Genomic DNA, 56427 nt, shown 5'->3' on the forward strand with positions numbered 1-56427 from the left:
CGCGGGATGGGGTCGAAAAGCCTCGACTGGCGATGAAACCGGCACGGTCGAGTGCGCCGGCGGCGGCCCTCGGGCTGTCACACCCGCGCGGGCGGCCTCGTCTATGTGGCGGCAGGGCCCGCGGGTGGACGCGGGTACCCGCCCCCACCGGAGGAGGAGCATGACCGGCCGACCGACTGCCGACGACCGTACGGACCCGAGGGGAGTGGAGGCTGCCGCGGTCGGCGACCTCGCCCGTCTCGTGGAGGCCATCGCCCACTCCACCGACGACTCGCCGGACTCGGTGCTGGCCGGGTTGTCGGACGACATCGTGGCCGGGCTGTTCGTCTTCATCCGGGCGCACCACATGGACAGTGCCCGGGGGAGCGTGCCACGCCCGGCCGGGGTGCCGTGAGTCCGCCCTGCGCAGTGCCGTCACCCCTGTCCCGCTATACATTGCGTGTATAGACGGCTTGTATAGTGCGCGTCATCATGGTTACCGCATCCCTCGCGTCCCGCCCCGGCCGACGCGGTGAGGCCGTCGTCGTCCCGGCCGTCACCGTGGTCTTCGGGCTGCTGCTCGGCTGGGCCACCTACGGCCTGCACGGCACCACGCCCCTGCTCGAGCGGGCGACCAACTCCTCTTCCACGTGGATCGTCTGGACCGCCGCGGCCGGCGCCCTGATACGTTCACGGCCGCTTGCCGCCTGGGCCGGAGCGGCGATGATGCTCGCCACGTGCGCCGGCTACTACACGGCGTCCACGCTCGGGGACACCTTCGGCGCGGGAGGACTCGGCACAGCCGCCGTGTGGGGCCTGGCCGGGCTGGCCGGAGGGCCGCTGCTGGGGTGGGCCGGATGGACCGCGCGGCACGGACGGGGTGACGTACGGGCCGTGGCGGGGGCCGTGATCGGCACGGTGGTGCCGGGGGAGGGGCTCTGGCTGGGCCTGACGCTCCACTACTGGGGAGAGGCGACCGTCTTCCTGGCCGTCGGCGCGCTGCTCACCGCCCTTCTGACCGTCTCCCTGGCCCGCGCCGGGGTGCGCCGCTACTGGCTGTGCGCCGCGCTCACGCCGGTGGGCGCCCTCCTCTTCCACCTCGCCGAGCTGTGGGTCCTCGACGCGCTCCTGTGACGCCCTGGGACCATCGACGCGAGGGGTGAGGCGGCCCACCGGAGCGGACGACGTCGGAAGGCGCCTGCTCCCTCGGGCCGCTGCCCGCAGCCCGAGGGAAGGCGGTCCGTCCATGCCTGTGCCGAGCCTGCTCGGGGTCTTCGCCCACCCGGACGACGAGTCGCTGTCGGCGGGCGGGGTACTGGCCCGCAGCGCGGCCGCCGGCGCCCGTACCGCGGTCGTCACGGCGACCTGGGCCGCGGACACCGCACGCGCGGCGGAACTCGCCGACGCGCTGCGGATCCTCGGCGCCGGTGAACCGCGGATGCTCGGCTACGCCGACGCCCGGGTGCCCGCGTCGGCCCCCGGCTCCCCGAGGTTCTGCGACGCGCCGCTCGACGAGGCGGTGCGCCGGCTGGTGGCGCACATCCGGGAGTTCCGCCCGGACGTCGTCGTCACCCACGACGCCTACGGCGGACTGCCCGGCCACCCGGACCACGTGCACACCCACCGGGTGACCGTGCTCGCCGTCCACGCGGCCGCGCTCGGCCGGCTCCACCCCGACGCCGGCCCTCCCTGGCGCCCGCGCTCCCTCCACCTGGCCACCCATCCGCACTCGGCCTTGGCCTCGCTGAGGGAGGTGATCGGTGCGCGCAGGGCCGTGTACGCCGTGCCGGACGAAGAGGTCACCGCGACCGTCGACGTCCGTCCCTGGTTGACGCAGAAGACCGCGGCCGTGCTGGCGCACCGCAGCGAGGTCGAACGCGGCGGACTGCCGGGGCTGATCGCCGGCCTGCGCGCGGAGGCGCGGGAGCGGGTGCTGGGCACCGAGTGGTACGTCCGCCACGCCCCCTTCTCGGCGGCGGCGCCGGACGACCGGCCGGAACCGGCCTTCTGACCGGGCGTTCGCCGCCCCGGCCTCGCAGTGCGCCCGGCATGCGGCGGCGGCCGGACCGCCGCCGCATGCCGTGGGGTCCACGGTCAGTCGAAGAGCCCCTCGACGATGTCCTCGGCGGCCTCCCCGCCGATCTCCTCGGCGGTCTCCTCCACGATCTCTTCGACGATCTCCCCGAAGATGTCGTCCATGTGCTGAACCCTCCCTGACTGTCGCGCGATGCGCTGGCCGTCGACCCGGACCAGCCCGTGGTCAACCGCTCAACGTGTGCATTCCGCGCGGGAGTTCCCGCATCCGGGCAGGAGATCGCGGGCGCCGGGCGGCGCGGGCGACCAGGGCGTACGCCCCGCCCTGGCGGTCACTCCGTGATGGTGGGCGGGGTGGTGAGGAAGGGGCGGACCTCGAGCCACTCGTGGATGGGGCGGCCGCCGGCGCCGGGGGCGGCGGAGAGCTCCCCGGCGAGTTCGACGGCGCGTTCGTAGGTGTCGACGTCGATGATCATCCAGCCGGCGATGAGGTCCTTGGTCTCGGCGAAGGGGCCGTCGGTGACGGGCGGGCGGCCCTCGCCGTCGTAGCGGACCCAGGCGCCCTCGGGGGCGAGCGCCTGGCCGTCGACGAACTCGCCGGTCTTCTCCAGGCGGGCGGCGAAGTCGTGCATGTACTGGACGTGGTCGGAGATCTCCTGGGGCGTCCACCGGTCCATGGGCACGTCGTTCACCGCGGCCGGTGCGCCGCGGTAGTGCTTGAGCAGGAGGTACTTGGCCATCGTGGGGCTCCTCGGTGCCGGTGCGACCCATTGTGGCCGCCTTCACCCCGGGGACGGAGCGGGTCACGGGTTCTCGACATCCCCGCACGAGAATTCTTCTCCGGCTCGCCCTTTGAGGGACAGCGGGACAGGCCGCCGGCCGCCGCGTTGCCCGTAGCGGCGCCGAGCGGATCACCACAGGATGAAAGTGACCGGTCGTCTACGCCGGTGCGGCCTGTCCCGTTGCCGGGGCAGAAACTATCACGGCTGAGTGCGCCATTTAAAGTCAGACGGGGGATCCGTGCCCCGGTCAGCGCGCGGTGACCGGGTGGCCCAGGTCGATCCACTCGCCGTTGCCCGCGGTGCGCAGCCGGCCGGCGATGCCGGCGTCGTCGAAGGCCCGCTCGATGTCGGAGCGGGTCTCGCTGAAGTGCGCCCATCCGTCGCAATGGGCGGCCACGACCACCGGCGACCCCAGCACCGCGGCCGCGGCACTGGCCCGCTGCGCAGTGAGCGTCAGTGGCCTGCCGCGCATCTTCGACGGCACACGCGCCGCGCCCACGAACAGGACGGCCACGTCGACGGGCGGCACCCGCCCGGCGATCTCCGCCACCACCGCGAGCGAGGCGTTGTCACCGCTGACGTAGACGGTCGGGAGCCCGTCCCCCGTCAGGACGAAGCCGGTGACCTCGCAGTTCACATGCCCCTGCTCGTCGCGTTCACCGTCGTCGGGACCGTGCTGTGCGGGGACGGCGAGGACGGTGACGGTGCCGCCGGAAGGGCGGGGGAGCTCCACGCTCTCCCAGGCCGGGAGCCCCTGGGCCGGAGGGCCCAGGCGCCGTGCGGCGGCGGGGCCGGTCAGCACGAGGGGCGACCCGAGGGCGAAGGCGCGGCCGCGGGTGTCCAGGTTGTCGGGATGGAGGTCGTGGCTGACGAGGACGGCGTCCACCGTTCCCAGGGCGTCCTCGCCGACGGCCGGCCCCGCGGTCTTGGTGAGGTATCCGTGGTCGCCCGGATCGTCGAAGGTGGGGTCCGACACCAGGCGCAGCCCGCCGACGTCGATCACTGTGGTGGGGCCCCCGAGGACGCTGATCCCCTCAGTGCGGCGGACGGGACTGACCCGGTCGTTCATGACGGCACCTTCCTGTCGGGACGCTCTCGGGGCACGTCACCGCGCCCCCATGCGATCACATCACACACGCGGTGCCCCCGCCGGAGTTGGCGCCCACGCTCACCTCCCCGTCCGGGCCGCAGCCGGGCCGTGCCGGTCCGCGACTCCGGAGACTCGAGCACCCGGGCCCGCCGGCCACCAGGGGGCCGGCGGATGTGGTGTTCCGGGCCGCCGACCGGTACCACCTGATGCCGCGTGGGCGACGTCCACAGGGTGCCGCGGCACCGGGCCCCGAGGTGTCCGCGCCTGCCGGTCACTGGAACGAACGCGACCTGACGCTCTCCGCCGAACACGACGGAGAGCGCGTCCGGTTGACGTGGGGCCCGCGCGACCGGTTGCCCGGCGGCGAGTGGCATTTCGAGGCGACGACCGGCCACGCCCCCGGCGAGGACAAGCGCAGGCTCGTCGGGCAGGTGCGTGCCTTCCTGGGGGCCGAGCCACCGGCGTGAACCACTCTTCGGTGCGGGCATCGGCCCGCCGGGGAAAAGGCATTGCCACCCGGGCGGTGGCCTGGTGGGATGCAGGCTCCGGCGGCGGGAGGGGACGGCTTGGCGGTGTTCGGGTGTGCGGGCTGTGGATCGGCACTGACGGTGGGGGTGTCGCGGGTCGCACTGCCGATCCACCTGTGCGACACCCACTGGGAGACGCTGCACCCGCCGCTTCTGGAGGCGGGGACCTACGCCGTCGACCCCCAGCCGTACGGGCCGCCCTGGCGGCTGTGGGACGAGGTCGACGAGCAGGAGGCCGCGGCCCGGGGGATCTTCGCGCCGGTCGTGTCCGTGTCGGACGGACCGTCGGACACCGTCCTGCTCGCACCAGGCGACGTGCGCGGTGCGGGGCTCGTCCCGGAGCGGACCGAGGGGTACTGCCTGGGGATCGACGGGAGCGGCGGCCCGAACCTCGCGTGCCTGGGCTGCGGGCTGCCGGTGGGCTCGCGGATCGACGACTGCGGCCGGTGGCAGATGGTCCGCCTCCTTCCGCGGGCGGTGGTTCGGCTGCCCGGCCCGCCGGAGCGACCGGTCATGGACTGGACGGAACTGCCGGCCGAGGGTGCGCTGGGCTGTCGGCTGGGCGAGTTCCAGGACATCCCGGCGGGCGTGGCACTGGCCCACGTGGCGGTGGCCGTCGGAGGCGGGCCGGTCGAGGTGGCGCCCGGCCCGGTCGCCGAGCTCCTCGGCCGGACCCTCGCCTCGCTGCTGCCCGCCGGGGAGGGTGGGCAGCGGCTGGACCTGGCGGGGCCGGGGCTCGGCGAGCCGGCCGCGGGGCTGGTGCTGGTGCCGGTCCATCCGCAGACCGGCGAGGTGTGGCGGCCGAGCGGCGGCGCGGTGGCCGTGCCCCTCGAGGCCGGGATCTGGGCCGAACTGGCCTTCCCGCCCCACCGGACGAGGCTTCCGGTCGTCGGCGGGCTGCCCGAGGGCGTGGAGCGGGACGACCCGCTGCCGCCGCACCCGCGGGCGCCGTTCCACCCGTCCCTCCCCGCGTTCCGGAGCACGCTCGCGCGCATGCCCGCCTGCCGGGAACCGTGGTTGCGGGCGATCCACGACCGCGGTTTCGCGTGGTGATCCGTCACAGGGCCTGATGCCTTTCGGTGCCGGGGCCGGCCGGCACGCGCGCCTTCGAAGGTGCTGTCCCGCCCGAAGACGGCCTTCAAGAATTGATGGCAACTCAAGCTACTTGCCCGTATTTACGTTCAATGTTCTACTTCATTGACCGGGCAAGCACTGCGGGTGTGGGGACGCCCCTTGCCCGGGCATGGGGACGCGGCCCCGCGGTGATGAGCCACCGCGGGGCCGCACATTTCCCCTCGACGAGTCCCCGCCCCGGGAAGCGGCAAGGCTCAGGCCGGGATCGCGAAGACCGGGGTCAGCCTCGCCCGGGCCGGCGCGCGGTCGACGAGCCGGAAGCCGCCGCGCCAGGCGGGCGTGACGTCCGTGGAGGGCATCTGGTCACTGGTCAAACGCGAGATCGGCAACCTCACCGCCGCGGAACTCACTCAGATCACCCGAGCCGTGAAACGGCGGCTCAAGAGGATCCAGTACCCACCAGAGCTCGTTGACGGCTGCCTCACAACCACCGGCCTGACCCTGGAGGCCTGAGGTGACTCAGTCCCCCTCCCAGCTCGCGTAGTCGCCCATTGCCACGTCGTCGCACATGGTCTCCCACAACCCGATGTGTGAGAGCGCGGTGTCATCGAGGGTGGCGAGGAGCCGGCGAAGCTCGTCCGCCACCTCCTGGAATCTGTCCTCCTCGCCTTCTTCGTAGAACGGGAAACGGGCGATGATGGCTGCGACGCACTGGTGGAAGGCCTTGAGGTCCCTGTTCACATGCGAGGCGGTCGTGGACTCGATCTTGGGGATCTGCACGACGCGAAGCGAAGCCACATCGATGCCGAGCCGCCCGTACAGGCCGCTGGTCCCAAAGACGACCGACCCGCTCTCACCGACCCCGCTCAGCAGCGTCGCCTCGGTCAGGGGTTGGTACTCATAGCCGATGAGCCCTGCTGGGATGCCGATCTGCCGCAGGTCGCCGGCGATCTCGGCGGGCACCTCTGGCGAACAGCCGATCCGGACCACGGCGTACTGGGGCAACGACAACGGCGGGAGGTCTTGGATCACGCGAACATCATCCCCGCGCCCCGGCCATACCGGGAAGGCGCGAGCCGGACCTCCGGACCCCGCTGCGAGTCGGCCCTGGGCCCGCTGTCGGACCCCGGGTCTACTGTTCCCGTCACTGCGCGGTGCAGTGAGGGCCGGAACGGGGACTTCCATGGGTAGCTACTTCCAGACGATCGTCGACACCGACGCGACGGCCGAGGAGGCCGAAGGGCACGCGGAGCGCGTGGTGGCGTGGCTGGTCGCCGAAGACGTCGTGCTCGCCGAGCGCAGGTACTCCATGCACGGCAAGCCGGTCTACTCGCCGGGGCCGCGGTGGGCGGAGATGACGGAGGAGCCACGCAGGAAAGGAGCCGACGGGCTGGCCGTCGTCACCGGTCGCACGGTGTTCTTCGGCTCGCTGGGTTCTGACGGTTCGCCCGTCTGCCCACGCTGCTCGGAGGCGGCCGCCATCGGGCCTTGGACGGCGGCTGAGGGCGCGCGCGACCCCTTCTCCGAGGCCATGGATACCTGGTACGCGACCGGCGCTGCCGAAGTGCAGTGCCCGGCGTGCGGCCGCCCGGTCGCGCTGCCCGAGTGGACGTGGGAGCACGACCGCTTCGCCTTCGCCTACTTGGGATTCGAGTTCTGGAACGGGGCACGGCTCCTGCCGCGGTTCACGGCCAGCTTCGGCCGGGTGCTGGGGCACCGGATACGCGTGGTCGCGGGGAAGATCTAGAGGGTGTTCCGAAGGCCCGCCCCACGCCTGTCGCGCCACTACTTTCGCAACACCCCTAGCACCGAGGGTGGGGGTAGGAATCCGGCATGCCGAGCCATGTGACCAGGAACCACGTGAACCATATGGTGAAGACGAGCCCTGCCGTCAGTGCCACACCGCGGTGACGCCTGCCGAGCGTTCCGTACAGGACGACCCACGGGACTGCTGCGGCAACCCATATGACGGGGCCAAGGAACAGTAACGTCAACGAGTTTGCGCCTGCATTGACGCCGATGTCGCATGCAGCCTACGTCTGGCCGATGGCGACGATGGAGGCAAGTGAGGTCAGCCCACCGAAGACAACGCCGAGCAGAACGCCTCCAGACCAAGGTGTCCGAGGGTCCGGCGGCCCTGCTTCCGGCGACGTTGCCCACTCCTCGCCGTGGTGACGCGGAGCGTCAGCCGAGACCCCGAACGCCCTGTGATCAAACATGACGCCACCATATGGGCAACGCCCCGGACTACGCTGCCGCTCATGACGGAACCCGGGCCGCCCCAGGCGATCACCAGCTGCTGGCTCTCCTGGCTGGCGATCCGCGCCCAGGACCGGACGGAAGTGGCTGACCAGATCGGTCTCACCCAGGTCGCAGAGGCATCCTGGTCCGCCGGCGCGGAACTGATCGACCGCATCGCCCACGAGCCCGCCGAGCGGTTTTCCCGCGTGCTGGTCACGCCCCCGCTCAACGACTGGGTGCTGGTCGTCGGCCCGTGGTGCGGCCTGCCCTACCTGAACCGCACAGCCGATGTCACCCGCATCTGCCTGGAGCTGAGCACGCGCCACGGCCAGGCGCACGCCTACTTCCACGGCGAGCAACGCGACGGAGACGCCTGGCTGATTGCCGAGCACGGCTCGATCACCAGACGCTGGATCAGCGAGTACCCCGAGCTCGCGCTAGGGCAGCCCGTTCAAGCAGAACGAGCCAGCCTCGACGCGATCGGCGTCACGGGACGCCCGGAAGACCTGGATCCGGAAGAAGCCGTCGACCTGCTTGCCGAATGGGAGTTCCTGGCCCCGTCCCTCGCTCAGGCACTCAGCCTCGATCCCACCAGTCTCACGGCGATATCCGGCCCCGCGAGCACTCTCCTCATTACCACCCCGCCCGCGGCACAGCTCACCGACCCGTTCGCGCACAGCAGCACGAGCAGCTGACCACCCGACATCACGAGTTCAAGTTCAGTAGCCAGTTCACTCGGGGTAGTTGATTTTGTCCCCTGAGGCCGTACCGGAGAAGCCCCTGTCACGGGCGCGGCCAGCCGTGTGGGCCTGTTGGAGGGTGCCCATGCCGACCGAGGCATACGGGGCGAACACCGTCACGGTCTCCAGCCCCTGCGTCCACGCCACCAGCGCGTCCACGTCCGTGGTGCACGCGAACGGCGCCTCATCGGCCCGCAGTGAGCAAATCCCTTACAAGGGCCCGGTACGGCCGCCGACTCGCCACGCGGCCGCCATCTGCGTCAGCAAATCGAGCGTGGGAACGAGCACCATGACCCGGCTCGCCCGCAACTTCCGCGCCGTCAGAACACCGATGAACGTTTCCCGAACCGGGCGCCGGCGCGGCGCCGAGGAAGCAGTGTCGCCCCGTGTCGTCGGCGAGCATCTGCGCCCCGACGGGGAGGTTCCCGCCGCCCTCGTCGCCCGTGCCGGCGGGCAGGTGGTCCACGGACGAGGGGATGTCGTACACCGCCCAGTGCCAGAAGCCGCCGGCGGTCAGGGCGTCGGGGTCGTAGCACGTCACGGCGAAGCTCCGCGTCCCGGCGGGCCGGCCGCTCCACTCCGGACGCGCGGCGAACGGTCCTCGCCCGGCCTGCCGAACATGCCGCTGCGCTGAGCGACGCCCAGGGTCTCCCCGTCGGTGATGTCCGTGCCGGCCGGCGTGAACCCGGGCACCGGCGGCAGCACCCCGCAGGGGTCGAAGCGCCCGGTCACGTCCGCCTCCCCGCTACTTGCCCGGCTTGTCGGCGTCGCGCAGGCCAGAGAACGCGGCGCGCAGCTCCTGGGTGAAGATGCCGGGGACCTCCCAGGCCGCGAAGTGGCCGCCGCGGGGAGCCTTGTTGTAGTAGACGAGGTCGTGGTAGGCGCGTTCCGCCCAGCTCAGGGGTGCCTGGTAGATCTCGCCGGGGAACACCGTGATGGCCGCGGGGATGTCCACCGACACGGCGTTGAAGTTGTTGGCGTTGTTCTCCCAGTACAGCCGCGCGGAGGAGACCGCCGTGTTGGTCAGCCAGTAGAGGCTGATGTCGTTGAGGATCTCGTCCTTGGTGAGCACCCGCAGTGGGTCGCCGTCGCTGTCGGTCCAGGCGGCGATCTTGTCGTACATCCAGGCGGCGAGGCCCGCGGGCGAGTCCGTCAGCCCGTACCCCACGGTCTGCGGGCGGGTGACCATCATGGCCGAGTAGCCGGAGCCCGTCTTGTAGAAGGCGTTGAGCTTGTCGTACGCGGCCCGTTCGTCGGGGGAGAGGCCGGCCGGGGCCGGGTCTCCGCAGGCGAGCCTCTTCGCGAGGTCCGGCGGCACGGTGGCCGGCATGTTGACGTGGATGCCGATCAGCCCGGGGGGCTTCTGCGCCGCCATCTTGTCCGACACCACCGAGCCCCAGTCGCCGCCCTGGGAGACGTAACGCGCGTACCCCAGACGCTGCATCAGCACGGCCCAGGCGCGGGCGATGCGGCTGGGGTTCCAGCCGGTGGTGGTGGGCCGCTCGGAGAAGCCGTACCCGGGCATCGAGGGGATGACGAGGTGGAAGGCGTCCCGTGCGCGGCCGCCGTGGGCGGTGGGGTCGGTCAGGGGGCCGATGACCTTGAGGAACTCCAGCACCGAGCCCGGCCAGCCGTGGGTCAGGATCATCGGCAGGGCGTCCGCGTGGCGCGACCGGACGTGGATGAAGTGGATGTCGAGCCCGTCGATCCTGGTCTTGAACTGCGGGAGGGAATTGAGCTTCGTCTCGATCCTCCGCCAGTCGTAGTCCTTTCCCCAGTAGCGCGTGAGCATCTTCATCGTCGCCAGCTGGACGCCCTGGGACTGGTCGGGGACGGTCTCGCGGTCGGGCCACCGCGTGGCGTCGACGCGACGGCGGAGCTCGTCGAGGTCCGCTTCCGGGATGTCGACGCGGAAGGGCCGCACGGCCGTGGCGTCCGCTGCCGCCGCCGTCCCCTTCGCCGCCTCCGGCGTCCGGGAGGCCAGGCCGAACGCGCCCGTGGTCGCCGCGGTCGCCGCGGCGGCGGAGGAGAGCAGGATCTTTCGCCGAGATAGCAGACTGGAAAGGTCGGGCATGGCAGATCTCCGGTCGTCCCGATTCCCGGGAGGGAAGTCTCGTCGGCGTGCGCGTCCCTCATCGCTGACGGCGCAAGCGCCGCGCGGATACGTGGCACGGATGCGCGGCACGGATGCCCGGCGCCGATGCCCGGCAGGGAGCCGCCGTGGGCCGGGAGCGCGGGCCGGCACGTGAGCCGAGGGCCGATAGGGGGTGTTCGGACGAGACGAGACGCTATGTGCCGCCCTGTCACCCCGCAACTCGGGATCGGCCCTGGTGACCGCCGCCCCGGAACCGCCGGCGGGTCGGCGGGGTGACGACGTGTCATCGTGGTCCCGACGCATGCCGCGGACGTCCCGACAGGTCGTGTCCGCGGCCCCGCACCCGAACCGAGACCGGCAGGGGAAACCGACGTGGCAACGTTGAACGACTTCGCGGAACTCGCCCGCGCCGAACAGGGCCTGGGCACGGTGTCGACGCTGCGTGCCGACAGCACCATCCAGTCCTCGGTGGTCAACCTCGCGGTCATGAGGCATCCGCTCGCCGACGCGGACGTGGTGGCCTTCGTGACCTACGGCAAGGTCAAGCTCGGCAACCTCAGGGAGCGCCCCCGGCTCGCCGCCTCCGTCCGCTCGGGGTGGCACTGGGCGACGGTGGAGGGCGCCGCCGAGATCATCGGCCCCGACGACCCGCACCCGGCGGTCGACGCCGACGGCGTACGGCTGCTGCTCCGCGAGATCTTCACCGCGGCGGGCGGCACCCACGACGACTGGGACGAGTACGACCGGGTCATGGCCGCGGACCGCCGCACGGCCGTGATCGTGCGGCCCGAACGGATCTACGGCGTCTGAGCCGGTCCACCGGCTGCGACCGCGGATGATGTTTGCCACCATGACCCGTAGGCCGTGCCCATGGTGCCGACGGCAGCCCGGACCAGGAGGACGTGATGGGGCAGCTCGACGGGAGGACGGCGGTGGTGACCGGCGGCTCGGCGGGGATCGGCCTGGCCTCCGCCCGCCGTCTCGCCGACGAGGGCGCCCACGTCTACGTCACCGGCCGCCGGCAGAAGGAGCTCGCCGCCGCGGTCGCGTCCCTCGGGACCGGAGCGACCGGCGTACGGGGCGACGTCGCCGCCCCCGGTGACCTGGACCGCCTCTACGAGCGCGTCGCCGCGGACGGCCGGCGCGTCGACGTGCTGTTCGCGAACGCCGGGGTGGGGGAGCGGGCGTCACTCGCCGAGATCACGGAGGAGCACCTCGACCTCGTCCTGGGGGTGAACGTCAAGGGCACGGTGCTCACGGTGCAGAAGGCCCTCCCGCTCTTGAACGACGGCGCGTCGGTCATCCTCACGGCCTCGATCTGGACGGTCGAGGGTCCCGAGGGCTTCGGCGTCTACTCGGCCACGAAGGCGGCGATCCGCTCCTTCGCCCGCACCTGGGCCAACGAGCTGAAGGGGCGGCGCATCCGGGTCAACGCCGTCAGCCCCGGCACGATCGCCACGGCCCAGCTCGACGTTGCCCTCGCGGCGGACACGGAGGAGGGCAGGCGGCTGAAGGAGTTCCTGGTCTCCCGGATCCCGCTCGGCCGCATCGGCGACCCGGACGACGTCGCGGACGTGGTCCTCTTCCTCGCCTCCGACCAGAGCCGTTTCGTCACGGGCACGGAACTCTTCGTCGACGGCGGCACCGTACAGGTCTGACGGGGCCGGACCGCCCCGGGACCCGCGGGCATCCGCCGTCGCCTCGCCGCCGCAGCCACGGCCCCGGTTAGGCTGAGGCGTGTCCCTCATCGGCCGTGACCAGGAGCTTTCAGCGATCGGGGCCCTCCTCGACCGGCTGCGAGCGGGGGCCGGCGAGCGCCTGGTCGTCACCGGGCCGCCGGGGGTGGGCAAGACCACGCTGCTGGCCGCCGCGGGGGAGCTGGCCGCCCGGCGCGGCATCCGGGTCGAACGGACCGGGGACAGCGCGCCGACCGGGCCTGCGGCGGCGGCGCCCCGACGGCCGGGTGAGCCCGTCCTCCTCCTGGCCGACGCCGGCTCCGACTCCGACGCCGGTGACGGCTCGGCGGAGGAGGCTCCCGGTGCCGGCCCGCCCCCGGGGCCGCGGGCGATCCTGGCCGCCGCGCGGGATTTCACCGGGCACGGGACGGAGCTGCGGCTGGGCGGACTGCCGGGGGCGGAGTTCGCGGCGCTCGTGCCGGGTCTGCCGCCCGACGCCGTGCACGCCCTGTGGCTGGTCTCCGGCGGGCTTCCCGGCCCCGCGTTGTCGCTGGCCGCGCGGCTGAGGGGGCTGGACGACGGCGCCGACCCGGTGGCGCACCTGGCGCTGGTCGCCCCCTCGCGGGCCCAGTTCCTCGAACTCGACCTCGGGCTCGTCCGCTTGCTGGAGGCGGCCGCCGAGCGGCCGCTCGCCCCGGCCGTCCGCGCCCGCGTACTGGCCCGCCTCGCCCGCGAACTGCTCGCCGACACCACAGCCGTGGCGCGCCGCCGCGACCTGGCGGACACCGCGCTCGGCCTGGCCCGGGCGTCCGGGGACCCGGGGACCGTCGCCGAGGTCCTCGACAGCCGGCTGCACGCGCTGTGGGACCCGGCCGCCACCGCCGAACGCCTCGCCACCGCCGAGGAGATCGTCGTGCGGGCCCGCCGGGCGGGCGACGCGGCGGCCGAGAGCCGCGGCCTGTTCTGGCGTTTCGTGGCGCTCGCCGAGACCGGCGACCTGGCGGCGGCCGAGGCGGCGCTCGGCGTGTACGCGCGGGCCGCGGAAGAGGCCGGGCAGACCGACGCCCGCGTGGTGGCACTCGCCCGGCAGGCGATGCTCGCCACCGTCCGCGGCCGGTTCGACGAGGCCGAGGCGCTCGCCGGCGAGGTCCTCGTGGCCGGGCGCAGGGCGGGCGTGGGCGACACCGAGCGGCTGGCCGGTTCGGTGCGCCACCAGCTCGCCGTCGTACGCGGGCGCGCCGAAGCCCCCGTCGAGCCCTGGCAGCGGATGGCGCGCCGGCTGCCCGGGCACTTCTTCGAGGCCACGGCGGCGCGGGCGATGCTGGAGTCGGGGCGCGACGTGGAAGCCGGTCTGGAACTCGAACGGCTGCTGCCCGCGGTCCTCGCCGGCACCGGGCCGCGCTGGACCGGTGCGCTGGCCGACCTCGCGGCCGTCGCCGCGCGCACCGGGAGCCCGGCGGCCGCCGGGGCCCTGTACGAGGCGCTGCTGCCCCACCGGGGACGGCTGGTCGTGTGGGGCGGGGCCAACACGATCACCGGTCCCGTCGACGACTACCTGGGCCGGCTGGCGGCACGCCTCGACAGGCCCGGGGCCGCTCTCGGCCACTTCGACGCGGCCGCGGAGCTGTCCCGCCGTCTCGGTGCCCTGCCCTGGCTCGCGTGGACCCTGGCGGCGCGGGCGGACGTCCTGAGCCGGCGGGGCGGCGCCGGGGACCGGGAGCGGGCGGCGCAGGACCGGGCGGAGGCCCGGTCGATCGCCGAGCGCCTGGGCATGGACGGGCTGCTCCGTGCCCCGCGGGCCTCCGCCGCGTCCCCGGCGGCGGCCGCGTCCGGGGCGGCAGCGGACGTCGGCCCGTGGCACTGGGTGCTCGACGGGCGGGACTGGCGGCTGGAGGCCGGCGGTGAATCGGCCCTCGTCCCCGACGGGCGCGGCCCCCGCTACCTCCGCTCGCTGCTGGCGGCGCCCGGTGCGGAGATCCCCGCCCTCGACCTCGTGGCGGGTGGCTCCGGGCTGGCTGCCCCGCCCGCCGAGCCGCTGCTGGACGACACGGCCCGCGCCGCCTACCGCCGGCGGCTCGCCGTGCTCGAGGAACGGCTCGACGCCGCCGACCGCGCCGGGGACGTCGACGCCGCCGCGGCGGTGCAGGCCGAGCGCGGAGCGCTCCTCGCGGAACTGCGGCGCTCCGCCGGTCTGGGCGGCCGCCCCCGCGCCCACGGCAACGAGGCGGAGCGGGCCCGGGTCGGCGCCACGAAGGCGCTGTGGGGGACCGTCCGGCGCATCGAGGCCGCCGCCCCGCTCGCCGGCGCCCATCTGCGGGCGTCCCTGCGCACCGGCCGCGTCATGCGGTACCAGCCCGCCCCCGGCGGTCCCGGCCGCTGGCGGCTGTGACGGCCGTCACGAACGGATCGTTCCCGGCGGTGTCACGCCTCCTGGGTGTACGGCACGCACCACAGGAAGGACACCCCACATGAGCACCGGCGGAGCACCCTCGACGTACGCGGGTCTGCGGGCGGAGCGCCACGGCGAGCCGGACGGGCGGCCGCCGCTCGTCCTGCTGCACGGGCTGAGCTACGACCGGCACCGATGGGGCCCGCTGCTGCGGGAGCTCAGGGCCATCGACCCGGCGCGCGGCGTCCTCGTCGTGGACCTGCCGGGGCACGGGCAGTCGCCGCCGCTGGACCGGCACGGGCTGGACGACGTCGCCGCGGTGGTGCACCGCGCCGTCACCGAGGCGGGCCTGACCCGGCCCGTCGTGGTGGGGCACTCCCTCGGCGGCGCCATCGCCACCGCGTACGCCGCGGCCCACCCGGCGAGCGGTGTCGTCAACATCGACCAGCCGCTGCGCGTCGGGGGCTTCGCGGAGATGCTGCAGCGCAACGCCGAGGTGCTGCGCGGCCCCGGCCACGACGCCATCTGGAACGGCCTGCTCGGCCGCATGGGCATCGACGGCCTGCCGACCGAGGCACGGGCCCTCGCCCGGCCCGACGCGGTTCCCGCGCCGGAGCTGCTGCTGGCGTACTGGGACGAGCTGCTGACCACCCCGCCCGCGACGCTCGACGAGCGCAACGCCGCCCGGCTGGAGCGCATCGCCGCCCAGGGCACCCCGTACCACTACGTCGCGGGCGCCGAGCCCGACCCGGAGTACCGCGCGTGGCTCTCCGGCGCCCTGCCGGACGTCACGATCACCGTGCTGCCCGGCAGCGGCCACTTCCCGCACCTCGCCCACCCCGCGGAGGTCGCCCGCCTCCTGACGTGAGGCGGCGGCGGTGCGGCGGCGGCGGTGCGGCGGCGGTGCGTCCGCCCCGGCGGTGCGGTCCGCGACCGGGGAAGTGGGGCGGGGTACGCCGTTGCGTACCCTTGCGGCATGCGCATGCGCCCCACTTTGAGCTGGACCCCGACCGAGGACCTGCCGCCGGGTACCACGGACGTGGGGCCGGTCGCGGACGCGCTGGGCGGCGGCGGCGTACTCGTCCTCACCGGGGCGGGCATCTCCACGGAGTCGGGCATCCCCGACTACCGGGGGGAGGGCGGGAGCCTGAGCCGGCACACCCCGATGACCTACCAGGACTTCGTCGGCGGCGCCCCGGCCCGGCGGCGTTACTGGGCGCGTAGCCACCTGGGCTGGCGCACCTTCGGCCGCGCGCGTCCCAACGCCGGCCACCGGGCGGTGGCCGCGTTCGCGCGGCACGGCCTGCTCTCGGGGGTGATCACCCAGAACGTCGACGGCCTGCACCAGGCTGCCGGCAGCGAGGGCGTGGTGGAACTCCACGGAAGCCTGGCCCGGGTCGTCTGCCTCACCTGCGGCGCCCTCAGCCCGCGCGCCGAACTCGCGCGGCGGCTGGAGGAGGCCAATGCGCGCTTCGCGCCGGTGGCCGCGGGGATCAACCCGGACGGTGACGCCGACCTCACCGACGACCAGGTCGGGGACTTCCACGTCGTGCCCTGCGTGGTCTGCGGCGGGGTCCTCAAGCCCGACGTGGTGTTCTTCGGCGAGGCCGTACCGCCCGCGCGGGTCGAGCAGTGCCGCGAACTGGTCCGCGGGGCGGCCGCGTTGCTGGTCCTCGGGTCCTCGCTGACGGTGATGTCCGGGCTGCGGTTCGTCCGTCAGGCCGCCGAGGCCGGGAAGCCGGTGCTGATCGTCAACCGCGACGCGACCCGGGGCGACCGGCACGCCCGCACCCGGGTCGCGCTCCCGCTCGGACCGGCCCTGACCGCCGTGGCCGGCCGGCTGGACGTGCCCCTCGACGGCCAGGAGGCGGCCCCGGCGATCGGGTGACGGTCACGGGGGTCCCGGCCGGCCGTCGCATGAGTGCGCACGAGGCCGGTCCGGCCACGGGGGTCGACCACCGCGGACGGACCGGCCGCATGTGCCGCGGGTCCGGTGGGCGTGCGGCTCAGCGCAGGCCGAAGGCCCGGATCACCGTCTGGTGCACGGAATTGCCCGCCGAGTCCCCGGCGTTCGCCCGCAGCGAGACGAAGGACGCCGTGCGCGGGGCGTCGAGGCGGAACCGTCCGTCGCCGCCGCGGTCGGCCTTGTGCCAGGTCCGGCCGTCGTCGTACGACAACTCGAGCCCCACCGCGCCGATCCTGCCGGCCAGGCCCGCGCGCTGCAGGTGGGCGGCGGTGACGGAAAGGGTGTCGTGCCGCCCGGCGCGGCCCGCCGCGTCCGTGGCGATCCCGTAGTCGAGCTGCACCAGCGGCAGCACCACGGTGACGCCGTCGGTCGCCGCCTCGGAGACGAAGTCCCACTCGGTGCGCGTGCGCGACGAGTACGGCGTGTAGGTCACGTCGCGATCACCGGTGACGACCAGCCGGTAGGGCAGCCTGCGGGAACTGGGGGCGTCGCCCCATACGTCGGTGGCGCCGCCCTCGCCCAGCTCCGTGCCGCCCTGGTACAGGGACTGCCGCTGGGTGCCGGCCGGGTCCTGGTTCCATCCGACGTGGTCGCCGCCGCCCCAGGCGGGGACGTCGAGGTACAGGTGGTCGCCGCGGCGGGTGGGCGGGAGGTTGTTGAAGAAGGTGTCGTTCAGGAAGGGGCGCTGGACCGGCTTGAACCACTCCTCCGACTGCCTGCTGCCCGGCCGGTAGGCGGCCCTGGCGCCCTCCTCGAAGCCCAGGTACGGGACGTACGCCTGCTGGTGCCAGCGGACGCCGCTCGTGGAGACCCAGTCGGTGCGCTTCCCGTACGCGGGCTCCGGCATGAGGGGGCCCGAGGACCAGTCGACGCCGTCGAGCCACTCGTAGCGGAACTCGCTGCCGAGGACGTCGTGCTTCGGGCTCGCGAAGGTGACGTCGATCCGGGCCAGGTCCTTGGTGTCGCCCTTGACCGTCATCGTCGAGGGGATCTCGTTGTGCCAGACGTGCGCGAGGTCGTACACGTAGGGACTCGCGGTCTCGGACCCGACGGTGATCCGCGTTCCGCCGTTCGCGGCCTGCCGGATCAGCTTCTCGCCCTCCTCGGTGCCGAGGAGGCCGACGTCGAGTGCCACGGCCCGCTCGCCAGGCGGCGCGTAGGAGCGCAGCGGCCGGCCGTACCCGTTCTCCACGACGAGCATGAGCTTCGCGCCCGCGGCGACCGCGTTGGCGGCCTGGTCCCAGTCGCTGACGTCGTCGTTGTGCCGGACGACGACGGCCTTGCCGCGCGCGTCGAGGTGGGCGAAGTCCGTGGCCGACCCCTGGCCCGCGAAGACCAGGGGCAGCTTGTGGGTGCCCGCGGGCAGTGGGGTGACGCCCTCTTGGCGCAGGATGCCCGTGAAGTCGGTCGTGCGCGTGGCGACGGCCAGCGCCGGCTTCTCGGCCCGCCAACGGGCGGTCAGGGCGAAGTCGCCGTGGGTCACCTTGTGGGTGGTGGGCTGCGCCCAGATGCTGTCGTAGTACAGCCCGTCGGCGGCCAGACCGGACCGGACGCCGTTCATGACGCGGTTGTAGCCCAGCTTCTGGAACGTCACGTCGCTGCGCTGAGGGGTGGTCATCGCGATGCGCTTGGCCTTGGTGGCGTCGAACGTGACCGTGGTGTCGCGGTCCAGCAGGACGTCGGGGTCGCCGAGCAGGGCCAGGCCCCGGGAATGGGGACCGTGGACGCCCTCGACCTCCTGGTAGGAGAGCACCGAGTACACGTCGTCGGGCAGGAGCAGCTCCCTGGTGCCGGAGGGCCCGACACCGACGATCTCGGGGTCGTCGTGGCCGGCCCTCAGCAGCCAGACGTCGCCGGACGTCGGGTTGCCCGCGGAGTCCTTGAAGGTGAGGGTCAGCTGGTGCATCGTGGCGGAGCCGAGGGAGACGGCGGTGTGCGCCACGGCCTTGCCTGCGGCGTCCGTCGCGAGCACCTGGCCCGAGTAGTGGGTTCTGGCGGCGCCCGCGGAACCGTCGATCGTCAGCGTGACCTCGGCGGTGCCGTGTGCCGGGACCATGACGTCGGACGCCGACAGGCGGAACATGCCGGCCGGAGCCTGCGGCGCCTCGACGGACAGCGCGAGCGATACCGGTGTGCCCGTGGTGTTGGTGTACGTCACCGGGCGCCGGACGGTGCCGCCCTCGTCCTGCGCGGCGGAAGCGGTCGCGTAGGCGGTCGCGGAGGCGAAGACCTCGGCCTGTGCCGCCGCGGCGACGTCCAGCCGGCCGCTCCCCGCCTCGAAGGCGTCGTACGCCGGGGTCCGCAGCGAACTGCTGGCCAGCAGGTCCTTCAACTGCGGGCCGGTGAGCGGCGGGTGGGCCGCGGCGAGCAGGGCGGCGGCGCCCGCGACGTGCGGGGTGGCCATGGAGGTGCCGCTCATCGACTGGTAGGCGCCCTGGTCGTTGCCGTCGAATTGGGAGTTGGCCGCCAGGATGTCGACGCCGGGGGCGGTGATCTCCGGCTTCAGCGCGCCGTCGACACGAGGGCCCCTGCTCGAGAACGGGGCCAGCGCGTCGGTGGCGTCGACCGCACCCACGGTCAGCGCCGAAGCGGCCGTACCGGGTGTCGCGACGCTGCCCTGAGCACCCGAGTTGCCCGCGGCGACCACGAACAGCGCGCCGGTCTGGGCGGTCAGCCGGTCCACGGCGAGGCTCATCGGGTCGGTGCCGTCGGACACCCCGGCACCGAGGCTCATGTTGACGATCCTGGCGTGCTGGTCGACGGCCGCCCACTCCATGCCGGCCAGGGCGTAGGAGATCTGTCCGCTGCCGTACTTGTCGAGCACCTTGCCGATGTGCAGCCGGGCGCCCGGCGCGACGCCCTTCTCCTTGCCGCCGGAAGCCGCACCGGTGCCGGCGATGATCGACGCGACGTGGGTGCCGTGTCCGGCGTAGTCGTCGGTGGTCTCGTCCGGTACGAAGCTCTGCCGGTTCGCGATGCGGTCCGCCAGGTCCGGGTGGCTCGCGTCGACGCCGGTGTCGAGGACGGCGACGTCCACGCCCTGCCCGGTGTCACCGCCCTGCCAGACCTGCGGGGCGCCGATCTGTGCGGTGCTGTCGGCGAGGTCGGCGTGGACGGGCGCGTCGAGCCAGATGTGCGCTATGCCGCCGGCGAAGGACGGCCGGGTGTTCCGCGCCCGGGTGCCGTCGCCGGCCGCCTTCCCGGCGACGGACTCCCAGAAGTCGTCCGCGCGGGAGCGGTCGGCGGTGAGGGCGGCGCCCTGGATGCTGTCGAGGGTCCGTACCCGGCGCGCGCCCTCGGGGACGGCGGACGCGCGGCGCGCGGCGCCGGGCTCGGTGTAGGAGACGATCAGTGGCAGCCGGTCACGGTGGGCGTCGTCGTAGCCGTCGGCGATCAGGCCGGTGACGTTGAACAGTTGCCGGTCGAGGGTGCCCTGCGCCAGGAAGGGCAGCACGGACTCCGGATAGACGTACAGGTCGTCCCCCGCCGTCACGATGCGCGTCCGGGCCGGCAGCCCGTCGGCGCCGCGGACGGTGACGGTACCGCCGGAACCGCCGCCGCCCCGGGCGGCCTGACCGGTCGTCACGACGTCGCCGGTGATCAGTGTGACGGTGTGGTTCCCCGCGGGCACATGGTCCGCCGTGGACGCCGGTGGGGGAGCCGGGGTGCCGACGGGGGTGACTGCCTCAGCCCCGATCGGGCTGGTGAGCGCGAGAGCCGAAGCGGCGGCGATGACCGGCACACTCCAGCGTTTGACGTGTGATCTCAACGGTGTCCCTGCGATGGGTCCGGGCAGGGGACGAGACCGTCCTCTGCCGTCCAGGGCGCCGGCCGTTGCGGGGTGGCGTCACCTGGGCTGGGTGATCATATGCACGGATGAATTCGCTGTGAAGAGTGGTGCCCGTTCATTGTGAACCGTGTGGCCCCGATGCAGGTGCCCTCGTGCTAGCCCCGCCCGGGTGGCGGTCGGTCCGGTGCGGCTCCGACCGCCCAAGTGCCGTACGACCTGCGGCGGCGCCGGGTCGACCGTGGGCGGCGGTCGTGCCGCGGCCTCCCGCGGAGCTCAGGATGCGACGTCGAGTGCCAGATCACACTGTTCGTTCCTCTCAGCCGTGGCCATCCGGCTCGCCGGGACGTAACCTGCGGGGATGAAGGGACGGTTCGCCGACGTGTTGCGAGGCCTGATGGACCATCGACGCCCGACCCCCGAGGCCGTCGCCCAGGCGTCGGGCCGCGCCGCGTCGGCGATCGGCATCATCGAGGACATCAGCCCCGTGCCGGAGATGCCGGTGGCCGGCCTGCGAGTGATCGCGGGCCTGCCCGACGCCCCGGTACCCGGCCGCTCCGCCCCCCCCACCGGGCCGCGACCGGGATCGGCGAACTCGTCGCCGTCGCGAGCCGGCTCACCCCGGAGCAGGTGGCGCCGGCGCGCCTGGTCACGATCGCCCGTGACCACGGGTCCGCCACGGCTGACTGACGTGTCGTCACGTCCGCGGGGTCACACGGCGTCGCGTCACGGCGAGCGGAATGCCGGTGACGCCGGCGGACCGACGCGCATCAGCCGTGGACGGTGCGGCGCCCGACGCTCATGTAGGTGAAGCCCAGACCGGCGATGGTCGCCGGGTCGAGCACGTTCCTGCCGTCGAAGACCAGCGGCCGGCGCATCACGGCCCGCGCCTGTGCCCATGGGACGTGGGCCAGATGGGGCCACTCGGTGACGATCAGGGCCGCGTCGGCTCCGGTCATCGCCTCAAGGGGGGTGGCGTGGCGGGTCGTCGACGACCACGGCTCGGCGTCGCCGGGCTGCGCGAGGGGGTCCCAGGTGTGGACCGCGGCCCCCTCGGCCAACAGCCGGGACGCGATCACCGTGCTGGGGGCCTCGCGCATGTCGTCCGTGCCGGCCTTGAAGGCCAGACCGAGCAGCGCGATCGACCTGCCACCCAGGCCGCCCAGTTCGGCCTTGAGGCGCTGGATCGCCCGGCGCGGTTGCAGGTCGTTGACCTCGATGACGGCGGTCAGCAGCTGGAAGGCGTATCCGGCGTTGCTGGCCATGGCCCGCAGCGCACGGGAGTCCTTGGGGAAGCAGCTGCCTCCGTAGCCGAGCCCGGCCTGCATGAAGTGCGGGCCGAGCCGGTGGTCCAGGCCGATCGCGCGGGTCACCTGCTCGATGTCGGCTCCGGTGGCCTCGCACATCGTCGCGATCTCGTTGGTGAACGTGATCTTCGTGGCGAGGAGGGCGTTCGCGGCCAGCTTGACCATCTCGGCGGACGCGGTGTCCATCACCTCGACGGGGCCGTCGATGCCTTCGTGCAGGTTCGCGACCAAGGCGGCGACGAGCGGATCGTCGGCGCCGACGACGATCCGGTCCGGGTGCAGGAAGTCGGCGACCGCCTTGCCCTCGGCGGTGAACTCCGGGTTGGAGGCGTAGCCGACGTGGGCCAGGCCGGCCGCGTCCAGGGCGGCGCGCACCCGCACCGCGGTGCCCACCGGGACGGTGCTCTTGACCACCACCGCGGACAGGTGCGCCGCGGTCTTCAGCGCGTCGATCACGGACCACACCCTCGACAGGTCCGCGTCGCCGGAGGCCGTGGGCGGGGTGTCCACGCACACGTACGCGACCTCGGCGTCCCGGACGGCGACCTCGGCGTCCAGGGTGAAGGTCAGCCGCTCCTTGTTCCGGGCGACCAGGTCCCCCAGCCCCGGCTCGTAGATGGGCATGTCACCCGACTCCAGGACGCGGATCCGCTCCGCCTGGATGTCACGGACCACGACGTGGTGTCCGAGTTCGGCGAAGCAGGCCCCGGTGACCAGGCCGATGTAGCCGGCGCCGAAGACGGCGATCCGACGGGGGGACGGGTGAGTCATGCGTACGATCCCATCCATGCTGGGGGCGGGCGAAACGCCCCGTCGGGGCGCGGCATCGGGCAGCATAGCGGCTCGTGGGGGCGGTCCTGACGGGCCGTGAGGCATGAGCGACGGCGCATACGGTCATGTGCCCGGGAGTGCGCGGGGCCCGTGGCCGTGCCGGATCACGGGAGCAGGGGCCGGGCTGACCTCGGCGTCGTCGTAGGCCGGCGCCCGGCGGTCACTGCCCGGCCGGGGCGGGGCACGAGGGGCCGGCTGTCTGGGTCTTGGTCCAGCCGTCGCCGAGGACGTGGACTGTGGCGTCGGGGCGGGCGTCGGAGGGGGGCTCGCCAGCGCCGCCGACGGCGCCGCCGGCGGCGTCCGTCGAGCGGGACGAGGTGAACGGCCCGCCCACGCCGGACACCGTGCAGGCCAGCTGCATCATGGCACGGCGGCTGAACGGGGGCAGGCCTTTGGGGAGTTGCACGTAGACGCCGTCGCTGCCGGTTTTCACCTGCAGCCCGTCCTTCAGGCGGGGCAGCTCCGTGGTGACCTGCGTGGCCTCGTCGGGGCTCGGTCCGCCGAACAGCATGCGGACGGCCGCTTCGGCGTCCCAGGGGGTGGTCGCCTTGCGGACGTAGGCCCTCGGCTTGCCGTTGTCGAGGAAGTAGAGGGAGACGAGGACCGGCTTCGCGTTCTGCGGGACGGGGGAGTACATGCCGCTCGCCGGTTCGCCGGCCTCGATGACCCCGGACGGGGGGACCCCGCAGGCCGTCAGCGCGAGCCCTGCCGCGAGCCCGGTCGTGAGCGCCGCCAGGCGCGCGCGCCTCACCGGGCACCCGCGTCGTCGTCGGCCGCGGGGTCGCCGGGGGCGCCGTGCAGGGGGAGCTCGACCGTGAACGCCGCGCCGCCCCACAGCAGGTTGGCGGCGCTCACGCGGCCGCCGTGCAGGCGCACGTTCTCCGCGGTGATGGCCAGGCCCAGCCCGCTGCTCTCGCTCCTGGTGCGTGAGCTGCTGGCCTTGTAGAAGCGTTCGAAGATGTGCGGCATGGCTTCCTCGGCGATCCCCGGTCCGTTGTCGGCGACCTCGATGACGGCCCACGGCACGCCCGCGGGATCCTCGCGGACGCCCACCGTCAGCCGCACCGGCGGCTCCCCGTGCCGCAGCGCGTTGCCGACGAGGTTGGCGAGCACCACGTCGAGCCGGCGCGGATCCACCCGGGCCCGGAGCGCGCCGGGCGGGGGCAGGTGGGTCTCCACCCCGCCCTGCCATCCCCGGGCGGCCAGGGTGTGCTGGACGAAGTCGGCCAGGTCGATCTCGTCCACGTTGAGTTCGGCCGCGCCCGCGTCGAAGCGGGAGATCTCCATCAGGTCGTTCACCAGCACGCTCAGCCGGCTCGTCCCCTCGCTGACGAGCCGCAGCGCCTCGCCGGTCTCCCGGTCCAGGCGCAGTGCGTTCTCGTCCAGGACGTCCGTGACCGCCGACATCGCCGCGAGCGGGGTGCGCAGTTCGTGGGAGACGTCCGCGACGAAGCGGCGGGCCTGGGCCTCCATGCGGCGCAGCTCCGCGACCGACCGTTCCAGCGCCGCCGCCGTGTGGTTGAAGGACTGGGAGAGGTCGGCGAGTTCGTCGGTCCCGTTGACGGCCAGCCGGACGTCGAGGTGCCCCTCGGCCATCCGGCGCGTCGCGCCGCGCAGCGCCCGTACGGGACGGAGCACTCCGCTCGCGGCCAGCAGTGCCAGGACGACGGCGAGGCCCAGGGCGACCAGGGTGGCGTGCTCGATGGCGCTGACCATCGCCTCGACGTAGGCCTGTTCGGTGTCCTGCGGCACGGCCAGGTACATCACGAGCCCGGACAGCGTGGGCTCCTTGGCCTCGCCGCTGTCGTAGGTGACCGGCAGGCCGACGACGAGCCAGGGGCGCCCGTCGGCGTTCACGCGCTGGAACACGGCGGCGCGCTTGGTCGCCACCGAACGGCGCAGTTCGGGGCTGAGCATGTCGAACTGGGCGCCCACCGCCCAGGCGCGCAGGTCGCCGTAGGTCGCCATGACCCGCCACTGCTGGGACTGGTTCGCGCGCTGCACATGGTTCACCGCCGCATCCAGGTCCGACTGGCCCGGCCGGAGGGGGATGTTGAGGGCCGCCTCGTTCACGCCGGCCCGGAACTGCCGGATGACGGCGTCCTGGCTCTGCTGCAGCACCCCCGTGCGCGCCTCCCGGAAGGCGACGGCCCCGGTGCTCAGGGCGCCGGCCATGGTCACCAGGACGAAGGCCACCACCAGTCGGGAGCGCAGCCCCCGCAGTGGCAGCGGCACCTTCTCCAGTGCCGCCTGGTGGAACCGCCGCCGGCCGCGGCGCCCGGCCGGGGCGTCGTGGGCCGTGGGGGCGGAGCCTTTGGCGTCGTACGGCATGCCGGCGGAGCCCGTACCGGCGGAGCCCGTGGCGTCGTGGGCCGTGGCGTCGTGGGCCGCGGCGCTCCCGTGCTCCCGGGCGGCCCGTCGCGCCCGCGCCGGTCCCCGGCGGCTCACGCGGTACCGAAGCGGTAGCCGAAGCCGCGCACGGTCTGGATGTACCGGGGTGCGCCGCCCAGTTCGCCGAGCTTGCCGCGCAGCCGCTTCACGCAGGCGTCCACGAGCCGTATGTCGCCGTAGTAGCTGTGCTCCCAGACGGCTTCGAGGAGCTGCTGGCGGCTGAAGACCTGCCCGGGCGAGGCCGAGAGGGTCAGCAGCAGCCGGAGTTCGGAGGGGGCGAGCGCGACGGTCTCGCCGCGGTGCGTCACCACGAGGCCGGCCCGGTCGATGGCCAGCTCCCCGTGCGACTCCGCCCGGGGCCGCACGGAGTCGGAGACCGACGCGTCCTGCCGGCGCAGCACGGCCCGTATGCGCGCGTCGAGCACGCGGGCCTGCACCGGCTTGACGACGTAGTCGTCCGCCCCGGCCTCCAGGCCCACGACCACGTCGATGTCGTCGCCCTTGGCGGTGACCATGATGATCGGCACCTGGTCGCGTTCCCGTATGCGCCGGCACACGTCGAGACCGGAGATCCCCGGCAGCATCAGGTCGAGCACGACGACGTCCGGATGGAAGGGGCGGAGCTGCTCCAGTCCCTCCTCACCCGTTCCGGCGGCGAAGACGTCGTGCCCCTGGTGTCGCAGCCCCAACTGGACGGCCTTACGGACATCTGGGTCGTCTTCGACAATCAGGACTCGTGGCACTTCGCCAGTGTAAGCAGATCGCGATCGGCGGCCGTCCCGGGAAAGGGCCCCTCGTGGGAGCTGTTACAGAAGGGTCATACCCGGGGCGCGGGGGCGGCTCCGTCGCCGGCGAAGACGTCTTCCGGCAGGCGTGCGTTACCGTTTCGTGATCCGGCGAGCTCATGGCGATCATTTCGGATGGCCACTTTGAGCTGCCATGGATGCATCCCACCGCGCCGGCCGCCACCGCACCTCGGGCCGCAGGCGCCGTCCGCGCCGCCGGAGCCGGCGCTATCTGGTCGTCACGCTGGCGGTCGCCGGACTGCTCGGCTCCGTCGCGTTCTTCCTCGAGGGCGGGCGCGGCGAGGCCTCGGACGGGGCGCGGCACCGGCGGAGTGTGGCGCACGTCACGCCCTCCCCCTCCCCCTCACCCACGGCGACGCCCACCCCGCCCCCCAAGCCCAAGCCGACGAAGAAGCCGACGAAGAAGCCCACCCCCGCCAGGATCGGTGTCCCCGCGACGGGCAGCGGCACGTTCGTCACCGCGCAGGCCGGCGGCGTGAAGGTCGGGCGCGGCCCGCGGCCGCTGCGCTACGTGGTGAAGGTCGAGACCGGCCTCGACGTCTCGCCGGCCCAGGCCGCCGACGAGATCGCCGGCATCCTCGCCGCGCCCCGCGGCTGGACCCACAACCCCGCCTACGCCTTCCAGTTGGTGGGCGCGGGACAGCCCCACGACCTCACGGTGAGCATCGCCACGCCGGGCACGGCCGACGCCCTGTGCTGGGCGGGCATCCACCAGGACACCCAGGGCGAGTACAACTGCGAGGTGCCCGGCGGGGTCGTGGTGAACCTCAAGCGCTGGGCCGAGGGCTCGCCCACGTTCAAGGGGCCGATCCACGACTACCGGGCGCTGATCGTCAACCACGAGATGGGGCACTTCCTGGGCTACACGCACACGACGTGCGCGGGGCCCGGGCAACTCGCCCCCGTGATGATGCAGCAGATCAAGGGCCTGCACGGTTGTGTCGCCAACGCCTGGCCCTACGACGGGCACGACCGCTTCGTCACGGGACCGCACGTGCCGTGACCCCCGTTACGCCTGATGCCGGTGGGGCCGTCGTGAGGCGCAGCGCCCGCTGATACACGGTTGATGCGCGGCCGAGCGGCGGCGGATGCCCGGCAGGGACCCGCCTCGCGCATGATGGAGGCCCTGTACCTGCGTCCGATGGGAAGAGATGTCGGTTTCCGTGACAGAGGGGGCGGCGGCCCCGGCGCCCGTGACCGTCCTGCTCGTCGAGGACGACGAGGTGATCCGCAGGGCCGTCACCATGGCGCTGGAGCGCTACGGCTACCGCGTCACCTCGGCCGCCGACGGCCTGACCGGACTCGAACTGTTCCGGGAGGGCCGCCACGACCTGCTCCTGCTGGACGTGATGCTGCCGGGCCTGGACGGCATCGGGCTGTGCCGGCGGGTCAGGGAGACCAGCATGGACCCGATCCTGATGATGTCCGCGCGCGGCGACGCCCTCGACGTGGTCTCCGGCCTGGAGGCGGGCGCGGACGACTACGTGGTCAAGCCCGTGGACACCGCGGTGCTGGTGGCCCGGATCCGGTCCCTGCTGCGGCGGGCGACCTTCACCCCCGTCACCGGCCCGGGTCCGTCCGGTTCGGGTCCGTCCGGCCTCGGTCCGTCCGCCCCGGCGGCCCGGCCCGAGCGGCCGGAGGACGCCGCACGCCTCGTCTTCGGCGACCTGACGATCGACACCGCGGGCCTCGAGGTGTCCCGGGCCGGCGCACCGGTCGCGCTCGCGCCCACCGAACTGCGGCTGCTCCTGGAGTTCGCCGCGAACCCCGGCGTGGTGCTGGACCGGAACACCTTGCTGCGCAACGTGTGGGACTACGGCTGGGACGGCGACAGCCGCGTGGTGGACCTGTGCGTGCAGCGGCTCCGGAAGAAGGTCGGAGCCGAGCGGATCGAGACCGTCCGCGGCTTCGGCTACAAGTTGCGGCGCTGACATGGACACCGTCCGCGAGCTGCTCAACTGGCGTTCCCTGCGCTGGAAGATCGCCCTGCTCGTCACCCTGGCCTGCTGCGTGATCGCGCTCACCGTCGGAGTGCTGGTCCACCGCAGCACACTGGCACGGTCGATGAACGACGGCGGCGCGAAGGCCGCGGCGCAGCTGGAACAGGCCGTGGTCGCGTACAAGGACAAGGGAACACCGCCCGACGGGCTGGAGACGGTCCCCGAGGCGATGCCCGGCGAGCTGCTCGACCGGCTGCGGCACGGCCAGGGACCGAGCGCCGGCTACGCCACCTGGTACGACGGCGACAGCCCCGGGGACCACCCGCGGATGTGGGCGGCGCGGCTGTACCGGGACCGGCCGGTGGCGGTCGCGACCGACATGACGCCCGACCTGCTCACCCGGCGTGCCCTGGACCGGCACATGTGGAAGTACTCCCTGGCCGCACTGGCCGTCGTCGTACCGCTGACGCTGCTCGCGGCCGAGCTGCCGCACCGCAGGCTGCGGCGCGTGGCGCGGACCGCCCGCCGCATCGCGGCCGGCGACCTGGCCGCGCGGACCGCCGCCGGCCCGCCCGGCCGTCGCGGCGGCGACGAGATCACGGAGATCTCCGCCACCGTGGACTCCATGGCCGACAGCCTCCTCGGGCGGCTGACGACCGAGCAGCGCTTCACCGCCGACGTCGCCCACGAGCTGCGCACCCCGCTCATGGGCCTGGTCACCGCGAGCGGGCTGCTGCCCGAGGGGGAGGCCACCGACCTGGTCCGGGACCGGGTGGGGGTGCTGCGGGACCTGGTGGAGGACCTGCTGGAGATCTCCCGGCTCGACGCGGGCGCCGAGCGGGCCGAAGCCAGACCGGTCCCGCTCGCCGAGGTGGTCGGGGAGTCGCTGGCCCGCACCGGACTGCCGGCCCGGTTCACCCCGGACGGCGCCGCGCGGGCGAGGACCGACCCGCGCCGGGTCGACCGGATCGTGGCCAACCTCGTCGTCAACGCCCACCGGCACGGCGGCGCGCCCGTCGAGGTCGCGGTGGCGGGCACCACCGTGACCGTGCGGGACCACGGTCCGGGCTTCCCGCCCGAACTGCTCGCGGACGGGCCCCAGCGCTTCCGTACCGGGGTGTCGGAGCGGGGGCGGGGCCACGGCCTCGGGCTGACCATCGCGCTCGGCCAGGCCCGGGTCATCGGCGCGTCGCTGTCCTTCGCCAACGCGCCCGACGGCGGTGCCGTCGCCACGCTGCGGCTGCCTGCCTCCGGCTGAGCCGCCGCCGGGCCCGGGCGCGACCGAGCCGGGGCGCGCCGGGGTCGATACACGACGGATGACCGGCAGAGCGGTGGCGGAGACACGGTGACGGCCGGGCCGACACCGGCGCGCCCCACGGTGGGCGGTGTGCGTGAGAGCCACGCCGTGAACCCGTGGAGGTGCCCCGCCCATGCGCCCGGTCCCCGAACCCCGAGAGCACGAAGCGCCAGGTCCCCCGCCGCCGCGGTCCGGGGGACCGCGGCCCCTGCCGGGCGCGTCGCGTCCGCCGCGGCGGATCCCCGTCCCGGTCGCGGCCGGGGCCGCCGCCCTGGCGACCCTGATCGGCCTGGGCGCACTGGTCGTCACCACGGGGGACGACGGCCACGGGGCCGGGCGCTCCCGTACGGACGGTGACCACCGCGGGCGCACGGTTCCGCGCCTGACCGTGCCGCTGCCCTGGCCGTCCCAGGGGCAGGCGAGCGTCCTGGTGGAGGGGCTGGCCGACCTCGGGACGAGGGGCGAACAGCGTCCGGTGCCGATCGCCAGCGTCACCAAGGTGATGACCGCCTACGTGGTCCTGCGCGACCACCCGCTGCGCGGCGGGGCGACCGGCCCCCGGATCACCGTCGACCGGCAGGCCGCGGACGAGTCGGTGTCCGGCGTGGAGTCCAGCGTGCCGCTCCGGGAGGGGCAGCGGCTGAGCGAACGGCGGCTGCTGGAACTGATGCTGATCCCCTCCGGCAACAACGTCGCCCGCATGCTGGCCCGTTGGGACGCCGGCACGCAGGAGGCGTTCGTCGACAAGATGAACCGCGCCGCCGACGACCTCGGCATGGACCGGACGACCTACACCGGGGCCAGCGGCATCGAGCCCACGACCGTGAGCACCTCCGGCGACCAGTTGAAGCTGGCCCGGCAGGTCATGCGCGACCCGGTCTTCCGGGCCGTCGTCGCCCTGCCCAGCACCACGGTGCCCGGTGTGCCCGGGCCGATCGCCAACACCAACACCCTGCTCGGCACGTCCGGTGTGATCGGGCTCAAGACCGGCTCCAGCACCCCCGCGGGCGGCGCCTTGATGTGGGCCGCCACCGCCCCCGACCGCGACGGGCACGGCCATCTCGCCCTCGGCGTGGTCCTGCACCAGCGTTCCGGCACCAGCCCGCAGGAAGGCCTGAACGCCGCCCTCGGCGCGAGCCACGCGCTGGTGGAGGGCGTACGGCGGTGGGTGGCCGGGACCGACCCCGGCTCCGCGGCTCGCGGTGCCCGGGCCGGGGCCAGGTGAGCCGGCCGTGACCACCCTCCTGCGCACCCCCGGCGCCCTGCCGGACCCCGCCGGCGAAGACCGTCCCGGCGGCCGCCCCGGCGCGTGGCGGCGCGGCCGCGTCCCGGCCGCCGTCGCCGCCGTGGCCGCACTGCTGATGGTGGGCCACGCCCACGTCCCCAACGCGGCCGGCCACCTCGGCAGCCTCCTGGAGACCTTCCTGCCGTGGACCGGGCTGGTCGTGCCGGTCCTGCTGCTGTGCGCGCTCCTGCGGCGCTCGGCCACGGCCGCGGTGGCCGTACTGCTGCCCACCGTCGTCTGGTGCGCCCTCTTCGGCGGCACGCTGGCCGACAAACGGGCGGCGGGCGGCGACCTGACCGTGGTGACGCACAACGCCAACGAGGAGAACCCGGACCCGGCGCGCACCGCCGGTGCCCTGGCGGCCTCCGGCGCCGACCTGGTGGCCGTCGAGGAGGTCGGCGACAACGCGACCGCGTACGGCGCGGCGCTGCACGCCCGCTACCCCTACCAGTCGGTGCAGGGCACGGTCGGTCTGTGGAGCCGCTACCCGCTCGCCGACGCCCGGACGGTCGACATCGCGCCCTGGCCGCGCGCTCTGCGCGCCACTGTCCGTACCCCCAAGGGCCCCGTCGCGGTCTACGTCGCCCACCTGCTGTCGGTCCGGGTCACGCCGTTGTACGGCTTCGGCACGGCCGGGCGGGACACCGCGGCACGCGCCCTGGCCGCCGCCCTGCGCGCCGAACCCCTGCCCCGCACCGTGCTCATGGGCGACTTCAACGGCACCGCGGACGACCGGGCCCTGGCCGAGGTCACGTCCCAACTGCGCTCGGCGCAGGCCGAGTCGGGCGCCGGATTCGGTCTGACCTGGCCGGCGTCGTTCCCCGTGGCCCGGATCGACCACATCCTGGTGCGCGGCCTGCAACCGCGGTCGGCCTGGACCCTCCCCTCCACCGGCAGCGACCATCTGCCGGTCGCGGCCTCGTTCCGCCTGTGAACAGCCGGCCCCCCCACGACCCGCGACGCCCCCCACGGCCCGCCCGGCCGCACCGCCGCCCCTCCGTCAGCAGTGCCGCGGTGCCGCGGTGACACGGGGGCTGACGCCGGTGCAAGGATTTCCCACGCAGGCGGCTGCCGACGACGGTCACGAACCGCCGGCCGGCCAGGCCATCACGACCATCCCCGCGAGGTAGGCACATCGGTGATCGAAATCCACCTGGCAAGGGCAGTGCTCTCCGCCATCATGCTGCTCGATCATTCGTCGCCCGATGAGATCGATCGCGACGTCGCCTCCCAAGGGCTCGAGAACATCGCGGCGGAACTGGACGCGATGGACGAAGCGGAGCGTCAGGAGTTCAGGCGCGTTCTCGGCCGCATCGCCGAGGCGGAGCCGGACGACGCGGCGTACGTCGATGAGTTGCCCAGGCTGCTGGGCTGGTGAGACCGGGCCGCCCGCGGCGGCGCGCAGGCCCCGGGCGGACGGCCCGGGGCCCACGCGGGGGGCGGAGGGCTACGCGGTGGTCCGGTAGGCGCTGTAGATCGTCTGCCGCACCGTGTTGCCGTGCGCGTCCGTGAGGACGACGCGCAGCGAGACCGTGCCCGGGCGGGCGGGGTGGCGCAGTTCGAGCCGCTCGCGGTCGGCGACCTCGGCGGGCCGCCAGGTCCTCCCCTCGTCGTACGACACGGAGACCGCCAGCTTGCGCGCGGTGCGTGCGGTGGCCGCGCCCTCGACGGTGAACGGGACGGTGAAGGCCCTGCCCGCCCTGGCGGTGCTGGCCGCCCCCAGGTCGGGCGTGAAGCGCACCGCCGACAGCGGCAGCCAGGCGACGTCGTCCCCCGCCACGTGGGCGGAGTGGAAGGTCCACTCCGCGGTGACCCGGGTGCTGACCGCGGAGTTCGACCGGGCGCGCGTGACGTCCGTGGTGAGCCGGTAGGCCCGCCGCCCGGGCGGCAGGGTGTGGGTGTCCCCGTCGAGGGGTGTGCCGGCGGTGAACACCGGGGTGCCGTCGGCGTACAGCGCGCTCCGGGCCGCGGTGTAGTCGGAGACGCCCGCGTGGCCCGCGCCGTCGGAGAACAGCGGCACGTAGGCGCTGAAGTCGTCGCCGGAACGGATCGCGCCGGTCGCCTCCCCGCCCGCGGCGTAGAGGTGCGGACCGAAGACGCCCACGTTGAACCGCTGCGCGTAGCGCCTGCCCGCGGTGTAGGCCCTGGCGCGGGTGACGGTCTGCCCGCTGTCCCACTGCGGTTCGCCGTCCGCGCCCGGAGCGCCGTACTGGTTGATGGCGTACTGCCACTTCACGCCCGGCAGGACGTAGTCGGTGACGGTGCGCGGCAGGGCGACCTCCTCGGGGAAGAAGTCGAACAGCGAGCCGTTGGGCAGCAGGGGAGCGGCGCTGAGGCTGCCGGTCTTGCCCGGGGCGGGTGCGCCGATGGTGACGGCCAGTTCGGCGAAGTCCCGGCGGCGCAGTTGTGCGGTGAATCCGGAGAGGTCGCCGGTGCGGTTCCAGACCGGCCGGTAGTTCACCGGGCCGTGGCTCCACGTGCCGTTGTACTGCGCGAACGCCTCGTCCGCCGGGAGGGGCGCCCCGAGTTGTCCGACGCGCAGGTCGTCGAAGCCGCGCATGACGTACGTGGCGGTGTAGCCCGCTCCGCCGACGGCGACGCCGAAGTTGAGCATGGCATCGGTGTGCCGGGCCGCGCGGTCGGGCACGGTGATGCGGACGGGCCGGGCCTCGCGGGCGTCCATGACCAGGGTGGTGTCCCGGTCCAGGGTGAACTTCGGGTGCAGCAGCAGGGCCAGCCCCCCGTCGTCGGGACCGGCTCCGGTGGCCACGCGGCCCTCGAGCGTGTAGCGGCCCTTGGGCAGCCGCATCGTGAACTCGCCGTCCGTGGGGTCGGCGTAGTCCCGCCAGATGTCGCCGTCCAGCCCGTACACGCCCGTCTCGGCGTCCCCGGTGGGCTCGCCCCGCAGGTCCAGGTGCCTGACCGTCAGGTCGTACGACTCGACCTCGCGGTGCACGCCGAACGCGGTCCGCACGGTGGTGTCCCCGGCCGTCGCGGTCACCGACCCGCCGAAGGCGCCGTCGGCGGTGCCCGCACGGGGGTCGGCGGTCACGGACGCGGTCGCGGTGCCACCCGTCGGCACGGTGAGTCGCGCCGGGGAGACGGTGAACATGCCCTCGGCGGCGGGCTTCCCGTCGTCACCGAAGGCCTCGGTGGCCAGGGCGAGGGTCACCGGACGGTCGCCGTCGTTGCGGTAGACGATCTCCTTGGTGACGGGCAGGTCGTCCGTGTGGGGCCAGCGCGCCGTCCCGAAGCCCAGCGAGGGCGGACTGCCGGTCACCTGGCGGGTGATGGCCCGCCGCACGTCCACGCGGCCCGTTCCCTGCGCGTACGCGGAGAGCCCGGGGGCGGCGACGGCGGAACCGGTCAGGACGGCCTTGATGCGCTCCCCGTCCCAGTCCGGGTGCTGCTGGGCGAGGATCGCGGCGGCGCCGGCCACGTGGGGGGCCGCCATCGACGTGCCGCTCATCGACACGTAGCCGTCGGCCGCCGGTTCGCCCTCGGTGCCCTCGGCGGCCCGCGCGGCGACGATGTCCACGCCCGGGGCCGTGAGGTCGGGCTTCAGGCTGCCGTCGGCCGTGGGGCCGCGGCCGGAGAACTCGGCGACGGCGTCCGTACGGTCCACCGCACCGACGGTGAGCGCGGCGGCGGCGCTCCCCGGCGAACCGATCGTGCCCGCGCCGGGACCGCTGTTGCCCGCGGCGGCGACGAACAGGGTGCCGGACTCCGCCGACAGTTCGTTCACGGCCTGCTCGACCGGATCGGTCTCCGAGGAGTCGTCGATGCCGAGGCTGAGGTTGACGACCTTTGCACCGCGGTCCACGGCCCACTGCATGCCGGCGATGATGCCGGAGGCGCTGCCCGATCCGCTGTCGCCGAGGACCTTGCCGCTGATGATGCGCGCCCCGGGCGCGACGCCCTTGTACGTCCCGCCCGACCGGGCCCCGGAGCCCGCGACGGTCGAGGCCACGTGCGTGCCGTGGCCCACGCGGTCGACGGTGTCCGGCGCGTCGGAGAAGTTCACCTGCGCGTCGACGCGGCCCTGGAGGTCCGGGTGCGTCGCGTCCACCCCGGTGTCCAGCACGGCGACGGTGACACCGGTGCCGTCGAAGCCGGCCGCCCAGGCCGCGGGGGCGCCGATCTGCGCCGTGCTCCGGTCCAGGCTCGCCTCGTACGTGCCGTCCAGCCAGATCCTCTCGACGTCCGCCGAGGTGGCGGCGGCCGCGGAACGCCCTTCCGCACCACTGCCGGTGAGCGTCCTCCACAGTGCGGCGGCCTCGGACTTGCGGGCCCGCAGGGCGTCGCCGTTGACGCTGGGCAGGTCCCGGGTGACCCGGGCGCCGGCGGCCGACAGCGAGCGCGCAGCGACGGAGCGGCCCTTGGCGTAGCTGACGATCAGCGGCATGTCGGGGCGGGAGGCGTCGTCGTACCCGAAGCCCACCAGCCGCGTCACGTCGAAGAGTTGCCGGTCGGCGGTACCGTCGGCGATCAGCCGCTCGGCGTCGCGCGGCACCACGACGGTGTGCCCGCCGGCCGCCCGGGAGACGCGGAAGGTGATGCCCTCGCGCCCTTCGGCGGCCCGGACGCCGACGACCTGGCCGGCGCCGTCCAGGCTCACCTTGTCGCCGGTGACGAGGGTGACCGTCCGCGCGGCGGGGGCGCCGGCGCCCGGTGCGGGCCCGGGAAGCGATCCGGTACGGGCCGCGCCGTCGGACGGTGCGGCCTGCACGACGCCGGCCGTTCCGCCCAGCAGGGCCGTGGCGACGGTGACGGCGATGAGCGGGGCGAACGCCGCAGCCGGCGCTCGTCTCTGGTGTGTCAAGGCATGCCTTTCTTACCGGGCACGGCGAAGCGGCCGGTGGGTGGAGGGGGACACCGCGCGAGGCGGTTGACGGGGTCGCCTCTTACCTGTCGATCCCGGCCGCCGGGTTCCCGTTCTCCCGTGCCGGGTTCGCCCGTGACCGGGTCGTCCGGAGGGCGTTGCCGTGGCTCCACACGCCAGGACCCGGCGGACCGCCGCCGACGCGGCCGGGGCACGCACCTTCGGGATCGCACCGTCCGGCCCGGAACATCGCTCGACGGGACTCGGACGCACGAGTGCGGGTAAGGGGATTATGTGACATGTTCGGAATGAACGGAGATGGTCCGTATGTCTCGGACGCAACCCGGCATCGAGCAGCACCCCGATCTGCTCGAACTGCGCGCGGACTACGAGCGCGCGACCGCCACCAACCGCGGTCAGGCCGTCGCGGCCATGGGCCTGCTCACCGGCACCTACCTGGCCGCTTCACCGTGGATCGTGGGCTTCAACTCACTGTTCGGCTTCAACGCGCTGTCGACGATCGCCGTGAGCAACCTGATCGCCGGAATCGTGTACGCCCTCCTCATGGGAGGCGTGGGACGCGGCTTCGAGCGGACCCACTCCAGGGCCTGGGCGGCAGCGGTGATCGCCCTGTGGACGATCATCTCGCCCTGGTGCGTCACGGGCAACGTCAGCACCACCCGCACCATCACCAACAACGTCGTCGTCGGCGTGATCGGGTTGGTCCTGGCTCTCGCGGCGGCGACGCTCCGTCCCGACAGCCTCCGCCGCGGTCACCGCGACGCGTCGCGCTCGACGGGAGGCCTGGGAAAGGTGTAGCAGGCCGCTTCGGTCCCCCCGGGCGCGCGACCGGCACAACTGCCCGGGCCACGCGGTGCCTTGCGCGCCTTGCGCACGCGCGACCCGGTGCCGTCCGGGCACGGCCGGGCCCGGCGCACCGTGCGGTGCACCGGGCCCGGCCGGCTCATGTCAGGGGGTGGCCCTGTTCGCGCAGACGACGACCGCGTACACGCCGGGGGTGCCCACCCCGGCGGGAACCGCGTTGACGATCCACGAGGTGGAGGGATTCCCGCTCGGGAAGCTGCCCACGACCGTGGCCGTGACGACCTTGAACCCGCCGCCGATGGCCAGCTGCCCGGCGGGGCAGGCCAGCGCGTGGTCCTGACCGTCGGCGGGGAAGAGCTGCACCAGGGTGTTCGCGCCCGCGAGACCGCCCGACGCACCCGGAACGCCGGGGGTGCCCTGAGGTCCTGCGGGCCCGGCGGGCCCGGCCGGGCCGGGCGGACCGGCGGGACCGGCCGGTCCCTGCGGTCCCGGGACGCCGGGGATGCCCGGACGGTTCAGGCAGTAGTTGGGGAGCGTCGGATACGGGTAGCACGGGTGCATGGACCGCTGCCCGGCGCTCGGCGCCGCGGTGCCGCCGTCCGCGGGGGCGGCGTACGCCGCGCCCGTCACGAAGCAGGACGCGAGTGCCGCGCTCGCGGCGACCGTCCACACGCGGACGAGGCCGAAGCGCCGCTGTGCCGATGACATGGGCCTGGTTATTCGGTACAACACGTCACCTCCAGGTATGGGTTCTCCGTGGGCGGCCTGTGCCGCCCACCCCGCCGTACGCGGCGGGGACTGTCCTGTCACGAGGGACGAACCCACAGCAAGGATCACTTTTGGTGTCGGTGTACGCACGCTGGGTAGCCGAAGGGGTGATGTGCCGTCCCCGGCCGCGCTCAGGACCGGGGCAGCCGCAGGGCGAGCAGGGCGATGTCGTCCACGTTGCCGGGCGGCATACGGGCCAGGAGCTGGTCGCACAACTCCTCCAGCGGCTCGTCGGCGAGCGCCAGGGCGTTGCGGCGGAGCCGGCTGAGGCCGGTGTCGAGGTCGACGCCGGGCAGTTCGACGAGACCGTCGGTGTAGAGCAGGAGCGTGGACCCGGCCGGCAGGGGGGTGGCGGCGTCGGGCCGGCGGTCGCGGGTGCCGACGCGGGCGCCCAGCAGCGGGCCGCGCGCCTCGTCGAGGTAGCGCCCGTGGCCGTCCGGCGTGAGCAGCAGCGGCGGCGGGTGCCCGGCGTTCGTCCAGCGCAGGGTCCAGGGGCCGTTGCGGGGTCCCTCGACGCGGGCGAGGACGAGGGTGGCCATGGGGACGGTGGTGATCGCGAGCATGGCCTCGTCGAGGCGGTCGACGACGGCACTGGGGGGCTCGGTGCGGTCGTAGGCCAGGGACCGCAGCATTCCGCGGAGTTGGGCCATGCCCGCGGCGGCGGTCAGGTCGTGGCCGACGACGTCGCCGATGACCAGCGCGGTCACGCCGTCCTTGAGCTGGAACGCGTCGTACCAGTCGCCGCCGACCTGGGAAGCGGCGGGTGCGGGCTCGTAGCGGGCGGCCATGAGCAGCCGTCCGGGCCGGGGCAGCGGGGCGAGCAGGTTGCGCTGCATCGCCTCGGCCACGTCCCGCTGGCGGCCGAACCGGCGGGTGTTGTCCAGCACCTGGCCGACCCGGCGCCCGATGTCCACGACCAGCTGGAGTTCGTCGTTGCCGAAGGGGACGGCGGGGTCGGCGCGGACCAGGGTCAGCGCCCCGGTCGCGTGCCTTCCCGAGCCCAGCGGCACGGTGAGCGCCGATGCCGCCCCGACCGACTGCAGGAAGCCGTTGTGCAGCGCGGCCAGCGGGGAGTCCGGACGTGCCGCCGCCCCGGCTTGCTCGTGGAGCACGGGCACCGCCCCGCGCACCGCCTGGACCAGCGCGGAACGCGACTCACCGGCGGAGGGGAGGCGGGCGCGCCAGCCCTCCTGCCCGCGGTCCCGGCCGTCGGGGCCGGTCACCGCCACCCGGTGCGTCTCGTCGTCGCCGACGAGCAGGTCGACCGCCACCCAGTCGGCCAGGCCCGGGATCAGCAGGCGCCCGAGGCGGGCGAGCGCCTCGTCCGTCTCCAGGGTCTGGCTGAGCACCGCGGTGATCTGTGCGACCAGCGTCAGGCGGCCGGTCAGGTCCTCCAACGCGTGCATGTGCTCGGCTCGTTCGGTGCGGTCGTCGGAGAGGGCGGCGAACACCACCGCGGTGCCCTTGAACGCGTCACCGTCCGCCACCGGTGCGGCGGACCAGGAGACCTCGACCAGCTTGCCGTCGGCGCACAGGTACCTGTCGCCGTCCGCGCGGCCCGCGTTTTCGCGGCGGGTCAGTGCCTCGAGCAACGCGCACCGCGCCCCGGTGCGCCCGGGGTCCGCGTGCCGGTGCACGAGGTCGTGGAAGTCCTCGCCGGCCATCGCCTCGGCCGTACGGTTCAGCAGCCGTTCGGCGGCCGGGTTGGCCGCGACGACGCGCCCGGACGGGCCGACGACGACCAGCGACACCACCAGATGGTCGACGACCTGCCGCCAGAAACCCGGCTCGGAGGCCCACTGCCGGCCCCCGTCGGCCCCGTCCGACACCGCGCCCTCCATGATCGTCCCTGTTCGCCGTGCGGCGCCGGCCCGTGCGGGGCGTGCCCGTGGACGGCGACCGCCCCTCCATGCTCCCGCGTGAGCGAACCCGGCCGCGGCCGACACGACGGGACGCGGGGCACGACGCCTCGGGGCGGCGTGCCGCTCGCCGCCATGGCCGTGAGCACGATCGCGGTGAGCGTCGCGAAGGCCCCGCACGCCGCCGGTGGGGGTCGCCCCCGGCGGCCTGCGGATGCCGTGACGCGCGTCGTCCTCGGTGGTCGTGGTGGGTGCGGTGTGCGGTCCGGCGCGCCGTGGGGGCGCGAGGCCAGGTCGTCTCCCAGGCCGCGGGGCGCGCCCCCTGCTGCCAGGGAGGGCCCGTCCTGGTACCGACGGGACCAGGCACGACGCCCCGCCCCACGGCCGTACGCGGCTACGCTCCGAGGCATGACCACGGCATCCCAGGAGACGGCTGGCCACCGGCCGCCGGTACCGCGCCTGGAGCGCGGCTCCGTCCACGACGAGGCGTGCCCCAGCTTCCAGGGCGCGGTCGAACTCGTCGGACGTCGCTGGACGGGGGCGATCCTGTCCGCGGCGGCCCAGGGCGCGCGCCGCTTCGGCGAGTACCGCGCCGTCATCTCCGGCATCTCCGACCGGCTGCTCGCCCAGCGGATGAAGGAGCTCGAGGCCGAGGGCCTCATCGTGCGCTCCGTCATCCCGAGCACCCCCGTGCAGGTCCGCTACGAGCTGGCCCCGGACGGCGAGGCGCTCATCGCCGCCCTGCAGCCGCTGGCGCAGTGGAGCGTGCGCCGCCTGAGCCGCACCGGAAGGACCTGATCAGGAAAGACCTGCCCCGGGAAGGGTGTATTCCGGTGCAGATGGGTAATAACTACGCAAAATCTCCGGAGGTAGCACAGAGGGGTGCCACATGACCCGAGGAGCCGAGGGAATCCCCTACCCCACTCCCCGAGCGGACGTCGACCTGGCCCGCGGGTGCGGTGCGTGCTTCAGCTGGGGCACCGTCGTCACCGACCAGGGCCGACACGAACTCTGCCCCGACTGCCAGACCGGCCGGCCCGAGGCTCCCCCGCGCGCCAGGGCCGTGCGGCTGCGCCCCGGCTCGCGCTACGTCTCGCCCCGCTGAGCCCGCCCGTCCGCCCGTCCGCCCGTCCGCCCGTCACGTCCTCACCATGCCTCCGGCCCGCCCCCGCGCCACTCCACCTGCGCGGGGTCGGTGAGGCTGACCGCGCCGGCGTCGTACCCGGCGAGCCACAGGAACCGCAGCAGGTCCGAGAGCGCGTACGCGGTGCCGAAGTAGTCTCCCCGGATCACGACCCTCCGCCCGTCGAGCGGCGGTTCCACGATCACCGGCGGCCCCTCGGTGCGCATGTCCCCAGCCTGCCCATTCGCCGGCGGGAACGCACCGCGGAAAGGTCCGGCGGCGTGGCGGGGGTCGCCGAATTCGGCCACGCCGGCTGGTCCCCGCAACGGTGTTCGCTGCGACGTGTGGGCAGCCGAACCCTGACACCCGTGCTGCTCCCGGACGCGTCCGGCTCGTGCCCCGGCCCCTGTCGCCGTGCTCCCGGGTGCCGACGGCCCGGCGGGGTTGAACACGGCTCGGAACATGCTTTAGCATCATTGTCTAAAGATGGAATGTGAGTCCAGCGTCGAGGAGGGTGGGCCGTGGAGCATCCCGTGGCCGAGGAGCCGGAGGGCGACCGCAGGGGTCCCGCGGCCGTTGCCGCGGCCGAGGGCGATGAGCACCTCGTCCGCGAGGCGGAGAAGATCGCTGTGGCCTTGGGCCGCATGTTTCCCGGGCTGTGCGAGGTGGTGCTGCACGACCTGCGGGACCCGCGGCAGGCGATCCGGGTGATCGAGAACAACCTTTCCGGCCGGGAGGTCGGGGATTCGGCCACGGAACTGGGCCTGGCCCGCATCGCGGATCCGCAGTACCCGAGCGTGATCCAGAACTACCCCAACCGGTTTCCCGACGGTCGGCCGGTGAAGAGCACGTCGATCGGCATCAAGAACGCCGAGGGCCAGTACATCGCCGCCCTGTGCCTGAACCTCGACGTGTCCGTCCTGTCGCCGGTGACGCTGGCGTTGTCGAACCTCGTGGCCACCGATGTCGAGCACCGCGAGCACCCGCTGGAGAACTTGCGGGACCGCAACGTGCGCGAGCTGCGCCGAACGGTGGAGGCGCTGGCCGCGGAGCGCGGTGCCACCCCCCGGTCGCTGAGCCGGGACGACAAGAAGGCGCTCGTCCGGCAGCTGCAGGGCGAGGGCTACTTCGAAGGGCGCGACGCCGCGCAGACCATCGCGGACCTGCTGGGCGTGTCCCGGGCCACGGTCTACAACTACGCCAAGTAGAGGGGCCGTACATGACCGACACCGGACCGGCCGCACCCTCCGCCCCTGCCCCTTCGCCCGGTTCCGGCCCGCCGTCGGACGCAGGCCGTGGCCTGCTGTTCATCCCCGAGGAACAGACGGCCACGCTCGTGGACGAGGAGCTGGCCCTGGAAGCGGCACGCACGGCCTTCGCCGCGACGGTGCACGGCGTGGTCTTCCCTTCCCTGGCCGTGCACGGCTCTGATCCGCGCAACCGGTTCACGCTCAAGCCGTCCGCGTCCGGGACGCATGCCGGGGTGAAGATCGGCTCCTACTGGCCGGACAACCTGCAACGTGGGCTGCCGCGTCACCACTCCACCGTGCTGCTGCTCGACCAGAGGACCGGCCGGATCGCCGCCGTCCTGGAGCTCGGTGCCGCGAACGCCTACCGGACCGCCGCGGCCGACGCGCTCGCCGTCGATTTGCTCACCCCCACCGGCGCCGCCACCCTTGCCGTCTTCGGCACCGGCCATCAGGCCGCCCATGAGGCGCGGGCCGTCGCCCGGGTCCGGCCGATCGGCGAGATCCTGATCGTGGGACGCGACAAGGCCCGTGCCGCGGCCGTGGCCGCCGCACTCACCGCAGAGGGACGCACAGCACGTGCGGCCGGTGCCGAGGAAGCCTGCGCGAGCGCCGACGTGATCGTCACCGCCACCACCGCACGGGCCGAAGACCCGCCCCTGTTCGATGCCGAGTGGGTCCGCCCCGGCACGCACCTGTCCTGCATGGGAGCCGACGCCCCCGGAAAGCGGGAGCTGCCCCCCGCCCTGTTCGCCCGCGCACGGGTCTTCTGCGACCTGCCCGAGCAGGCGCGCCGCATGGGCGAGAGCCAGCACGCACCCGAGGACACCGTCCTCACCCCCCTCGGCGAGGTCCTCACCCGGCGCGCCCAAGGACGCACCGACCACCGTGACATCACGGTCTTCGACAGTTCCGGGATCGGACTGCAGGACCTGTACCTGGCTCTGGCCCTCCTGAAGAAGATGGACATCTCCCTGTGACCACCACCTCCGCCCCCGCCGCACAGACCCTGATGGATCCGGACACCCCGTTCGCCGTCGTCGACGTGCACAAGGTCCTTCGCAACATCGAGCGCCTGCGGGCCAGGGCCGGCCGGCTCGGGGTCACCCTGCGCCCGCACATGAAGACGGCCAAGAGCCTGGACGTCGCCGCGCTCCTGAACGACGGCGACACGTGTCCCGTCACCGTCTCCACCCTCGCCGAGGCCGAGGCGTTCGCCGACGGCGGCTACACCGACATCACCTACGCCGTCGGCATCGACCCCCACAAGCTCCCCCGCGTCATCGCTCTCCTGCGCCGGGGCGTGACCGTGCGGGTCCTGCTGGACAGCACCGAGCAGGCCGTCTTCGTCGCCGAAGCCTCCGGGCGGGCCGGCCTGCCCGTCCCGGCCCAGATCGAGATCGACTGCGACGGCCACCGCGGTGGCATCAAGCCCGACGACCCCGCCCTCACCGAGATCGGCCGCATCCTGCACGACGCGGGCTGCCTCGACGGCGTGCTCACCCACGCGGGCGAGTCGTACTACGCCTACAGCGCCGAGGAGCAGCGCCTGGCCGCTCGGAACGAACGTGACGCCGCGGTTGCCGCGGCCGAACGTCTCCGTGCGGCCGGTCTGCCCGTGGCCTGCGTCAGCGTCGGCTCCACCCCCACCGCGCACGCGGCCGAGGACCTCACCGGGGTCACCGAACTGCGGGCCGGCAACTACGTGTTCTTCGACCTGGTGATGGCCGGCCTCGACGTCTGCCAGGTGCAGGACCTCGCCCTGTCGGTGGTCGTCACCGTCATCGGCCACCGCCCCGAGTACGGGTGGATCGTCACCGACGGCGGCTGGATGGCCATGTCCCGCGACTGCGGCACCGCAGCCCAGGCCCAGGACCAGGGCTACGGTCTGGTCACCGACATGGCCGGCCGCCTCATCCCGAACCTGGTCATGACGGCCGCGAGCCAGGAACACGGCACCCTCACCGCCCGCGACGGCACCGGCCTGCCCGACCTGCCGGTCGGCACCCGGCTGCGCATCCTGCCCAACCACGCCTGCGCCACCGCCGCCCAGCACCACGGCTACCACGTCGTCGACAGCGGCAAGAGCGCGGAGCCCGCCCCGGTGATCCACGCGCGCTGGCCCCGCATCACCGGCTGGTGATCTGCCCCGGGCGTCGTCAGGTCTCCGGCGGAAGCCCACTCCGACCCGACCGGAAGTCGCGGGGGCTGACGCCGTACGCCGTCTTGAAGACGCGACTGAAGTGGGGTGCGCCGGCGAACCCCCACCGGTGGGCGATGGCCTCGATCGTCATGAACCGATGTACTGGCGACGCCAGTTCCCTCCTGCATTGTTCGAGGCGCTGGGTCCTGATCCATTCACCGAGGGTGATTCCCGCTCGGGACAGGGTCAGGTAGAGCCAGCGCACGGAGACGTCGTGCTCCGCTGCGATGCGCTCGGCCGTCAGATCGGGGTCTGCCAAATGGAGGCGCACGTATTCCTGGACACGCTCAAGAAGCGTGCTGTTCAGGAGCCTTCCGGTCGGGTCGTCCCCGTACAGGGCCATGGTGACCACAGCCCTGATCAGGTCGACGCCGGGTTCCGTGATCAGGGCGGTATCGGCTTCACCGGCAGCGCCCCGATGGCGGGCCAGTCGGGTGAAGAACGCCGCTGTGGCGCCCACGGCCGGCCGCTCCGAACTGAGCGGACCAGCCGTGATCCGATCGAGCAGGGACGGCCGCAGCCCCAGGACGTGCGTGGGAACGCTCACCAGAACTCCACGTACTGGGCCGTGGAACAGGACCTCGTAGGGCTTCGCGTTGTCGAGCACCATGAGGTCCCCGGCCTTTATCAATCCGTGCCGGCCCGCCTGGTGGAACCGGGAGACCCCCGCTTCCCGGATGGAGACGAGGATCTGCGGCACCGTGTCCCCGTCCGCCGGGGCACCGGTGCGCCGGATACGGGTCACGTTCCAGCCGATCTCCGAGACCTTCACCGAGCCGAGCGCGCTGGTGGTCGCATGGGCCCGCTGGCGATTCGGGTCCGACGGAAGGTCCACCTCCGCGCGGCCGTTGACGACGAACCCCGAGAGTTCACGGATCGCATTCGCTCGATCGCCGGGAGCCAGCGACGCCACGTCAAGTCGATCTGCCATGCGGGCTTCCTCCTGAACCGGTCGCGGAGCCTGCATTGGGCGGCGGATTCCCACCGTACTGCGGCAAATCATCCATTCCTGGTGGTTTTGCTGAACTTTGAGCAGACTGGCGTCGGCCTAACCCTGCCCGAGGGTGGCGAGGTCGATCACGAAGCGGTAGCGCACGTCGCCGCGGTCCAGCCGGTCGAGGGCGCCGTTGACCCCGTCCGCGGGCACGGTCTCGACGTCCGCGGCGATGCCGTGGCGCGCGCAGAAGTCCAGCATGTCCTGGCACTCGCGGAGGCTGCCGTTCTTCGTCGAGGTGATGATCCGGCGCTGTGCGCCGAGCAGCATGCCCTGGTAGGCGGCGGGCTCGGCGGTGACCCCGGCGTTGACGAGCACGCCGTCGAGGCGCAGGAGGCCGAGGTACGCGTCGGTGTCGATGCCGCCCGACACGGTGTTGACGATCAGGTCGAAGCCGCGCGCGTGGTCCCGGAACCAGGACGCGTCCTCGGTGGAGACGTAGTCGCGGGCGCCGAACCGCAGGCCGTCCTCGCGCTTGGACAGGCTCCGGCTGAGGACGGTGACCTCGGCGCCCATCGCGTGCGCGAGCTTCACGCCGATGTGGCCGAGCCCGCCCATGCCGACGACCGCGACCTTCCTGCCGGGCCCCGCGCCCCAGCGGCGCAGGGGCGCGTACATCGTCACCCCGGCGCACAGCAGCGGGGCGGCGACGTCCAGACCGAGGCCGTCGGGGACGCGGAGGGCGTAGTTCTCGTCCACGACGATCCGGCGGCTGTAGCCGCCGAAGGTGGGCCGCCCGTCGTGGTCGAGCGCGCCGTAGGTGAGCACCTCGCCCTCCAGGCAGTGCTGCTCATGGCCGGCGAGGCAGTTCTCGCAGGTACGGCACGAGTCGACGTAGCAGCCGATGCCCACCCGGTCACCGACCGCGTGGCGGGTGACGCCGGGGCCGGCCGCGACGACGGTCCCGGTGATCTCGTGCCCGGGGACCATGGGGAACAGGCCCTCCATCCAGTGGTTGCGCAGGAGGGCGATGTCGGTGTGGCAGATGCCGGTGTAGGCGATGTCGACGACGACGTCGTGGGGGCCCGGGTCGCGGCGCTCGACGGTGGTGGGTTCCACGGGTGCGTCGGGACCGGCGGCGGCGAGGGCGGCAACGGCGAAGGGCATGCGTGTCTCCTGGTGGGGCGGGATCGGTCGGTGAGGACGTCCGGAGGGTCACCGCGAGGGACTTCCGGGAGGTCCTCCCCTTCGACTGCACCAGGTGCGGGGCCCCCGGCGAAGGGGCAGCGTGACCGTGCCGAGGGTGCTACTCGCAGAGCCACCTTCGGCGCCCCGCGGGCGCGCGCCTCGGCTATACCTGGGGTATGGACGCTGAGCGGGCCCTGCGGGACTTCCTCGTCACCCGGCGGGCGGCGATCGACCCCGGGCGGACGGGACTGCCCGTCGGCCTCGGCAGCCGACGGGTACCGGGACTCAGGCGGGAGGAGGTCGCGGCCCTCGCGGGTGTGAGCGTGGCGTACTACACCAAGCTGGAGCAGGGGCGGATCGGCCGGATCTCCGAGGAGGTCCTCGGCGCGGTCGAAAGGGCCCTGCAGCTCGACCCACTGGAGTGCGCGCACTTCCGCACGCTGGTACGGAACGCGGGGAGCCGGCCCGCCCCCGCGACGCCGCCCGCCGTGAAGGCCAGGCCCGGCGTCGTCGCCATGGTGCACGCCTTGGACCTGCCCGCCATGGTGCACGGGCCCCGTCTGGAGGTGCTGGCGGTCAACCACGCCGCCAAGCTGCTCCTCGCCGACTTCGACGCCATGCCCGTCAAGGAGCGCAACCTCGCCCGCTGGACGTTCCTCGACCCCCGGGCCAGGGCCGTCTACGCCGACTGGAACACGATCGCGCCGCAGGTCGCGGCGGCGCTGCGGCAGGTGGCGGCGGACCGCGTCGCGGACCCGGTGCTGGAGCAGCTCGTGGGGGAGATCGCGGTCGCGTCCCCGGACTTCGCGCGGTTCTGGGCGGAGTACCGGCTCTACGAGCACTCCTACGGGGTGAAGAGGTTCCGCAACGAGACGGTCGGCGAGCTGACCCTGCACTACGAGGCGATGACGCTGCCCGGCGGCAAGGGCCAGAGCGTCGTCGTCTACAGGGCGGACCGCGGATCCCCGTCGGAGGAGAAGCTGCGCATCCTGGCCAGCTGGAACGCCCCCTCCACCGAGGAGGACGAGCAGCGGGCCCGGGGCATCCGCCCGTAGTCCGCCGCGCCACGTGGGGCCGGAGTGAAAGGCGCATACTGGACAGATCGAGGCCGCCCGGCCGCGGCCTCCACGATCGTCGCAGCGCCGGAGGTCGGCATGTTCAACACCCCCCTGTGCGAACTGCTCGGCATCGAGCGGCCGGTGGTCTGCGCTCCGTTCGGTCCCTGGGACGAGGTGGCCCTGGCGGCCGCCGTCTGCGAGGCGGGGGGACTCGGCAGCATGGGCACCGCGGCGCGGACCGTTCCCGAGCTCCGGGAGCAGTGGGCGAGGCTGCGCGAACTCACCGGCCGCCCCTTCGCGATCAACCACACGACACGGCCGTTCGACGAGGAGGCCTTCCAGGCCACGCTCGACGCGCGCCCCGCCGCGATCTCCTTCCACCTGGCCGTACCGGACGACCTGATCGCCCGGGCCCACGCCGCGGGCATCACGTGGATCCAGCAGGTGACCGACGCCCGCCAGGCGGCCCAGGCCCTCGAAGCGGGAGCCGACGTCATCGTCGCGCAGGGCGGCGAGGCGGGCGGCCACGGCGGCGACGTCAGCACGATGGTGCTGGTGCCGCAGGTCGTCGACATGGCGGGCGACACCCCGGTCGTCGCCGCGGGCGGCATCGCCGACGGGCGCGGCGTCGCGGCGGCCTTCGCCCTGGGCGCCCAGGGCGTGGCGATGGGCACGCGGTTCCTGGCGTCCACCGAGATGAACGTCTCCGACGAGTGGAAGCGGCGGATCGTCGACGCGGACTCGGGTGACGCCGTCAAGGCACTCAACAGCGAACGGGTCCTGCCGCCCTACTCCCGGCCCGGCAGCACCGGCGTCCCGCGCGCCCTGCGCACGGAACTCGTGGACACCCTCCGCGACCACCCCGAACGGGTCGACCCCGGCGAGGCCGTACCGCGCCTGCTGGCGGCGATCCGCCGCGGACGCGGCGACGAATACCTGCCCTTCTCGGGCCAGTCGGCCGGACTCGTCCACGACATCCGCCCCGCCGCCGACATCCTGCGCGGCGTCCTGCGGGAGGCGGAAGCCGTCCTGGCCGCACTGACCGACGGAAAGCCCGTGCCCCGTCGGTAGGTTGGGCGCATGACGAGCCACCACGGTGGACGGCGGTCGTGGTGTACCGGGGCGGCGCGTCATGAAGCGTTCGGTCGATGCTTGGCAGGGTGCTGAGCGCCGGCGTGGGTTCCCGTCCCGCGCGCCGCGTGGGTTCGTCGACGTACCGGATCCGCACGCGACTCGGCTGGGACGAACCGGGCCTCGGTGCCGCCGCGCACTGCGCCCTGCCGCCCGGGCGGATGCGCCGGGTCCTCGCCGACGCCGGCCTGTGATTCGGGAGGGCGACGCGGGGCTCAGCGGCTCCGGGTGCGTTGAGCGCCGTACTGCTCGTCGCGGACCTTCTCCGGCCAAGGTGGTCGCCGGGCGGTCGTCGCCCGGGCAGGTGGGCGCCGGGGGAGAGGCGCACCGTGTTCGCGCACATCCGCGAGGGCCCGGAGCCCGCATGGACCGCGTCGAACCACACGTCCCCGGTGGACCGGTCGGCCGGGCCCTTGGCGGTCGGCCGGGGCGTCACGGATTCCATGCCGTCCAGGGTGGCGCCCCCGGCGTGACCGTCCCGGGAGGGAACGTTCCCGCCGGGTCGTGCCCGCGCCGGTGCCACACTGGATCCATGGCCCCGGACGCACGGCTCAACGAGTTGGGCGAGTTCCTCAAGGCACGCCGGGCCGAGCTCAGCCCCCGGACGGTGGGCCTGCCCGACGGCGAGGGGAACCGCCGGGTGAGCGGGCTGCGGCGGGAGGAGGTCGCCCGGCTCGCGGCGATCTCCACCGACTACTACACGCGCCTTGAACAGGGCCGGATGCAGGCCTCCGCCCCGGTCCTGGTCGCCCTGTCCGAGGCCCTCCACCTCGACGAGGACCAGCGCGACTACCTCTTCGGCCTCGCCGGCAAGGAGACCGCGCGCCCCCGGCCCCACGCGCGCCAGAAGGTCCAGCCGCAGTTGCGGCGGCTCCTGGACGACCTCACCGCCGTTCCGGCGATGGTGCTCGGTCGGTGCATGGACGTCATCGGCTGGAACACCCTCGCGGCGGCGCTCATCACCGACTTCGGGAAGCTGCCGGAGGCACGGCGGAACTATCCCCGGATCCTGTTCACGGACCCCGCCATGCGGACGCTGTACACCGACTGGAGGACCATCGCCCGCTCCTGCGTGGCCCAGTTGCGCATGGAGGCGGCCCGGTATCCGGGCGATCCCGGGCTGACCGCGCTCGTCGGGGAACTGTCCGCGCGGGACGTGGACTTCCGTACGTGGTGGGCCGCCCACAACGTGGCCACGCTCACCGTCGGGACCAAGGTGCTCGACCACCCGGTGGCCGGCGAGCTGTCCCTGGACTGGGACACGCTGACCGCCACCACCGACCCCGACCAGAAGCTCGTGATCTGGACCGCCGAGGTCGGCTCGCCCACCCACGACGGGCTGCGCATCCTCGCCTCGTGGGCCGCCGACCGGGCGCTCTCCGCGACGCCCGCGGACTGAGGGGCTGGAGCGGCCGCCTCAGGGCCGCCGGAGCAGTTCCCGGCGCGCGGCGCGCGCCGTCCAGTCCTGGGCGCGGTCGAAGGTCCAGCCGCGTTCGCCGACGAGGGTGATCCACGCGTGCGGGCCGAGGTGGAACCAGAGCAGGTCGGCGGCCTCGGCGCGGCTCAACTCCGTACGGAGCGCGTCGAGCGCCGCGAGGCGGTTCGCGACCCGGGTCAGGGCCTGGACGTAGTCGTCCGCCCCCTTGTCGAGCACCGCCTTGACGGCCGGTTCCCCCGGCGGGTTCCGGTAGAAGAGCCCGTACACCAGCTCCCAGTGGCGTTCGTGCGTGAGCCGGGTGCCCTCGGCGGTCAGCTCGACCACGGCGCGCGGGTCGTCGCTGGCGTCGACGGCGGTGAGGGAGTCCGCGATGGCGGGGTCGGTGAGGGCCGGTTCCAGCAGGGCGGTGAGGATCTTCGGCTTGTTGCCCACGCTGCTGTACACCGTGGGCACGGCGACCCTCGCCGCCTCCGCGATCTCCCCGATGGTCACCCCGGCGTAGCCCCGCGCCAGGAACAGCGCCTGCGCGCCGCCCAGGATCGCTTCGCGCGTGGCGGCCGCCGAGTGGGCGCGGAGGGGGGAGTGGTACTTCCGGCTCGTCACCGGCGCAGCATACCCCTCCACCGTAAGTGATTATATTGACAATAATTCCCTCTAATGAATATGTTCCGCTCCATGAACCACTCCCCGCACGAGCCCATGGCCGTCATCGAGACCCGGCTCGCCCACGAGGTCCACCGCGTGGGCACCGCGCTGCTGGCGGAGGCGGCCCTCCGCCCCTCCGCACCCCTGGGCGACCTGGCCCAGCTGAGGGACTTCCTCGTGGTGAACCTGCGCCACCACCACGAGACCGAGGACGAGGACCTGTGGCCGCGGATCGTCGCGACGGCGCCGGCCACCGCGGTCGCGCTGAAGGAACTCAGCGCGGAACACGACCAGCTCGACGAGGCCCTCGACCGGCTCGCGGCCGTCGCGCTCGGCGACGACGCGGACGGGGCCCGCACCGCGCTGCACGAGGCGGCGGTCGCCGTACGCGACACCGTGCACGCGCACCTGGCCCACGAGGAGCCCGTCCTCTTCCCCGCCCTGCGCCAGCACGTCACGCCCGAGTACTGGGCCGACTTCTCGCAGCGGGTGATCGCCACGACGCCGCCCGTGGCCGGCCACCTCATGATCGGCCTCCTCGACGAGGTGGGCACCCCCGAGGAGGTCGGGCTGATGCTCGCGGCCCTGCCGGAGCCGGTGCGGCCGCTGCTGCCCGCCATGCGCGCGCAGGCGGCGGACGACCTCCGGACCCTGCGCGGCGCCCAGGCCTGACCCCGCGGCGCGGCCCCGCTCCGAGGGCGGATTCGGCAAGCCGGAGCGGGGCCGCACTTCCAGGGTGCGCCCGCGGCGCGTCCGGCACACGCCGGGCGGGCAAGGGCGGGCGGACGGGGGGATAGCCGAAGGTATAGGTGCCCAGCGCCTCCGCGACTTCCGTCGCCCGCGGAACGCAGACTTTCTGCCGAAGCCCGGCCCCCGCCCCGCGCCATAGCTTCGGGGACATGAACCGAACCCCGCACCCGCACACCGCCCCCGTCAGCCAGCGCCCCGCACAACTGCTCGCCGGTCTCGCCGGCCTCGCGCTCCTGCTGCTGGGCGCCGTGCCCCTCACCGGACGCCTCCTGGCCCACCTGACGCTGTGGGGCGCCGCCCTGCCCGTCCCCGGACTGCCCCACCTGGTCCTCCTCGCCGTGGGCGGCGCGCTGCTCACCGTGCTCTGGCGCCTCCGTCACCGCGCGGCCCCGGCCGCCCACGACCACTGACCGACGGACCAGGACAGGAAGACCACACGGGCCACCACGTCATGACCGATTCCCCCGACCTCCCCGCCATCGAGACCGTCGGGCTGGGCCGGCGCTACCGCCGCGGGTGGGCGCTGCGCGACACCTCGTTCCGCCTGCCCGCCGGCCGCGTCTGCGCGCTCGTCGGCCCCAACGGCGCGGGCAAGACCACCCTGCTGTCCTTGGCCGCCGACCTGATCGCACCGACCACCGGCACCATCACGCTGTCCGGGCACCGTCCCGGCAGCGTCGAGGCCCGCCGGAGCACCGCGTTCCTGAGCCAGCAGAAGGCCCTCTACCCGCGGTTCCGCGTCGGCGAGATCCTGCGCATGGGCCGGGAGCTCAACCCCACCTGGCACCAGGAGACCGCCGAGTCCGTCATCGACGCCGGCGGGGTCCCCCTGGACGCCAGGATCGGCACCCTCTCCGGCGGCCAGGCCACCCGCGTCGCCTTCGCCCTCGCCCTGGGCAAGCGTCCCCGGCTGATGCTCCTGGACGAGCCGATGGCCGACCTGGACCCCCTGGTGCGCCACCAGATGACCGACATCCTGCGGGCCGAGGCCCGGCGGCACGGTTCGACGGTCGTGATGTCCTCGCACCTGGTCTCCGAGCTGGAGAGCGCCTGCGACTACCTCGTGCTCGTCAACAACGGCACCGTCCGGCTGGCGGGCGAAGTGGACCTCCTCCTCGCCGGGCACCGGCAGCTCACCGAGCGCCGGCGGCAGGAACTGGACCCGGACGCCCACCAGGTCATCGCCACCTCCGGCGGCCAGGACGGCGGGGACGGCGGCAGCACGCTCGTCCGGACGACCCACGCGCCGGCGGCCGACGCCGGCCTGCGCACCCCCACCCTCGAGGAACTGGTGCTCGGTTACCTCCGGACGCCCGACGCGCCCGCCCTCCTCACCCCCAGCGCGCAGGTCGCCGACGGCATCGAGGTGGCCGCATGAGCACCGCAACCACCCGCCCCCGCACCGCTGTTCGCCGCGGACCGCGGCTGCGCGGACTGACCTGGCTGATCTGGCGGCAGAACCGCACCGCCTTCTGGACCGGACTGGCGGTCGCGGCGGCCGTCGCCGTCTACGCGGCCGTACAGCACCAGCACGCCGCCGCGGCCGTCACCGCGCAGCACCTCGAGACCTGCCACGGCCAAGAGTTCACGACCCCCTGCCTCGGCAGGATCAACACCTTCGGCCAGCAGTACCAGTTCCCGATGCGGCGGCCGCTCCAGGCCATGCTGCTGCTGCCGTTCCTCTTCGGCCTCTTCCTCGGCGGGCCGCAGCTCGCGCAGGAGCTGGAGTCGGGGACGTACCGCACGGTGGCCACCCAGTCGGTGACCCGGACGCGCTGGTTCGCGGCGAAGCTGGGCGTGCCGCTCGCCATGACCGTCGTCGTCAGCGGTGTCATCGCCGCCGCGATGACGTGGTGGTGGCACCCCGTCGCCCAGGCGATGGGGCCGATGTTCCCCTGGCACCTGTGGTACCCGTTCTACGGGGTGGGGCCCGTCGTGGTCGGCATGAGCGTCCTGCTCTACCTGCTGGGGGCGACCCTGGGGCTCGTCCTGCGCCGTACCGTCCTGGCCATGGCCGCCACGCTCGCCGTCGGCGCCGGTCTGTTCGCCCTGCTCGATGCCGTACGGCCGCACCTGTGGCCCGTCCGCACGGTGTACGCCCGGCACGCCGCGGACGCACCGGTCCCCGGCGACGCCTGGCAACTGGCGGACGGCCCGCTGTCCACGGACGGGCACCGCGTCCCCGACGCCCTGGACTGCTACGTCGCCGGCACGGACACCAAGCGGTGCCTCGCCTCGCACGGCATCACCGGCCACTGGGCGGAGTACCACCCCGCCTCCGACCTCTGGCCGCTGCAGTGGACGGCGACGGGCCTGTGCCTGGCGCTGGGTGCCGTCCTCGTCGCGGTCGCCGTGTGGTGGACCCGGCGCAACCCCGCCTGACCATCCGGGATCCGGTCCGGGGCGGCCCCTCCGAAGGCCCGCGCGCCCAAGGAGGGACCGGCGCTCCCTGGATCGGTGATGCCTTCATCGGCGCCGCGCCCACGCCGAACCTGGTGGTGAGCGGTTCGGGGCCCGACCGGGCCCCGGCCGCGGACCGAGGAATCAGGAGAGCTGGACATGAGCGTGAACACGATCGCGGTGATCACCGGCGGCAACCGGGGGCTGGGCCGGGCCACCGCCCTCGCGCTGGGCGCCGCGGGGACGGACGTCGTCCTCACCTACCGCGGCAACGAGAAGGAGGCCGCGGAGGTGGTGGAGGAACTGACCGCGATGGGCCGCAGGGCGGCGGCGCTGCGGCTGGACACCACCGCCTTCGAGGACCTTCCCGCCTTCGCCCGGACCCTGGCCGGGACCCTGCGCGCCACCTGGGGACGCGAGACCTTCGACTTCCTCGTCAACAACGCGGGCTCCTCGGCGTTCTCCCCGCTGGGCGCCACCGGGGCGGACGCCTTCGACGTGATGGTCGACGTGCACTTCAAGGGGGTGTTCTTCCTCACCCAGGAACTGCTCCCGCTGCTCGCGGACGGCGGCCGGATCGTGAACACCTCGACCGCGCTGACCCGCTTCGTGGGAGAGGGCTGGTCGGTGTACGCGGCGGTCAAGTCGGCCGTCGAGACGTACACGCGCTACCTGGCCAAGGAGCTGGGCCCGCGGCGCATCAGCGTCAACGCGGTCGCACCGGGACCGGTCGCGACCGACTTCGCGGGCGGGGCGATCCGTGACGACGAGGAACTGCGCGCCGTGATGGCCTCCCGGGCGGCGCTCGGCCGCGTGGCGGAGCCGGAGGACATCGGGCCGGTGGTCGCCGCGCTGCTGGCACCGGGCACCGGCTGGATCACCGGCCAGCGCGTCGAGGCCTCCGGCGGCACGCTGCTCTGACCCCCGCGGGGCCCTGGCCGGCCGTCCCGTTTCCGGCCGTCCCCGCCGGAAGCCCACCGGGCCCGGGCCCCCGCCGCCCGCCTCCGGCCGGGCGTACCCTTCGGACCGAGCGGCCGGGCGCCCCCGGCCGCTCCACCGCGACGAGGACAGATCCCCCATGGACCGAGCACAACTGGCGGACTTCCTGCACACCCGGCGGGAGGCGCTCCAGCCGGAGGACGTGGGCCTGCCGCGCGGCCCCCGCCGGCGCACCCGCGGCCTGCGCCGGGAGGAGGCCGCCGCGTTGTGCGGCATGTCCACGGACTACTACGCCCGGCTGGAGCAGCGGCGCGGCCCGCAGCCGTCCGAGCCGATGCTCGCGGCCATCGCCCGCGGGCTGCGGCTGTCCCTGGACGAACGCGACCACCTGTTCCGGCTGGCCGGGCACAACACCCCCAGCCGGGTCCCGGGCGCCGACCACGTGAGCCCGGGCATGCTGCGCATCCTGGACCGGCTGGCCGACACCCCGGCCCAGGTGACCACCGCGCTGGGCGAGACCCTGCTGCAGACACGGCTGTCCGTCGCGCTGATCGGCGACGAGACGCGCTTCACCGGACCGGCCCGCAGCATGGTCTACCGCTGGTTCACCGACCCGGCCGCCCGGGTGGCCTACCACGAGGACGACCGCCCGGGGCTGGCCCGCCGGTTCGTCGCCGACCTGCGTGCCGTCTACTCCCGGCTCGGGGCGGACTCCCGGGCCGGCGCCCTCGTCGAGGACCTGCTCGCGCGGAGCCCGGAGTTCCGCGAGCTGTGGCAGGCGCACGAGATCGGTGTGCGCTGCGGCGAGGTCAAGCGGATCGTCCACCCCGAACTGGGCCTGCTGGAGCTGCAGTGCGAGGTGCTGTACGACGCCGACCAGGCCCAGTCCCTGCTCGTCTACACCGCCACCCCGGGCTCGGAGAGCCACGAGAAGCTGCGACTCCTCCCCGTCGTCGGCGACCGTCCGCCGGGGCTCTGAGCGGGCCGGCCGTCCGGCGGGGACGCATCATGGTCGACCTCGCCGTGCCCGCGGAGATCGCGGGCACGTCCGGGGCGGCCGCCGGGCTCACTGTTCGCCGTGTCCGTGGCGTCCCCGGCCGGGCAGCATCTCCTGGACCTTCGCCTTGAAGCCCTGCCGGACCATCGCGGCCCGGTCGGAGTCGCCCTTGAGGACGGAAGCGGCCGCCGCCTCGATCTGGTCGAGCGTGGCGTGCGGCGGGATCGGCGGGACGGCCGGGTCGGTGCGGAAGTCCAGGACGAAGGGCCGGTCCGCGGCCAGCGCCCGCTTCCAGGCGTCCTCGACCTCGTCCGGCTTCTCCACGCGCATGCCGTCCAGTCCGACGGAGCGCGCGAAGTCCGCGTAGGGGACGTCCGGCAGGTCCTGCGAGGGCAGGAACTGCGGGGCGCCGGACATGGCGCGCATCTCCCAGGTCACCTGGTTGAGGTCGCCGTTGTTGAGGACGGCGACGACCATGCGGGTATCGGACCAGTCGCGGAAGTACTTGGCGGCGGTGATGAGTTCGGCCATCCCGTTCATCTGCATCGCCCCGTCGCCGACGAGCGCGATCGCCGGCCGGTCCGGGTGGGCGAACTTCGCGCCGATCACGTACGGCACACCAGGCCCCATCGTGGCGAGCGTGCCGGACAGGGAACCGCGCATGCCGCCGCGCATCCGCAGGTGCCGGGCGTACCAGTTGGCCGCGGAACCGGAGTCGGCGGCCAGGACGACGTCCTCGGGCAGCAGCGCGTCGAGGGCGTGCACCACGAACTCGGGGTTGATCGGGTCCGCCGCGACCCCGGCGCGGCGTTCCATGACCTCCCACCAGCGGGCCGTGTCCTTCTCGATCTTCTTCCGCCAACTGCCGTGCTTCTTGCGCTCCAGCCGCGGCAGCAGCCGCGTCAGGGTCGACTTGGCGTCGCCGACCAGGTTCACCTCGAACGGGTAGCGCAGGCCCACCATGAACGGGTCGATGTCGATCTGCACGGCGCGCGCCTTGCCGAACTCCGGCAGGAACTGCGTGTAGGGGAAGCTGGAGCCGATGACCAGCAGGGTGTCGCAGTCCCGCATCAGCTCGTAGCTGGGCCGCGTGCCCAGGAGGCCGATCGCCCCGGTGACGTAGGGAAGTTCGTCGGAGAGCGCGTCCTTGCCGAGGAGTGCCTTCGCCACACCGGCGCCCAGGGTGTCGGCCAGCTGCTCCACCTCCGGCCGCGCGCCGCGCGCGCCCTGGCCGATCAGCATCGCCACCTTCTCGCCCGCGTTGAGCACCTCGGCCGCCCGGTCCAGGTCGGCGTCGCCGGGGACGGGGGCGAAGGACGGCATGCCCAGGCTGGACGGCACCATCTTGAACGCGTGCTCGGGCGGCGAGTAGTCGAGTTCCTGGACGTCGGCGGGGATGATCACGGCGGTGACGGTGCGCTTCGCGGCCGCCACCCGCATGGCGCGGTCGATGACGTTGGGCAGCTGCTCGGGAACGGTCACCATCTCGACGTACTCCGAGGCGACGTCCTTGAACAGGCTCAGCAGATCCACTTCCTGCTGGTAAGAGCCGCCCATGGCACTGCGGTTGGTCTGCCCGACGATCGCCACCACCGGCACGTGGTCGAGCTTCGCGTCGTACAGGCCGTTGAGCAGGTGGATGGCGCCGGGGCCGGAGGTGGCCGCGCAGACGCCGACGCTGCCGGAGAACTTGGCGTAGCCCACCGCCTCGAAGGCGGCCATCTCCTCGTGACGTGCCTGCACGAAGCGTGGCTTGTCATCCGCCCGCCCCCAGGCGGCGAGCAGTCCGTTGATGCCGTCACCCGGATAGGCGAAGACGTGGTCGACGTCCCATTCCCGCAGTCGCTGCAGGACGTAGTCGGA

Annotated in this window: 53 protein-coding genes and 1 pseudogene (1 of these 54 running past the window's edge); 35 read left to right on the forward strand and 19 right to left on the reverse strand. The window is 73.7% G+C overall.

Annotated features, from left to right (window positions below; all coding sequences use genetic code 11):
- Window positions 1-160: 160 nt before the first annotated feature.
- The 3 genes from ABZ479_RS04545 (at window position 161) to ABZ479_RS04555 (ending at window position 1990) form a co-directional block, all read left to right on the forward strand.
- Window positions 161-394, forward strand: a complete 234-nt coding sequence (locus tag ABZ479_RS04545; RefSeq protein ID WP_500459854.1) for a hypothetical protein — start codon at window positions 161-163, stop codon at window positions 392-394.
- A gap of 77 nt (window positions 395-471) precedes the next feature.
- A complete protein-coding gene (locus tag ABZ479_RS04550; RefSeq protein ID WP_500459855.1) occupies window positions 472-1113 on the forward strand; it encodes a DUF6518 family protein in 642 nt (213 codons plus the stop codon).
- A gap of 112 nt (window positions 1114-1225) precedes the next feature.
- The gene (locus ABZ479_RS04555; protein WP_500459856.1) at window positions 1226-1990 is read left to right on the forward strand and encodes a PIG-L deacetylase family protein; all 765 of its coding nucleotides are present in this window, start codon (window positions 1226-1228) and stop codon (window positions 1988-1990) included.
- 355 nt (window positions 1991-2345) lie between these two features.
- Here the strand turns inward: ABZ479_RS04555 and ABZ479_RS04560 are convergent, their stop codons facing one another.
- Both ABZ479_RS04560 and ABZ479_RS04565 read right to left on the reverse strand, forming a co-directional pair.
- On the reverse strand, window positions 2346-2753 hold the full coding sequence (locus ABZ479_RS04560) for a YciI family protein (protein WP_499600362.1): 408 nt from the start codon (window positions 2751-2753) through the stop codon (window positions 2346-2348).
- 289 nt (window positions 2754-3042) lie between these two features.
- The gene (locus ABZ479_RS04565; protein ID WP_500459857.1) at window positions 3043-3864 is read right to left on the reverse strand and encodes an MBL fold metallo-hydrolase; all 822 of its coding nucleotides are present in this window, start codon (window positions 3862-3864) and stop codon (window positions 3043-3045) included.
- Between the two features lie 275 nt (window positions 3865-4139).
- Between ABZ479_RS04565 and ABZ479_RS04570 the strand changes: the two genes are divergently transcribed.
- From ABZ479_RS04570 to ABZ479_RS04580, 3 genes and pseudogenes are all read left to right on the forward strand, one after another.
- Window positions 4140-4352, forward strand: coding sequence for a DUF6228 family protein (locus ABZ479_RS04570; protein WP_500459858.1), 213 nt, complete (start codon window positions 4140-4142; stop codon window positions 4350-4352).
- Window positions 4353-4499: 147 nt separating this feature from the next.
- Window positions 4500-5465 carry a hypothetical protein gene (locus tag ABZ479_RS04575; protein ID WP_500459859.1) on the forward strand — a complete coding sequence of 322 codons (966 nt, stop codon included), beginning with the start codon at window positions 4500-4502 and terminating at the stop codon, window positions 5463-5465.
- Window positions 5466-5837: 372 nt separating this feature from the next.
- Window positions 5838-5999 (forward strand): annotated as a pseudogene (locus ABZ479_RS04580) (IS630 family transposase); the annotation flags it as partial.
- A 6-nt stretch (window positions 6000-6005) separates the two neighbouring features.
- Here ABZ479_RS04580 and ABZ479_RS04585 read toward each other — a convergent pair.
- Window positions 6006-6518 carry an SUKH-4 family immunity protein gene (locus ABZ479_RS04585; RefSeq protein WP_500459861.1) on the reverse strand — a complete coding sequence of 171 codons (513 nt, stop codon included), beginning with the start codon at window positions 6516-6518 and terminating at the stop codon, window positions 6006-6008.
- 151 nt (window positions 6519-6669) lie between these two features.
- Here ABZ479_RS04585 and ABZ479_RS04590 point away from each other — a divergent pair, with 151 nt between their 5' ends.
- Both ABZ479_RS04590 and ABZ479_RS04595 read left to right on the forward strand, forming a co-directional pair.
- On the forward strand, window positions 6670-7233 hold the full coding sequence (locus ABZ479_RS04590; protein ID WP_500459863.1) for a hypothetical protein: 564 nt from the start codon (window positions 6670-6672) through the stop codon (window positions 7231-7233).
- A gap of 514 nt (window positions 7234-7747) precedes the next feature.
- The gene (locus ABZ479_RS04595) at window positions 7748-8422 is read left to right on the forward strand and encodes a hypothetical protein (protein WP_500459864.1); all 675 of its coding nucleotides are present in this window, start codon (window positions 7748-7750) and stop codon (window positions 8420-8422) included.
- A 36-nt stretch (window positions 8423-8458) separates the two neighbouring features.
- Here the strand turns inward: ABZ479_RS04595 and ABZ479_RS04600 are convergent, their stop codons facing one another.
- The 3 genes from ABZ479_RS04600 to ABZ479_RS04610 all read right to left on the reverse strand — a co-directional run bounded on the left by ABZ479_RS04600 (window position 8459) and on the right by ABZ479_RS04610 (window position 10541).
- A complete protein-coding gene (locus tag ABZ479_RS04600; protein ID WP_500459865.1) occupies window positions 8459-8626 on the reverse strand; it encodes a hypothetical protein in 168 nt (55 codons plus the stop codon).
- A 25-nt stretch (window positions 8627-8651) separates the two neighbouring features.
- The gene (locus ABZ479_RS04605) at window positions 8652-9008 is read right to left on the reverse strand and encodes a YbhB/YbcL family Raf kinase inhibitor-like protein (protein WP_500459866.1); all 357 of its coding nucleotides are present in this window, start codon (window positions 9006-9008) and stop codon (window positions 8652-8654) included.
- A gap of 204 nt (window positions 9009-9212) precedes the next feature.
- A complete protein-coding gene (locus ABZ479_RS04610) occupies window positions 9213-10541 on the reverse strand; it encodes an epoxide hydrolase family protein (RefSeq protein ID WP_500459868.1) in 1329 nt (442 codons plus the stop codon).
- Between the two features lie 393 nt (window positions 10542-10934).
- Between ABZ479_RS04610 and ABZ479_RS04615 the strand changes: the two genes are divergently transcribed.
- From ABZ479_RS04615 to ABZ479_RS04635, 5 genes are all read left to right on the forward strand, one after another.
- Window positions 10935-11372 carry a TIGR03618 family F420-dependent PPOX class oxidoreductase gene (locus tag ABZ479_RS04615; protein ID WP_500459870.1) on the forward strand — a complete coding sequence of 146 codons (438 nt, stop codon included), beginning with the start codon at window positions 10935-10937 and terminating at the stop codon, window positions 11370-11372.
- 95 nt (window positions 11373-11467) lie between these two features.
- Entirely contained in the window at window positions 11468-12220 is a 753-nt protein-coding gene (locus ABZ479_RS04620) for an SDR family NAD(P)-dependent oxidoreductase (RefSeq protein ID WP_500459871.1), read from the forward strand.
- Between the two features lie 79 nt (window positions 12221-12299).
- Window positions 12300-14627, forward strand: a complete 2328-nt coding sequence (locus ABZ479_RS04625; RefSeq protein ID WP_500459873.1) for an AAA family ATPase — start codon at window positions 12300-12302, stop codon at window positions 14625-14627.
- A 79-nt stretch (window positions 14628-14706) separates the two neighbouring features.
- Window positions 14707-15495 (forward strand): alpha/beta fold hydrolase, encoded by a 789-nt coding sequence (locus ABZ479_RS04630; protein WP_500459875.1) that lies wholly within the window; start codon window positions 14707-14709, stop codon window positions 15493-15495.
- A gap of 108 nt (window positions 15496-15603) precedes the next feature.
- A complete protein-coding gene (locus ABZ479_RS04635) occupies window positions 15604-16515 on the forward strand; it encodes an NAD-dependent protein deacetylase (RefSeq protein ID WP_500459876.1) in 912 nt (303 codons plus the stop codon).
- A 118-nt stretch (window positions 16516-16633) separates the two neighbouring features.
- On the opposite strand, the gene ABZ479_RS04640 is transcribed toward ABZ479_RS04635, so the two are convergent.
- From ABZ479_RS04640 to ABZ479_RS04660, 5 genes are all read right to left on the reverse strand, one after another.
- Window positions 16634-20362 carry a S8 family serine peptidase gene (locus ABZ479_RS04640; protein WP_500459878.1) on the reverse strand — a complete coding sequence of 1243 codons (3729 nt, stop codon included), beginning with the start codon at window positions 20360-20362 and terminating at the stop codon, window positions 16634-16636.
- A gap of 788 nt (window positions 20363-21150) precedes the next feature.
- The gene (locus tag ABZ479_RS04645) at window positions 21151-22458 is read right to left on the reverse strand and encodes a UDP-glucose dehydrogenase family protein (RefSeq protein ID WP_500459880.1); all 1308 of its coding nucleotides are present in this window, start codon (window positions 22456-22458) and stop codon (window positions 21151-21153) included.
- Window positions 22459-22678: 220 nt separating this feature from the next.
- Window positions 22679-23269: a GerMN domain-containing protein gene (locus tag ABZ479_RS04650; RefSeq protein ID WP_500459882.1), complete on the reverse strand. Its 591-nt coding sequence runs from the start codon at window positions 23267-23269 to the stop codon at window positions 22679-22681.
- Window positions 23266-24849: a sensor histidine kinase gene (locus tag ABZ479_RS04655; RefSeq protein ID WP_500460205.1), complete on the reverse strand. Its 1584-nt coding sequence runs from the start codon at window positions 24847-24849 to the stop codon at window positions 23266-23268. The genes ABZ479_RS04650 and ABZ479_RS04655 overlap by 4 nt, the downstream gene beginning before the upstream one ends.
- Window positions 24850-24962: 113 nt before the next feature.
- Complete coding sequence (locus tag ABZ479_RS04660) at window positions 24963-25652, reverse strand: response regulator (protein ID WP_500459883.1); 690 nt, start codon at window positions 25650-25652, stop codon at window positions 24963-24965.
- 196 nt (window positions 25653-25848) lie between these two features.
- Between ABZ479_RS04660 and ABZ479_RS04665 the strand changes: the two genes are divergently transcribed.
- The 6 genes from ABZ479_RS04665 to ABZ479_RS04690 all read left to right on the forward strand — a co-directional run bounded on the left by ABZ479_RS04665 (window position 25849) and on the right by ABZ479_RS04690 (window position 31615).
- Window positions 25849-26718, forward strand: coding sequence for a DUF3152 domain-containing protein (locus ABZ479_RS04665; protein ID WP_500459884.1), 870 nt, complete (start codon window positions 25849-25851; stop codon window positions 26716-26718).
- A 148-nt stretch (window positions 26719-26866) separates the two neighbouring features.
- Window positions 26867-27646 (forward strand): two-component system response regulator CseB, encoded by a 780-nt coding sequence (gene cseB / locus ABZ479_RS04670; protein ID WP_500459885.1) that lies wholly within the window; start codon window positions 26867-26869, stop codon window positions 27644-27646.
- Between the two features lies 1 nt (window position 27647).
- Window positions 27648-28913, forward strand: a complete 1266-nt coding sequence (locus ABZ479_RS04675; RefSeq protein ID WP_500459886.1) for an ATP-binding protein — start codon at window positions 27648-27650, stop codon at window positions 28911-28913.
- Window positions 28914-29085: 172 nt separating this feature from the next.
- Window positions 29086-30177 carry a D-alanyl-D-alanine carboxypeptidase family protein gene (locus ABZ479_RS04680; RefSeq protein WP_500459887.1) on the forward strand — a complete coding sequence of 364 codons (1092 nt, stop codon included), beginning with the start codon at window positions 29086-29088 and terminating at the stop codon, window positions 30175-30177.
- 37 nt (window positions 30178-30214) lie between these two features.
- Complete coding sequence (locus ABZ479_RS04685; protein WP_500460207.1) at window positions 30215-31171, forward strand: endonuclease/exonuclease/phosphatase family protein; 957 nt, start codon at window positions 30215-30217, stop codon at window positions 31169-31171.
- A 204-nt stretch (window positions 31172-31375) separates the two neighbouring features.
- Window positions 31376-31615, forward strand: coding sequence for a hypothetical protein (locus ABZ479_RS04690; protein ID WP_500459888.1), 240 nt, complete (start codon window positions 31376-31378; stop codon window positions 31613-31615).
- A gap of 69 nt (window positions 31616-31684) precedes the next feature.
- Here the strand turns inward: ABZ479_RS04690 and ABZ479_RS04695 are convergent, their stop codons facing one another.
- Window positions 31685-35059, reverse strand: a complete 3375-nt coding sequence (locus tag ABZ479_RS04695; protein WP_500459889.1) for a S8 family serine peptidase — start codon at window positions 35057-35059, stop codon at window positions 31685-31687.
- A 327-nt stretch (window positions 35060-35386) separates the two neighbouring features.
- On the opposite strand from ABZ479_RS04695, the gene ABZ479_RS04700 reads away from it, so the two are divergent.
- Window positions 35387-35878, forward strand: a complete 492-nt coding sequence (locus ABZ479_RS04700; RefSeq protein WP_500459890.1) for an SPW repeat protein — start codon at window positions 35387-35389, stop codon at window positions 35876-35878.
- Window positions 35879-36028: 150 nt separating this feature from the next.
- Here the strand turns inward: ABZ479_RS04700 and ABZ479_RS04705 are convergent, their stop codons facing one another.
- A complete protein-coding gene (locus ABZ479_RS04705) occupies window positions 36029-36592 on the reverse strand; it encodes a hypothetical protein (protein ID WP_500459891.1) in 564 nt (187 codons plus the stop codon).
- Between the two features lie 191 nt (window positions 36593-36783).
- Window positions 36784-38481 carry a SpoIIE family protein phosphatase gene (locus ABZ479_RS04710; protein ID WP_500459893.1) on the reverse strand — a complete coding sequence of 566 codons (1698 nt, stop codon included), beginning with the start codon at window positions 38479-38481 and terminating at the stop codon, window positions 36784-36786.
- Window positions 38482-38919: 438 nt separating this feature from the next.
- Between ABZ479_RS04710 and ABZ479_RS04715 the strand changes: the two genes are divergently transcribed.
- The gene (locus ABZ479_RS04715; protein WP_500459895.1) at window positions 38920-39309 is read left to right on the forward strand and encodes a winged helix-turn-helix transcriptional regulator; all 390 of its coding nucleotides are present in this window, start codon (window positions 38920-38922) and stop codon (window positions 39307-39309) included.
- Between the two features lie 91 nt (window positions 39310-39400).
- Complete coding sequence (locus tag ABZ479_RS04720) at window positions 39401-39616, forward strand: hypothetical protein (protein WP_499600338.1); 216 nt, start codon at window positions 39401-39403, stop codon at window positions 39614-39616.
- Window positions 39617-39657: 41 nt separating this feature from the next.
- On the opposite strand, the gene ABZ479_RS04725 is transcribed toward ABZ479_RS04720, so the two are convergent.
- Window positions 39658-39861, reverse strand: a complete 204-nt coding sequence (locus ABZ479_RS04725; RefSeq protein WP_500459896.1) for a hypothetical protein — start codon at window positions 39859-39861, stop codon at window positions 39658-39660.
- Between the two features lie 306 nt (window positions 39862-40167).
- Between ABZ479_RS04725 and ABZ479_RS04730 the strand changes: the two genes are divergently transcribed.
- From ABZ479_RS04730 to ABZ479_RS04740, 3 genes are read left to right on the forward strand one after another with little or no spacing between them, the layout of a single operon-like run.
- Window positions 40168-40842: a helix-turn-helix transcriptional regulator gene (locus ABZ479_RS04730; protein ID WP_500460208.1), complete on the forward strand. Its 675-nt coding sequence runs from the start codon at window positions 40168-40170 to the stop codon at window positions 40840-40842.
- Window positions 40843-40853: 11 nt separating this feature from the next.
- Window positions 40854-41861: an ornithine cyclodeaminase family protein gene (locus tag ABZ479_RS04735; protein ID WP_500459897.1), complete on the forward strand. Its 1008-nt coding sequence runs from the start codon at window positions 40854-40856 to the stop codon at window positions 41859-41861.
- Between the two features lie 32 nt (window positions 41862-41893).
- Window positions 41894-43024: a DSD1 family PLP-dependent enzyme gene (locus ABZ479_RS04740; RefSeq protein ID WP_500460209.1), complete on the forward strand. Its 1131-nt coding sequence runs from the start codon at window positions 41894-41896 to the stop codon at window positions 43022-43024.
- 16 nt (window positions 43025-43040) lie between these two features.
- Here ABZ479_RS04740 and ABZ479_RS04745 read toward each other — a convergent pair whose 3' ends face one another.
- Both ABZ479_RS04745 and ABZ479_RS04750 read right to left on the reverse strand, forming a co-directional pair.
- Window positions 43041-44015, reverse strand: coding sequence for a helix-turn-helix domain-containing protein (locus ABZ479_RS04745; RefSeq protein ID WP_500459898.1), 975 nt, complete (start codon window positions 44013-44015; stop codon window positions 43041-43043).
- 117 nt (window positions 44016-44132) lie between these two features.
- Window positions 44133-45185: an NAD(P)-dependent alcohol dehydrogenase gene (locus ABZ479_RS04750; RefSeq protein ID WP_500459899.1), complete on the reverse strand. Its 1053-nt coding sequence runs from the start codon at window positions 45183-45185 to the stop codon at window positions 44133-44135.
- Window positions 45186-45382: 197 nt separating this feature from the next.
- Between ABZ479_RS04750 and ABZ479_RS04755 the strand changes: the two genes are divergently transcribed.
- From ABZ479_RS04755 to ABZ479_RS04770, 4 genes are all read left to right on the forward strand, one after another.
- Entirely contained in the window at window positions 45383-46261 is an 879-nt protein-coding gene (locus tag ABZ479_RS04755) for a helix-turn-helix domain-containing protein (RefSeq protein ID WP_500459900.1), read from the forward strand.
- Window positions 46262-46360: 99 nt separating this feature from the next.
- On the forward strand, window positions 46361-47335 hold the full coding sequence (locus ABZ479_RS04760; protein ID WP_500459901.1) for an NAD(P)H-dependent flavin oxidoreductase: 975 nt from the start codon (window positions 46361-46363) through the stop codon (window positions 47333-47335).
- A gap of 77 nt (window positions 47336-47412) precedes the next feature.
- A complete protein-coding gene (locus ABZ479_RS04765) occupies window positions 47413-47589 on the forward strand; it encodes a hypothetical protein (RefSeq protein WP_500459902.1) in 177 nt (58 codons plus the stop codon).
- Window positions 47590-47927: 338 nt separating this feature from the next.
- A complete protein-coding gene (locus ABZ479_RS04770; RefSeq protein WP_500459903.1) occupies window positions 47928-48794 on the forward strand; it encodes a helix-turn-helix domain-containing protein in 867 nt (288 codons plus the stop codon).
- A gap of 18 nt (window positions 48795-48812) precedes the next feature.
- Here ABZ479_RS04770 and ABZ479_RS04775 read toward each other — a convergent pair whose 3' ends face one another.
- Window positions 48813-49436 carry a TetR/AcrR family transcriptional regulator gene (locus ABZ479_RS04775; protein ID WP_500459904.1) on the reverse strand — a complete coding sequence of 208 codons (624 nt, stop codon included), beginning with the start codon at window positions 49434-49436 and terminating at the stop codon, window positions 48813-48815.
- A gap of 72 nt (window positions 49437-49508) precedes the next feature.
- Between ABZ479_RS04775 and ABZ479_RS04780 the strand changes: the two genes are divergently transcribed.
- The 6 genes from ABZ479_RS04780 to ABZ479_RS04805 all read left to right on the forward strand — a co-directional run bounded on the left by ABZ479_RS04780 (window position 49509) and on the right by ABZ479_RS04805 (window position 54546).
- Window positions 49509-50150: a hemerythrin domain-containing protein gene (locus ABZ479_RS04780; RefSeq protein WP_500459905.1), complete on the forward strand. Its 642-nt coding sequence runs from the start codon at window positions 49509-49511 to the stop codon at window positions 50148-50150.
- 227 nt (window positions 50151-50377) lie between these two features.
- Window positions 50378-50638, forward strand: a complete 261-nt coding sequence (locus ABZ479_RS04785; protein WP_500459906.1) for a hypothetical protein — start codon at window positions 50378-50380, stop codon at window positions 50636-50638.
- Between the two features lie 41 nt (window positions 50639-50679).
- Entirely contained in the window at window positions 50680-51606 is a 927-nt protein-coding gene (locus tag ABZ479_RS04790; RefSeq protein WP_500459907.1) for an ABC transporter ATP-binding protein, read from the forward strand.
- Window positions 51603-52610, forward strand: a complete 1008-nt coding sequence (locus ABZ479_RS04795) for an ABC-2 membrane transporter-related protein (protein WP_500459908.1) — start codon at window positions 51603-51605, stop codon at window positions 52608-52610. The genes ABZ479_RS04790 and ABZ479_RS04795 overlap by 4 nt, the downstream gene beginning before the upstream one ends.
- 183 nt (window positions 52611-52793) lie before the next feature.
- Entirely contained in the window at window positions 52794-53549 is a 756-nt protein-coding gene (locus ABZ479_RS04800) for an SDR family NAD(P)-dependent oxidoreductase (protein WP_500460211.1), read from the forward strand.
- Between the two features lie 157 nt (window positions 53550-53706).
- Window positions 53707-54546, forward strand: coding sequence for a helix-turn-helix transcriptional regulator (locus tag ABZ479_RS04805; RefSeq protein ID WP_500459909.1), 840 nt, complete (start codon window positions 53707-53709; stop codon window positions 54544-54546).
- A gap of 87 nt (window positions 54547-54633) precedes the next feature.
- Here the strand turns inward: ABZ479_RS04805 and ABZ479_RS04810 are convergent, their stop codons facing one another.
- On the reverse strand, window positions 54634-56427 hold the 3' portion of the coding sequence (locus tag ABZ479_RS04810) for a thiamine pyrophosphate-requiring protein (RefSeq protein WP_500459911.1). Its footprint extends 15 nt past the window's final position; only the last 1794 of its 1809 coding nucleotides appear in the window; its start codon lies beyond the right edge, outside the window; its stop codon occupies window positions 54634-54636.

It is taken from the genome of Streptomyces sp. NPDC005722 (genome assembly GCF_040630935.1).
Lineage (GTDB): Bacteria > Actinomycetota > Actinomycetes > Streptomycetales > Streptomycetaceae > Actinacidiphila.

Coding starts and splice junctions, on each gene's coding strand:
- ABZ479_RS04545 (WP_500459854.1), top strand. CDS start 161: ATGACCGGCCGACCGACTGCCGACGACCGTACGGACCCGAGGGGAGTG.
- ABZ479_RS04550 (WP_500459855.1), top strand. CDS start 472: ATGGTTACCGCATCCCTCGCGTCCCGCCCCGGCCGACGCGGTGAGGCC.
- ABZ479_RS04555 (WP_500459856.1), top strand. CDS start 1,226: ATGCCTGTGCCGAGCCTGCTCGGGGTCTTCGCCCACCCGGACGACGAG.
- ABZ479_RS04560 (WP_499600362.1), bottom strand. CDS start 2,753: ATGGCCAAGTACCTCCTGCTCAAGCACTACCGCGGCGCACCGGCCGCG.
- ABZ479_RS04565 (WP_500459857.1), bottom strand. CDS start 3,864: ATGAACGACCGGGTCAGTCCCGTCCGCCGCACTGAGGGGATCAGCGTC.
- ABZ479_RS04590 (WP_500459863.1), top strand. CDS start 6,670: ATGGGTAGCTACTTCCAGACGATCGTCGACACCGACGCGACGGCCGAG.
- ABZ479_RS04595 (WP_500459864.1), top strand. CDS start 7,748: ATGACGGAACCCGGGCCGCCCCAGGCGATCACCAGCTGCTGGCTCTCC.
- ABZ479_RS04610 (WP_500459868.1), bottom strand. CDS start 10,541: ATGCCCGACCTTTCCAGTCTGCTATCTCGGCGAAAGATCCTGCTCTCC.
- ABZ479_RS04620 (WP_500459871.1), top strand. CDS start 11,468: ATGGGGCAGCTCGACGGGAGGACGGCGGTGGTGACCGGCGGCTCGGCG.
- ABZ479_RS04630 (WP_500459875.1), top strand. CDS start 14,707: ATGAGCACCGGCGGAGCACCCTCGACGTACGCGGGTCTGCGGGCGGAG.
- ABZ479_RS04635 (WP_500459876.1), top strand. CDS start 15,604: ATGCGCATGCGCCCCACTTTGAGCTGGACCCCGACCGAGGACCTGCCG.
- ABZ479_RS04645 (WP_500459880.1), bottom strand. CDS start 22,458: ATGACTCACCCGTCCCCCCGTCGGATCGCCGTCTTCGGCGCCGGCTAC.
- ABZ479_RS04655 (WP_500460205.1), bottom strand. CDS start 24,849: ATGCCGTACGACGCCAAAGGCTCCGCCCCCACGGCCCACGACGCCCCG.
- ABZ479_RS04665 (WP_500459884.1), top strand. CDS start 25,849: ATGGATGCATCCCACCGCGCCGGCCGCCACCGCACCTCGGGCCGCAGG.
- cseB (WP_500459885.1), top strand. CDS start 26,867: ATGTCGGTTTCCGTGACAGAGGGGGCGGCGGCCCCGGCGCCCGTGACC.
- ABZ479_RS04675 (WP_500459886.1), top strand. CDS start 27,648: ATGGACACCGTCCGCGAGCTGCTCAACTGGCGTTCCCTGCGCTGGAAG.
- ABZ479_RS04680 (WP_500459887.1), top strand. CDS start 29,086: ATGCGCCCGGTCCCCGAACCCCGAGAGCACGAAGCGCCAGGTCCCCCG.
- ABZ479_RS04700 (WP_500459890.1), top strand. CDS start 35,387: ATGTCTCGGACGCAACCCGGCATCGAGCAGCACCCCGATCTGCTCGAA.
- ABZ479_RS04705 (WP_500459891.1), bottom strand. CDS start 36,592: ATGTCATCGGCACAGCGGCGCTTCGGCCTCGTCCGCGTGTGGACGGTC.
- ABZ479_RS04715 (WP_500459895.1), top strand. CDS start 38,920: ATGACCACGGCATCCCAGGAGACGGCTGGCCACCGGCCGCCGGTACCG.
- ABZ479_RS04720 (WP_499600338.1), top strand. CDS start 39,401: ATGACCCGAGGAGCCGAGGGAATCCCCTACCCCACTCCCCGAGCGGAC.
- ABZ479_RS04725 (WP_500459896.1), bottom strand. CDS start 39,861: ATGCGCACCGAGGGGCCGCCGGTGATCGTGGAACCGCCGCTCGACGGG.
- ABZ479_RS04735 (WP_500459897.1), top strand. CDS start 40,854: ATGACCGACACCGGACCGGCCGCACCCTCCGCCCCTGCCCCTTCGCCC.
- ABZ479_RS04740 (WP_500460209.1), top strand. CDS start 41,894: ATGGATCCGGACACCCCGTTCGCCGTCGTCGACGTGCACAAGGTCCTT.
- ABZ479_RS04745 (WP_500459898.1), bottom strand. CDS start 44,015: ATGGCAGATCGACTTGACGTGGCGTCGCTGGCTCCCGGCGATCGAGCG.
- ABZ479_RS04750 (WP_500459899.1), bottom strand. CDS start 45,185: ATGCCCTTCGCCGTTGCCGCCCTCGCCGCCGCCGGTCCCGACGCACCC.
- ABZ479_RS04755 (WP_500459900.1), top strand. CDS start 45,383: ATGGACGCTGAGCGGGCCCTGCGGGACTTCCTCGTCACCCGGCGGGCG.
- ABZ479_RS04760 (WP_500459901.1), top strand. CDS start 46,361: ATGTTCAACACCCCCCTGTGCGAACTGCTCGGCATCGAGCGGCCGGTG.
- ABZ479_RS04765 (WP_500459902.1), top strand. CDS start 47,413: ATGCTTGGCAGGGTGCTGAGCGCCGGCGTGGGTTCCCGTCCCGCGCGC.
- ABZ479_RS04770 (WP_500459903.1), top strand. CDS start 47,928: ATGGCCCCGGACGCACGGCTCAACGAGTTGGGCGAGTTCCTCAAGGCA.
- ABZ479_RS04780 (WP_500459905.1), top strand. CDS start 49,509: ATGAACCACTCCCCGCACGAGCCCATGGCCGTCATCGAGACCCGGCTC.
- ABZ479_RS04785 (WP_500459906.1), top strand. CDS start 50,378: ATGAACCGAACCCCGCACCCGCACACCGCCCCCGTCAGCCAGCGCCCC.
- ABZ479_RS04790 (WP_500459907.1), top strand. CDS start 50,680: ATGACCGATTCCCCCGACCTCCCCGCCATCGAGACCGTCGGGCTGGGC.
- ABZ479_RS04795 (WP_500459908.1), top strand. CDS start 51,603: ATGAGCACCGCAACCACCCGCCCCCGCACCGCTGTTCGCCGCGGACCG.
- ABZ479_RS04805 (WP_500459909.1), top strand. CDS start 53,707: ATGGACCGAGCACAACTGGCGGACTTCCTGCACACCCGGCGGGAGGCG.